Raw genomic sequence first — 56,623 nt, forward strand, 5'->3', positions numbered from 1 at the left:
CGCTCGGGCCCGCCACTCGCTGCGCTCGTGACGTCCCAGCCGAGCGGTGCTCGGCTGGTCGAACCCGGCGGTTCGTCCACACACCCATCTGCCAGAATCAAAATAGCCCCACTGCGGGGGCTATTTTGATTCTGGCGGAGAGGGCGGGATTCGAACCCGCGGTACGGCTTTTGACCGTACACACGATTTCCAGTCGTGCACCTTCGACCGCTCGGTCACCTCTCCGTGCCGTGGCTGGCCCTGGAGGCGGGCCAAGGCCGCAAACATAAGGGAGAACGGGCTGCCTGTCAAAGGCCCAACAAGGCCCGACCCTACTGCCCGGAGCCCTGGAGCCGCTCCTCGTACTTCTGCACCATGGCCGTGCAAGCCGGATGGCCGGCGTACTCGGTTAGGCACAGCTTGAGCTTCTGTTGCCCGGCCCAGAACCAGATGAGGAAGACGAGAAAAAAGGCGATGAAGCCCACGTGCTGGTCCAGGATGAAGCGGGGGGTGATGAACCGCACCGCCCGGGTGACCGGAGAGGTGACGGTGCGCAGGATGAGATAAGGAAAGTTCTTCTCCCGGTTGGCCCCCGCCAGCACGTAAAGGATTCCCTGGCCGATCAGGGACAGGCCGACGATTTCGCACAGCAGCTTGAGGATGGAGAAAAACTGGAGCATGGAGGTCTCGTCAGCGGGAAAAGGATAGCACAACGGCCCGCGGCGCTGGAGCCGCACCGCGCCATGGGCGGCGTGGGAGGTTTTCGCTTGCGGGAGCGGGTTCCAGTGGAGAAAATGTAATGGACTTTTGAGAGGGGCCCGCCCAGGACCATGGACTTCGACACCCTGCGCTATTACTTGCGGGCGCGCATGTTCGAGCGGTTGCGCCGCTACGACCAGGCGGAGCGGGAATACCGCACCGCCCTGCGCTACGATCCCCGTTCCCCCAAGGTGGTGAGCGCCCTGGGCTATCTGCTCGCCCGGCGGGAGCGCTACGAGGAGGCCCTGGGGTATTTCGAGGAGGCGGTGCGGCTCAACCCGAAAAACGCCCATCTGCTCTTCGACCTGGGGTTCGTGCGGGAGAAACTGCGCCGCATCCGGCCGGCCATCGAGGCTTTCCAAGCGGCGGTCAGGCTGGATCCCAAGCTGGATCGGGCGTGGTACGGCATGGGCATGTGCTACGCCATGCTGGGCCGGCACGAGGAAGCGGTGGGGGCGTTCCAGCAGGCGGCCGAGCTGCAGCCCATGAACCCCCATGCCTGGTATGCCCTGGGGATGGCCTACCATCATACCCACAAGCCGGACAAGGTCAAAGAAGTGGTGCATCACCTGTTCCGCTTCGATCCCCTGATGACCCGCCAGCTCATCCGGGACGCGGAGCGGGCCGACCTGGCGCACCTGGTGAGGGATTTGAAGGTGTAGGGGAGCCCGTTGCGCAATAGAAAAGGCCCGCGCAAGCGGGCCTTTTCTCGGTGGGGCTGGCCGCCTAGGTCAAGTCGCCCGGGTATCGATGTCCCCCGCCAGGCTCGGATAGCGCACGTGGTCCACCAACTCGATCACCTCCTTATTGGTGTTGGGAGCGATCAGGCTGCCGATGATGGCGGCGATGAAGCCCGCTGGGATGCCGAAGACCCCGGCCGAAATGGGCTGGATGCCGAACCACATGTAGTCCGAGATCGGGCCGGTGACCCCGAACAGGCCCCGCATCCACGGCTGGGTGGTGGCCATGTAGTAGAAGCACACCCCCAGGCCGATCACCATCCCCAGGATGGCCCCCAGCTTGCTCGCCTTCTTCCAGAACACCCCCAGGACCAGGGCCGGGAAGAAGGCGGAGGCGGCGAAGGAGAAGGCCGCCGACACCAGGAACAGGATGTCGGCCGGCTTCTGGGCGGCCACGTAGGCGGCGAGCAGGGCCACGATCAGGAGCAGGGTCTTGGCCACCGCCAGGCGCCGGGAGGTGGGCGCGTTGGGGTCGATCATCTTGTAGTAGACGTCGTGGGAGAGGGCGTTGGCGATGGTGAGCAGCAGCCCGTCCGCGGTGGAGAGGGCCGCCGCGAGTCCCCCCGCCGCCACCAGGCCGGAGATCACGTAGGGCAGCCCGGCGATCTCGGGGGTTGCCAACACCACGATGTCGCCGTGGATGGCGATCTCGGCCCGCTGGATGATGCCGTCGCCATTTACATCCGAGAGGAAGAGCAAGGTCGGGTCCACCGCCTGCCATAGGGACACCCACCGGGGCAACTCGGCGAAGGCCGAGCCCACCAGGTTGGCGTAGATCTCGTATTTCACCAGCACGGCCAGGGCCGGCGCGGTGAGATAGAGCAGGCAGATGAAGAACAGGGACCAGAAGACCGATTGCCTTGCCTCCCTGACGCTCGGCGTCGTGTAATAGCGCATCAGGATGTGGGGCAGGGCCGCGGTGCCCACCATAAGGCAGAAAATGAGGGCCAGGAAATTGCGCCGTTTGACGGCGACGTCCTGTTCGTCCTTGCCGGCGAAGATCTCGGCGTGGCGCTTGAGCGGCGCCGCCCGGGCAGCCAACTTCTCATCCTTTTTCCACTGCTCGACGGCGGCCTCCAGGGTGGCCGGGTACTTCTTGAGCGCTTCCTCGGCCTTGACGATCTCCTCCGCCGGAGCGTTGGCCGCCTTCAAGTCGGCGAGCCGCTTCTCCAGCGCGGCTTTGCCGTCCGCATAGGCCTTAGCGGGGTCCTTTAGCGCCGCCTTGGCCGCCTCGGACTTCTGCTTGAAGATATCCCGGACTTCGTTTTCCTTGGGATCGGCGAGGATCTTGTCTTCGAGCTGGGTCACTTTCTGGAGCTGGTAGCCGTAGACCACCCACGGGGCCGGCACGCCGGTCTGCTTGGCCGCCAACCAGATGGGGGGAATCAGGTAGGCGATGATCAGGATGATGTACTGGGCCACCTGGGTCCAGGTCACCGCCCGCATGCCGCCGAGGAAGGAGCACACCAGGATGCCGGCCAGGCCGACGAACACCCCGATGCCGAACTCCAGGCCCGTGAACCGGCTGGTGATGATGCCCACGCCCATCACCTGGGCCACCACGTAGGTGAAGGAGCAAAGAATGGCGGCGAAGACCCCGATCAGGCGTGGGACGTGACCGCCGTAACGGGCCCCCAGGAAGTCGGGGATGGTGAACTGGCCGAACTTGCGCAGGTAGGGCGCGATGAACAGGGCTACCAGCACGTAGCCGCCGGTCCATCCCATGATGAAAGCCAGTCCATCGTAGCCCAACAGGTAAAGGCTACCGGCCATGCCGATGAAGGAAGCCGCCGACATCCAGTCTGCGCCGGTGGCCATGCCGTTGAAAAAGGCCGGCACCCGCCGCCCGGCCACGTAGTACTCGGCCACGTCCGCCGTGCGGCTCATGATGCCGATGCCGGCGTAGAGGGCGACGGTGGCGAACAGGAAGATGTAGCCGATCACCCGGTTCGGAATGCCCAGGGCTTCCAGAATGGCCAAGACGATCACGAAGGCGATGAAACCGCCGGTGTAGAAGCTGTAGTACTTCTTCAGCGCCTGGTTAAATTGAGCCTGACTCGAGACGGCCATCGGTCATTCCTCCCCTTCCGCGACCCCATACTCCTGGTCGAGCTTGTTCATGTAGCGGGCATAAAACCAGATGATGATCACGTAGATGATCAGGGCTCCTTGGGCGCCCACCCAGAACGGGAACGGGAAACCCAGGATCGTGATGGAACTCAGGCCCTTGGCGAAGAAGCCGATCACGTAGGTGACGAAGAACCAGATGAACAACAGAATTCCTGTAAGCCTCAGGTTCTTGCGCCAGTACTCCCGGTGTCGCTCGGTGAGCTGCATGGGCGTCCTCCTCTTGCGGTCAGTTGAATGAGGCGAAGTAGCTTGATGTTTTTATTGAATCCTAAGCTAGAATAGCTTACAGAATCCTTACGCCCGCCGGACCTTTTCTAGGGCGCCTTAACTTAGCTCTTTCAATGTAGCAACGGCCCGGGGCAAAGGCAAACGGTGGAGCGGGGAGCGCTGGGGGCCTAGGACCGCTGGAGGAGCCGTGAGAATCCTGGTGGTGGAGGACGACCCCGTGCTGGGGGAGGCGATCGAATTCGCCTTGAAAATCTCCAATTACGCGGTGGACCGGGTGGGCACCGGGGAGACCGCCGACCAGGTGCTCAAGCGCCATCCCTTCGACCTGGTGATCTTGGACCTGGGGCTGCCCACCGTGGACGGGTTCGAGGTGCTGCGGCGGCTTAGGGCCCGCTTGAGCGCCACCCCCGTGCTGGTCCTTTCGGCCCGGGACGCGCCGGACGACAAGGCCCGGGTCCTGGACCTGGGCGCCGACGACTACATGGCCAAGCCCTTCAGCGTGAACGAGTTCCTGGCCCGGGTACGGGCGCTGCTGCGCCGCAGCCGGTACAGCCTCCCGTCCCAGATGCTGGGGGAGGGGGTGAGCTACGACGCGGTCACCCGGACCCTGCAGGTGAAGGGCAAGACGCTGCCCCTATCGCCCCGGGAAGTGAGTGTGTTCGAGGTGCTGCTCCAGCACTTCGGCCGGGTGGTGAGCAAGGAGCAGCTTCTGGAGCGGCTCTGCGGTTTCGACGACGGGGTCACGTTCAACGCCATCGAGGTCTACGTGCACCGCCTGCGGAAGAAGCTGGAGAATAGCGGCGTCACGGTGCGCACCTTCCACGGGCGGGGCTACCAGCTCGACCACGGCGACGCCTCTTGAGCGCTCGGGCCTCAGCCGGTCAATCCCGAGACCTGATACTCCAGGGCCAGGCGCGCCTGCAGGGCTTTCGCCTGCCGCAGCGCCTCCTTGAGGATGCGACGCTCGAACCGGTTGAGCGCATAAGGGTTCAAGCGGTTGTTCGGCGGCAGGCCCTCGAGGATTCTCTGGTACTGGTGCTGGAGCCGCAACCGCTGGATGTGGTAGAACGCCTCGACCCAGGCTTCCACTTCGTCCCGGGGGAGGTGCAACTTTTCCGCCGAGCGCCGCAGCCGTTCCGCCGTGTTAGTGGCGGGCACCTGGGTGTGCAGGCTCAAGATGCGAGCGGCGTCCACGAACAGGGTGGCTCCGTTCAGCTTCAGATCGATGGTGTTGCGGTGCTCGCCGCTAGCGTCCACGGCGAAGTCCCGGAAAAAGCCCAGGGGCGGCCGGTTGCGCAGGGCGTTTTCCGCCATCTGGTGCAGGAAACGGCGGTTCGCGCTGGCATGGGGGAGCAGCCACTGCCGCAACTCCAGGGCGAGGCGGGCTTCCCCGTGCAGGGGACGGAAGTCGAAGAAGATGGAGCCGTGCAGCAGGGCTTCCGGGCTGCCGCTGTCGATCCAGGCGGCGAATTTCCCCCGCCACTCCTCCGCGCTCAGGCACCAGTGGGGGTTGCCCGCCATGATGTCGCCGCGGCACAAGGGGAAGCCGCAACGATCCAGGGTCAGGTTGATCCGCTGGGCGATCGGCAGCAGCCGCTCGCGCACCTCCCCTGCGGTCGTACCCCGGGGCACCTCGAAGAGGATCCCGTTGTCCTGATCGGTGCTTAGGGTCTGCTCCAGGCGCCCCTCGCTGCCCAGGGCGAGCCAGCACCAGCGGATCGGCTCCAGGTCCGCGCCGCGGAACTCCAGGTCGATCGCCCGCTGGGTGAGCAGATCGTTCAGCGAGGCGATGAACTGGGTGAGCTGCTCCGCCGCCACGCCCTGGACGAGCATGCTCTGGGCCAGCTTGCGCACCTCGGCGCTGAACTGCTGCAGGCTCTCCAGGCTGTCGGCGTTGCGGATGTCCTGGGAGAGCTGGCGCATGCTCACCCGCTGCAGGCTGAACAGGTCTTTTTCCGAAACGACCCCCACCAGCCGCCCGGCATCCACCACCAGAAGATGGCGGATCCCGTGGCGCACCATGGCCAGGGCCGCCTCGTAGGCGGTGGCGTGGGAAGGCAGGGTGGTGAGGCTGCGGGTCATCACCTGCTCGATGGGGTCGGCGAGGCTCCGTTGGGGCAGGGCGACCCGGCTCAGCAGGTCATGCAAGGTGAATATACCAAGGGGCCCGCCGGCCTGGTCCACCACGATCATGGAGCCGATGCCGTGCCTTTGCATGGTTTCCAGCACCGATCCGATGGAAGCGTGGGGCGGGCAGGTGACGGGCTTGTGGGCGAGGGTGGAGAGCAGGCGGTCCATGGGCGGCAGTTCCGCCGCGCCGGTGCGCCCGCCGGGCGGCGCCGTTTCCTGCCGCGTCTTTTCAGTACCGGACGCGCGCATAGTAGGTCCGCTGGGACGCCTCTCGGGCCTGCCGCAGGGTGTGGATACCCCGCTCGGCGAGGAGCGGAATCATCTTGAGGAACACTTCCGCGGTCACGATGGCGTCCCCGAGGGCCGTGTGCCGGCCCACCACGGGGACTCCCAGCCGTGCGGCGATCGCCTCCAGCTTGTGGTCTTCCTGATTGGGCTGGATCGCGGCGGAGAGGAGCAAAGTGTCCAGCACCGGTTGGTCGAACTTCACCCCCGCCTGGGCTTCCTTCATCTGCAGGAAGCGCAGGTCGAAAGCCGCGTTGTGGGCGACCAGCACCGAGTCCTCGCAGAAGCGATGGAACGCCGGGAGGACCGCCTCGATGGGGGGCTGGCCCCGGAGCATGGACGGGTCGATGCCGGTCACCTTGATGGATTCGGGCGACATGGGCCGGCGCGGGTCCACCAACTGGTCGAATACCTCGTGCAGGAGCAGCCGGCCGTTGACGATGCGCACCGCGCCGATGGAGATGATCTCGTCGCCCGCCGAAGGCTCCAGCCCCGTGGTCTCGGTGTCGAACACGGTGTACTTGAGCTCCGTGAGCCTGCGCTCGTCCAGCGCCGGGCTGGAGGGCTGCTGGCGGAAGAGGTCGAAGTCGTAGTATTCGGGCCGGCTCCCGGCCGGGGCGGGCAGGGCGAAGCCCACGGTTTCCGGGGCGCTGGCCGGGATCAGCAGGCGGAAATACGACTCCTGGGCGGGGCGGTCCCGCTGGTACCAAATCTCCCCGTCGTGGCGTTCGATCACGTCTTTCACCGTAAGGGGCAGGTCCTCGCCTCCCGCGGTGAGGGGCTCGCTCTCCCAGGCGAACACGGTTTCCGCCGAAAGGGGCGCGCCGCGCCACACCAGGTCCAGATGGGCGAGCCGTCCCTCGCCCGCGAGCCGCAGGCGCAGCTCCCACACGCCGAACTCCTCCTTGAGCCGGGCGGCCAGGTAGGCCAGGACCTGGACCAGGGCGAAGCTGTCCACCCGCATCCACAGGTCGGGGGCCAGGATTTCCGCCTTGGCGGCGAGGCCGAGCCGCGTCTCGATACGCCGGCAGGCGGCGGCCACCAGGTCCTCGCCCAGCATGTCCTCCATGACCCATTGCGCCTTCATGGCGTCGGAGAATTCCCGGATGGCGCCCTCGATGCGTTCGGAGAGACGGCTGGCTTCCTGGCTAATGACGGCGATAAAGCGCCCCTGCTGCTCGGCCGGCATGTCGGGAAAGCTCTGCAGCGTCTCCACCGCGGCGCGGATGCTGGCGAGCGCCGCCCGGCTGCCCTCCGTGACGGATTGCAGCAGGGCATCCCGACGGCTGCCCTGTTCCACGGTGCGCGTCACGTCCTCCAGGGTCATGACGAACCCGGTCAGCCCCTCGTTGCCGAGCACCGGCACCACCAGCGCCCGCACGAGTTGCCCCGAGGGAGCGGTGGTGACGAACCGGGCCACCGCATGGGGGCGCTTCTGGGAGAGCAGGCTGTGGATGGTGTCCAGGGCATGGAGGATCAGCGGCCGGTCGATCACGCCGAACACCGAGCGCCCTAGCCCCACCAGGCCGCCGGTCGCCGATCCCGCGGGATTGGCGGAAAGGAGCTGCCGGGCGCGGTTGTTGTAGAGCAGGATCTGCCCCTCAATGTTGCACACGAGCACCCCCTGGGCGAGCTCCGAGATCACCGCCGCCAGGCGGTTTTTTTCCTCCTCCACCGCCCGCTTGGCCTCTTCCACCCGGGCTTCCACCCGTTCCAGCAGGGCGTGGTAGTGCTCGGCGAAGCGGTTGACGCTTTCCACCAGGGCGCGCACGTCGGCAGCCCCTTCGGCGCTCGCGCGATGGGCGGGATTGGCCTCCAGCATGACCTGGAGGTCCTCCCGCAAGCGGCGGATCGGGGTCAGGTAGAGGTTGGAAAGGAGCTCGAGCAGGATCGCCAAGGCGAACAGGACGCCCACGGCCGTCATGGCGAACAGCACCGCCTGGTCCGCCAGCGCCTCCAGCGCCGGGCCCTGCAGCTCGGTGGGGAGCCGCCGCCAGACGAGCCAGCCCAGCAGCCCGGGCAGGCCCATCGCCGCCCCGTAGCAGAGAGCCAGGACGAGGACGAACCTCCCTCGGCTCACGCGGCCTGTTCCCCCAGAAGCTTCTTCACCTGGGCGATCAGCTCCTTGGTGGAGAAGGGCTTGGTGATGTAGGCGTCGGCCCCCAGGGCGAGCCCCTTGGCCACCTCCGTCTCCCGCCCCTTGGCGGTGAGCATCACGATTTTCACCCCCTGCCAGGCGGGGTCCTCTCGCAGCTTCTGGCAGACTTCGAACCCGCTTTTGCCCGGCAGCATCACGTCCAGCAGGATCAGATCGGGGCGGAATTCCTCGACCGCCCGCAACACCTCTTCCCCGTCGGTGGCGACCCGGATCTCGTAGCCGTGCCGCTCCATCAAGAACTCCAGCGAAACGACGATGTTGGGCTCATCGTCGGCGATCAGTATCCGCTTGCCCATGCTTGGCCTCCTCCGTTGCGGCGATTTCCCCTTGTGCGCCGGTTCTCGCGTCGGCTTGTCCAGCCCGCGCGGCCGCGGCGACCCGCTCGGGGGCGAGGGGGATGGTGAACGAGAACGTCGCCCCGCGCCCGGGCGCGCTCTCGACCCACAGCCGTCCCCCGAAATGTTCGATGATCTGGCGGCTGATGGGCAGCCCTAGCCCGGTGCCCGAGGGCCGGGCCCTCATCGTGTCCCCCACCTGCCTGAATTTTTCGAAGATCACTTTCTGGTGCTCGGGACTGATGCCGATTCCGTTGTCGCTCACGTCCACCCGCAGCGTCTTGCCCTCCCGCCTCAAGGTGACGGTCACCCGGCCCCGCTCGGGCTCGCAGAATTTCACCGCGTTGGAGAGCAGGTTTAGCATGACCTGCACCAGGCGGTCCCGGTCGGCGGTGATGCGCGGCACGTTCGCCTCCAGGCGGGTCTCCAGCTTGACCCGCTTCTCCTTAAAGAGCTGGGCCGTGGAGGCGACCGCCTCCTCGATCACCTCCCGCAGGTCCAGCTCCGTGTTGTGCCAGTCAGCGTTGCCGGATTCCAGCTTGGCCAGGTCCAGCACCTGGTTGATGAGCCGGGTCAGCCGCTCGCTCTCCTTGATGATGATGCCGAGGAAGCGGGTGCGCTCGGCCGCGTCCAGGTCGGGGTTGTCATGCAGGATCTCGGTGAGGGCGCGGATCGAGGTGAGGGGGGTGCGCAGCTCGTGGGTGACGGTGGAGATGAAGTCGTCCTTCAGCCGGTCCACCTCCTGCAGGCGCTCGTTGGCCGCCTTGAGCTCGGCGGTCGCCCTTTCCAGCGCCCGGGACTTGCTCTCCAATTGGCGGCTATAGGCGATGATCTGGGAGGTCTCGTCCAGGATGTTCAGGACCTCGTCCATGGTCAGGGGTTCCTCCTTTACCGTGGAGGCCACCATGACCCGGGCCGAGGCCGCGCCGATGGCGCCGGCGAGCAGGGTCTCGGCGTAGTGGACCAGGTCCGCGTCGGCCTGCAGGTCGCTTACGTCCTCCAGCCCGCGCCGGAGGGCGTACTCGCGCAGCGCCTCCTCGGCCCGTCCGGCCCCGAGGAAGCGGCTGAGCACGGGCCGCAGGTCGTCCACGGTGGCCGACCCCCGCCAGAAGCGCGATCCGGTGGACTCCGGGGATTTCTTGAAGGCGTCGACGAACAGGGTCGCCTGGCTGTGCTCCGCCACGCTCGGACGGGTGAGGAGGCTGCCGGCCACGTAGGCGCCGATGTTGGCCAGCATGCTCCAGAAGAGGGAGTGGGTGTTCTGGTCGAGACCCCGCAGGCCGAAAAGCTCCAGGGGTTTCAACAGCTCGATGCCTAAGGGGCCCGCTTCGAGGAAGGAGATGGGTAGCCAGCCGGAACGGGCGAAGGAGGGCAGGAGCAGGGTGTAGGCCCACACCAGGAAGCCCGCCGTGAGGCCGGCGATGGCGCCGGTGCGGGTTCCGCCCTTCCAGTACATGCCGCCGAAGAACGCCGGGGCGAACTGAGCCACGCCGGCGAAGGAGATGAGGCCGATGGACACCAGGGCGTACGCTTCCCCGGCGAGGCGGAAGTAGAGGTAGCCGAGCAGCAGCACGGCGACGATGGCGCCGCGCCGGATGCCGAGCAACAGCCCGGTCAGGTCCGGGCGTTCGGTCAGCCGCAACCAGCGCAGCCGCAGCAGCACCGGCATGACGAGATCATTGCACACCATGGTGGACAGGGCGATGGTCTCCACGATCACCATGCCGGTGGCGGCGGACAGCCCGCCGATGAAGGCGAACAGCGCGAGCGCTTCCTGCTGCTCGGCCATAGGGATGGTGAGCACGAAGGTGTCGGCGTCCACACCCCCGTCGGGAAAGCGCATGAGCCCGCCGAAGGCGATGGGCAGGACGAAGATGTTGATGGCGAAAAGGTAGAGGGGAAAGAGCCAGATCGCCTTCAGCACGTGCTTTTCGTTCACGTTCTCCACCACCGAGATCTGGAATTGCCGCGGCAGGAGCATGATGGAGAGCATGGACAGCACGGTGAGGGAGGCCCAGGTGTCGTAGGTGCCCGCGGCGCCGCCCACCGTGAGCAGGGCGTTCAGCTTGGGCAGCTCCGCTGCCCGGTCGAAGATGTCGGCGAAGCCGTTGTACAGGCCGAAGGTGACGAACAGCCCCACGGCGACGAAGGCGAGCAGCTTCACCAGGGACTCGAAGGCGATGGCCGCCACCATGCCCTCGTGGCGCTCGGAGGCGTCCAGGTGCCGGGTGCCGAAGACGATGGTGAAAGCCGCCAGCAGTAGAGCGATGTAGAAGGCGCTGTCGCTCACCACCGGCTGGGCCGCGCGCGCCGCCGGGGCGGAGACTTCCGGGTAGTGCAGCAGCAGGCTGAAGGTGTTGGACACCGCCTTCAACTGCAGGGAGATGTAGGGGATGATGACGATTACCGCGGTCACGGTCACCAGACCCCCCAGGAGCTGGCTCTTGCCGTAGCGGGAGGAGATGAAGTCGGCGATGGAGGTGATGCGGTTGGCCTTGCTGATGCGGATGATCTTGAGCATCACGAACCACCACAGGGCCGCCATCAAGGTCGGGCCCAGGTAGATGGGCAGGAACCCGATGCCGGTGGAGGCGGCGCGCCCCACGCTCCCGTAGAAGGTCCAGGAAGTGGCGTAGACCGCCAGGGACAGGGCGTAGATGTAGGGGTTGGCGATGACCGAGCGCCCGGCGTCCGCCCGCTTGTCGGCGTAATAGGCGATGGCGAACAGGATGCCCAGGTAGGCGAATGAGGCGATGACGATGACCGAGCCTTGCAGCATCGGCGGAGCTTAGTGCTCCCGCCGGCCCGGACGCGCCTCCACGATCCAGGCCATCAGCCCGATCAGCAGCATCCAGGCGGCGAAGATGTAGGCGAAGAGCAGCGGTATGCCGAAGACCTCGGCGTCGCTGTTGAAGAGGTCGAGGAGGGGGTAGTTGAACAACAGGCAGCCGACGAGGAACACGGCGATCAGCCGCTCCCCGGTCACGTTCTCCCTCATGGCGGCAACCCTTTCGGCGGTGGAGCTTTTTCCAATATTAGCACCTGGTATCCACCCCGCCCCGGCGGGCGGCTTCCGTTCAGGCCTTGGCCTTAGCGTCCATCCAGACTTCGATTCCTTGGGCGTTGAGCTCGATGTCCATGGCGAGGAGCTGCGCCGCGGTCTCCTCCGGCAGAGGACTGCCGCTGGCCTGGGCCTCCTCGAGCAGCAGCTCCCGCAGGCCCTCGGTGAGCACCCGGTGGCGCGCCGGCCCCGCGGAGCGGGCCTGCTCGGCCAGCCGCCGGTACTCCTCCAGCAGCCGGTGCAGGGTGGCCGCGTGCCGCGCCACGTGGGACACCCGGCTGTAGTGGGTGAGAAAAGCATGCCTGGGCTCGAGGCTCGCCAGGCGGTCGATGGAGACATGGGCCGCGTCGGGGTCGAACTGGGCCGGGGTCGAGGTGGGGAAGATGAACTCCGTCCCCTCCCCGTCGAACTCCCGGTAGGAGATGCCGAAGGTGTCGCCGGTGAAGACCGAGCGGGAGCGCGCGTCGTAGATGCAGTAATGGTGCCGGGCGTGGCCGGGGGTGTCGAGAAGAACGAGCTCCCGCCCGGCCAGGGAAAGGCGGAAGCCGTCGGGGGCTTCGATCAGCCGCTCGGCCGGCACCGGCAGCACCTCGCCGTAGAGCCGGCGGAATTCCTCTTCGCCGTAGACTGCCTGGGTGCTGGCCACCAGCTTCCCCGGATCTACCAGGTGGCGCGCTCCCCGGGGATGGACCACGATGGGGGTCCGGGGCAGGGCCAGGGCGAGCTGCCCGGCGCCGCCCGCGTGGTCCAGGTGGATGTGGGTGACCAGGATGTAGTCCACCGCGTGCCGATCCACCCCCAGCGCCTCCAGGGCGGCCAGGAGCCCGGGGACCGAGCGGCTGGTGCCCGTGTCCACGATAGCCGCTCGGCCCCGCTCCACGATGACGTGGATCGCATCCAGGTTGGGCCGGTAATAGCCCGAGTCCACCGCGGCGATGCCATGGTCGTACTGAATCAAGGCGGGCAGCGTCACCGGACAGTGTTTGGAAAAGGAGAAAACCGGCGGGGCGCCCTCGAATGGTACCCCGCCGGAGCAGGGGTCCGCCGGCTCAGCGCGTCGGACGCTCCCGCCGTCCAGGGCCGACCGCGGACGAGACCCGCCGGCTCACTGGGTCACCTTGAGCTGCTCCAGGATCGCCGGATTCTCCAGCGTGGAGACGTCCTGGGTGATCTCCTCGCCCTTGGCGATGGAGCGCAACAGCCGGCGCATGATCTTGCCCGAGCGGGTCTTGGGCAGGTTGTCGCCGAAGCGAATCTCGTCGGGCTTGGCGATGGGGCCGATCTGCTCGCCCACCCAGTTCCTGAGCTGGGCGGCGATCTTCTGCGCCTCCTCGCCCACCGGCCGTGGGCCTTTCAGGACCACGAAGGCGACCACCGCCTCCCCCTTCACCTCGTGGGGCTTGCCCACCACCGCCGCCTCGGCCACCTGGGGGTTCGCCACCAGGGCGGACTCGATCTCCATGGTGCCCAGCCGGTGGCCGGAGACGTTGAGCACGTCGTCGATGCGCCCGATGATCCAGTAATAGCCGTCCATGTCCCGGTTGGCGCCGTCCCCCGCCACATAGAGTTTGCCGCCGAAGTCGCTGGGGAAGTAGCTCTTGACGTAGCGCTCGGGATCGCCCCAGATGGTGCGGATCATGGCCGGCCAGGGACGCCGGATGACCAGGAAGCCGCCCTTGCCTTTTTCCACCGACTGGCCGGTCTCGTCCACGATGTCGGCCATGATGCCGGGCAGGGGCAGGGTGCAGGAGCCGGGCTTGAGGGGCGTCACCCCCGGCAGCGGGGTGATCATGTGGCCCCCGGTCTCGGTCTGCCACCAGGTGTCCACGATGGGGCAGCGCTTGTTGCCCACCGTCTCGTAGTACCACATCCAGGCCTCGGGGTTGATGGGCTCTCCCACGGTGCCCAGGATGCGCAGGCTCGAGAGGTCGTACTTCTTGGGCTGCTCCGCCCCGGCCTTGATGAGGGAGCGGATGGCGGTGGGAGCGGTGTAGAACACCGTCACCTTGTGGTCCTGGATCATCTTCCAGAAGCGCCCCGCGTCGGGGTAGGTGGGCACGCCCTCGAACATCACCTGGGTGGCGCCCACGGCCAGGGGCCCGTAGGTGATGTAGGTGTGCCCGGTCACCCAGCCCACGTCGGCGGTGCACCAGAAGATGTCGCTCGGCTTGTAGTCGAAGGTCCAGCGCATGGTGAGGGCGGCGTGCACCAAGTAGCCGCCGGTGGAGTGCTGCACGCCTTTGGGCTTGCCGGTGGAGCCGGAGGTGTAGAGCAGGAACAGGGGGTGCTCGGCCTCCACCCACTCGGGCTCGCAAGTGTCCCCCTGGCCGTTCACCAGGTCGTGCCACCACAGGTCCCGGGAAGCGTTCCAGGCGATGTTGGCGCCGGTGCGCTTGTAGACGATGACGCTTTTGACCGATTCGCAGCCGCCCATCCCTAGGGCCTCGTCCACCGCGGGCTTCAAGGGGATCGCCCGCCCGCCCCGCATCTGCTCGTCCGCCGTGATCACCGCCACCGCCCTGGCGTCGACGATGCGCTCGTGGAGCGCCTTGGCCGAGAAGCCGCCGAAGACCACCGAATGAATGGCGCCGATGCGGTTGCACGCCTGCATGGCCACCACCGCCTCGATGCTCATGGGCAGGTAGATGACCACCCGGTCCCCCTTCTTGATCTTGAGGGACTTGAGACCGTTGGCGAACTGGCACACGCGCCGGTACAGCTCCTTGTAGGTGACCTTGGTGACCTTGCCGTCGTCGGCCTCGAAGATGATGGCGGTCTTGTCCGGCTGGGTGGAGAGATGCCGGTCCAGGCAGTTGTAGGAGGCGTTGAGCATCCCGTCGCTGAACCAGCGGTAGAAGGGCGCCTTGCTCTCGTCCAGCACCTGGGTGAACGGTTTATGCCACGCGATCTGTTCGCGGGCGATTCGGGCCCAGAATCCCTCGTAGTCTTGTTCGGCCTCCTTGCACAGCGCCCGGTAGGCGTCCATGCCCTTGACGTTGGCCTGCTTCACGAACTCTTCGCTGGGGGGAAAGACCCGCGTTTCCTGGAGCACTGATTCGATTGCAGCCATGGCTTCCTCCTTCAAGGTCATGGAATGATGAAAAATCCTGCCGCCGCTTCTTTCGTTTTAGAGCATTTTAGTGCGGCGCGGTAAGCGCGCGCCACGATCGTCTCCGGCCGGGCGCGGCCTTTTGGCCTATAACCTTAACCCTAATCTTATATAAGACACAAGACTTATCGACTTTTTGTAGCTCCGGTCCGCCAGCGCCATCGTCCCACCATTGGGAAACAGGGACAGGTCATGCGGCGGGGGCGGCGCGCATGTGGTACCCTACGGGGCGTTTTGGGACGGACGCCCGGAGGATTCCGGGTTTCCCACCCGGCCCGGGGAGCGGGGGTCCGCGACGGGCTACGGCTCCCGGGCGGGGGCATGATCAACGGCGGGCCTCCCCGCATTGCACGATAGTGAACCTGGTCAGGTCCGGAAGGAAGCAGCCACAGCTATTCTCTGCAAGTGCCGGGGGTCAGGCTCGCCACCCTTTCATCGCGCCGGTCAAGGGTTGCCGACCGTTGACCGCCTTCCTTCCTCTGCCCCGGGGGCGGAGAGGAAGGGAGCGTTAGGAGAACCAACAAGTGAAAAGAATCCTTGCGTTTCTGGGCGCGGTGCTGGCCGCCCCGGTCTGGGCGGTGGACGGGATCGCCCTCGAAGGGGGGGTGTCGGACTCTTCCAACGCGGACGTGAGCCTCGTGCGGGTGGCGGCCCAATGGGATTGGAAGGTGCACTGGCTAGAGCGGGCGGGCTGGTCCCTGGGAGGCTATTGGGACTTGCAGATCGGCCGCTGGATGAACGATAGCTTGAACAGGACCAACTCGGGGCTGTGGGATATAGGCTTGACCCCCGTACTGCGGCTGCAGTGGGCGGGCGCCGGCGGCTTCATCCCGTACTTGGAGGGCGGCATCGGGGCCCACTTCCTGTCGGAGACTTCGGTGAGCCGGCAGCGGCGCTTCGGGTCCAGCTTCCAGTTCGGCGATCACTTGGGGCTGGGGCTACGCTTCGGGCCGCGCCAGGCCTTCGACCTGAGCTATCGCTTCCAGCACCTGTCCAACGCCGGGATCAAGTCCCCCAACAACGGCATCAATTTCCATCAGGTTCGCTTCGGTTACTGGTTTTAGGGTTTGATCGGTGACGCAAGTCCTGGCCCGCAAATGGCGCCCCCGCCGCTTCGAGGAGCTGGTGGGGCAGGAGCACGTGGTGCGGGCGCTGGCGAACGCCCTGGAGCAGGGCAGGCTCCATCACGCCTATCTTCTGACCGGAACCCGGGGAGTGGGCAAGACCACCCTGGCCCGGGTGCTGGCCAAGGCGCTCAACTGCGAGGGCGGGGTGAGCGCCACCCCCTGCGGGGCGTGCAGCGCTTGCCGGGAGATCGACGCCGGCCGCTTCGTGGATCTGATCGAGCTGGACGCCGCCTCCAACACCCAGGTGGACCACATGCGGGAGCTGCTAGAGAACGCCCTCTACGCCCCGGTGAGCGGCCGCTACAAGATCTATATCATCGACGAGGCGCACATGCTCTCCCGCAGTGCCTTCAACGCCATGCTCAAGACCCTGGAGGAGCCGCCGGAGCACGTCAAGTTCGTGCTGGCCACCACCGACCCCCAGAAGATCCCGGTCACGGTGCTGTCCCGCTGCCTCCAGTTCAACCTGAAGCGCATCCCGGCTCCCCAGGTGGCCGGGCGGCTGCGCCAGGTGCTGGAGGCGGAGGGAATCCCCTTTGAGCCCGCCGCGGTGCAGCTCCTGGCACGGGCGGCCCAGGGGAGCCTGAGGGACGGCTTGAGCCTCCTCGACCAGGCGATCGCCCATGGGGGCGGCCGGGTGCAGGAGGCCTCGGTGCGAGCTATGCTGGGCACGGTGGCGGGGGGCGGCCTCGGCGCCATCCTGGCGGCGGTGAAGGCGGGCGACGGCGCCCGGCTGAAGGCCATCGCCGACGAAATGGAGGCCGCCGGCGCTTCCTTCGAAGGAGCGCTCCAAGACCTGGCCGCCCTGCTGACCCAGGTGGCCCTGGCCCAGGCCGCCCCGGGGGCCTTGGGCGAGGAGGTTCCGGACCGGGAGCAGGTGCTGACCCTGGCGCGCCTCCTCGACCCGGAGGAGGTGCAGCTCTACTACCAGATCGCCATCCACGGCCGCAGCGAGCTCGATCTCGCCCCGGACGAGTACGCCGGGTTCACCATGACGCTGCTGCGCATGCTGGCCTTCGCGCCCCAGGGGGAGGAGACTCCTCCGGCCCGTTCCCTCCCGCCGGCCGCCGGGGAGGCTCCCGCCCCGGCGGCCGCGTCCAGCCGGGCGGCGTACCGGACGGAGGTGGACTGGCCGGCCCTCGTGGCGAGCCTCGGGCTTTCGGGCATGGCGAAGCAGCTCGCCGAGCATTGCGAGCTGGCGGGTCTGAACGACCAGGAGCTCTCCCTTCGCCTGCCGGAGGCCCACCGCTACCTCCTGGACAAGCGCTACGAGGAGCGGGTGGCGGAGGCCGTGCGCCGGCACTTCGGGCGGCCGCTCAAGGTAAAATTCACTTGCGGCGCCGGTGCCGGCCTCTCCCCGGCCGAAATGGCCAACCGGGAGCGGCGCGAGCGCCAGCGGAAGGCCATCGAGGCGATCGAAAAGGACCCCTTCGTGCGCGAGCTGATCGAGAACTTCGACGCGCGACTGGTCGATTCCTCCATCAAGCCGCTCAACTGAAGCCACACGCGGGAGCATACCGATGAAAGGCGGAATCGCCGGGCTCATGAAACAGGCCCAGCAGATGCAGGAAAACCTGAAGCGCGTCCAGGAAGAGCTGGCGAGCCTGGAGGTGGAAGGCCAGGCCGGCGCCGGGATGGTGAAGGTGGTGATGACCTGCCGCCACGACGTCAAGCGGGTCGTCATCGATCCCAGCCTGCTGGGCGGCGAGGACAAGGACATGCTGGAGGACCTGGTGGCGGCGGCGGTCAACGATGCGGTGCGGCGGGTGGAGGCCACAATCCAGGAGCGCATGAGCGCCGTGACCGCCGGCATGGCCCTACCCCCCGGGCTCAAGCTGTTCTGAATCCCCGCCGCCCGCGGCGAAAGGCCTGCCTTTCGCTGGGCGGGGCGCTTTCCGTCCGCCGCGCGCCTCCAGTTTCCGCTTGTTTCCATGAAACCCGTCTCCAGCCTGGAAGACCTGGTGCAAGCCCTGCGCTGCTTGCCCGGGGTCGGACCCAAGTCGGCCCAGCGCATGGCCTATCACCTGCTGCAGAGGGACCGGGAGGGGGCGGCCCGGCTCGCTAAGGCGCTGGAACAGGCCCTCGCCCGCATCCGCCACTGCGAACGTTGCAACAACTTCTCCGAAGAGCCCGTGTGCGAGCTGTGCCGCTCCCGCCGCCGGGACCCCGCTTTGCTGGCCGTGGTGGAGACCCCGGGGGATCTCCTCATGATGGAGCAGGCCCAGTGCTACCAGGGTCTCTACTTCGTGCTGATGGGACGTCTTTCCCCCCTGGACGGGATCGGCCCGCGGGAGATCGGTCTGGATCGGCTGCTCAGGCGGGCCCAGGACGGGGTGGTGCGGGAAGTGATCCTCGCCACCAACTTCACCGTGGAAGGGGAGGCCACGGCCCACTATATCGGCGAGCTGCTGCGCGGCCACGGGCTCAAGATCACCCGCATCGCCCGAGGACTGCCCGTGGGCGGGGAGCTGGAGCACGTGGACGCGGGGACGCTCGCCCAGGCGGTGCGGGAGCGGCGGGGCCTCTGATGGCGGGCGCGGCCCAGGGGGAACGGCTGCAGAAGGTCCTGGCCCGGGCGGGCTTCGGTTCCCGCCGGGAGATCGAGGAATGGATCCGCCAGGGACGGGTGAGCGTCAACAGCCGGCCGGCGGTGCTGGGCGCCCGGGTCAAGCCGGGAGACACGGTGCGCCTCGACGGGCGTACCCTTCGGGTGTCCCCGGCCCAGGAAGTTCGGGTGCTCCTCTACCACAAGCCGGCGGGGCAGATCGTGAGCCGCCGGGATCCGGAGGGCCGCCCGAGCGTGTTCGAGCACCTGCCACCGGCCCGGGGCGGCCGCTGGGTGCCCGTGGGACGGCTCGATTACAACACGGAGGGGCTGCTCATCCTCACCACCTCGGGGGAACTGGCCCACCGCCTCATGCACCCCCGCTACGCGATGGCGCGGGAGTACGCGGTGCGGGTGCGAGGGGCGCTCACCGAGGAGGAAAAGCAGCGGCTCCTCTCCGGCGTGCGGCTCGAAGACGGCATGGCCCGGATCGAGGTCCTGGAAGACGCCGGCGGTTCGGGGAGCAACGTGTGGTACCGGATGACCCTGCGGGAGGGGCGCAACCGGGAGGTGCGGCGGCTCGTCGCCGCGGTGGGCCACGAGGTGAGCCGGCTCATCCGCATCCGCTTCGGCCCTGTCGCCTTGCCTTCCGACTTGAAGCGGGGCCGCTGGCGGGAGCTGGCGCCGGAGGCGGTGGAAGCCCTGCTCCAGGCGGTGGGCTTGCCAGCGCCCTCGCCCCGGACCGACGCCGGCAAGAAGAAGCCCGCAAGCCGCCGGGCCTCCCAGCCCGCCGCTTCCCCGGAGCGGCGGGAACGGTTCCGCCCGGATGGCCGGCGGACTGCCGCCCGGCGGAGCAGACCCCCGCGCCTCCGGGGCTGAATTCCGAATCGGAGATCCGAGAGGGATGACCATGGAGCAAGACCCGAAACTCGCCCATTCGATTCTCGAGCAGGCGGCGGACGCCGTGATCTTCGCCGACGGCGATGGCGTGATCCGCTTCTGGAACCGGGCCGCCGTGGCGCTCTTCGGCTTTGGGGCGGAAGAGGCGCTAGGGGCGAGTCTCGACCTGATCGTGCCGGAGCATTTGAGGCGGGCCCATTGGGTGGGCTTTCGCCGCGCCATCGAATCGGGGACGACCCGGCTCGGCGGACGCGCCACCATCACCCGCGCGCTGCACAAGAGCGGCAAGCGCCTGTACGTGGACATGAGCTTCGCCGTCGTTCGCGGACCCGACGGAAGCGTCGTGGGCTCGGTCGCGATCGCGCGGGATGCGACCGCCCGCTACGAGGAAGAGAAGGCCCGCCGCCAGCCCGCCGCGGTACGATGAAGTTTTATGACGGCGCACGGTCCCCGGGCCGGTAGGGACCGGTCGGGCCACCCTTCCCGAGCCCCTGGCGGAGGTGGGCTAGGGAAGATCATCCCGATGGAGCAGGAACACATGGCCCGCTCCGCTGCTCACCTCCGGCCAGACGAAAGGCAGCTGGGGGAACGAAGCCTCCAGGACGTCCCGGTGATGCCCGATCTCCACCACGAGAACGCCGCCCGGCGCCAGAAACGAGCGGGCCTGCGCCAGAATGCGGCGCACGAAGTCGAGGCCGTCCTCTCCCCCTGCCAGGGCCTCCCGCGGCTCGTGGAGATACTCGGGCGGCAGCGCCTCCATCGACGCCTGGTCCACGTAGGGCGGGTTCGAGACGATCACGTCATAGCGGTTTCCCTCCAGGGACTCGAACAGGTCGGAGCGCAGGAGCCGCACCCGTTCCTTGAGCCCGTAATCCCGCACGTTGCGGGCCGCCACCTCCAGGGCAGCGGCGGAAGCGTCGGAGGCATCCACCCGGGCGCCAGGGAAGGCATGGGCCAGAAGGATGGCGAGGCAGCCGCTGCCGGTGCATAGGTCCAGGGCGGCGCGCACCTCATGGGGATCGGCCACCCAGGGGGCGAGCTGGTCGCGCAGGAGCTCGGCGATGAAGGAGCGGGGGACGATCACCCGCTCGTCCACGTAGAAGCGGAAGTCCCCCAGCCAGGCCTCCCCGGTGAGGTAGGCGGCCGGCCGCCGCTCCTGCACCCGCCGGGAGAGGAGCTCGAGCACCGCGCTTCGCTCCGACGAGGTGAGCCGGGCGTCCAGGAACGGCTCCAGCCGATCCAGGGGAAGATGCAGGGCGTGGAGGATCAGGTAGGCCGCCTCGTCGTAGGCGTCGCTCGTGCCGTGGCCGAAGGCGAGGCCCGCCTCGCGGAAGCGGCTCACGGCGAAGCGCAGCAGGTCACGGACCGTGGCGAGCTCCTGCCGCGCTTCGTCGAACGGAGGGCTCAGGCGAGAAGCCGGCGCAGCGCCCGGCCGTAAATGTCGGCGAGCCGCGCCAGGTCGGCGAGGGGCACGCATTCGTCGATCTTGTGGATCGTGGCGTTGAGCAGCCCCAGCTCCACCACCTGGGGACAGATCCGGGCGATGAACCGGCCGTCGGAGGTGCCACCCGTGGTGGAGAGCTCCGGCTCGATGCCCGCCACCTCCCGCACCGCGGCCTTGAGCGCTTCGGCGAGCGGCCCCGGCAGAGTGAGATAGGGCCGGTTGTAGGGCCTCTCCCACGCGAGCTCGTACTCGAGCCCGTGGGCGTCGAGCACCGCCCGCAGCCGCTCCAAGAGGGATTCCACGGTGCTGGCGGTGGAGAAGCGGAAGTTGAACTGCAGGGTGACCTCGCCCGGGATCACGTTGGTCGCCCCGGTGCCGCCGCGGATGTTGGAGATCTGCCAGGAGGTGGGGGGGAAGAATTCGTCGCCCTCGTCCCACACCGTGCGGGCGAGCTCGGCGATGGCCGGCGCCGCCAGGTGGATGGGATTCCTGGCGAGGTGGGGGTAGGCGATGTGGCCCTGGATGCCCTTCACCGTGAGCGTTCCGGAGAGGGAGCCGCGCCGGCCGTTCTTCAGCGTGTCCCCCACCACCCGGGCGCAGGTGGGCTCGCCCACGATGCAGTAGTCGATCGCCTCCCTCCGTTCCTCGAGCAATTCCACTACCCGAACGGTGCCGTCCACGGCCGGGCCTTCCTCGTCGGAGGTGAGGAGCAGGGCGAGGGAGCCCCGGTGGCGCGGGTGCTCGCTCAAGAAGGCTTCCACGGCGGTCACGAAGGCGGCGATCGCCCCCTTCATGTCCGCCGCTCCACGGCCATAAAGAACGCCGTCGCGGATCGTGGGCCGAAAGGGATCGCTCGTCCATTGCTCTAGAGGACCCGGGGGCACCACGTCGGTGTGGCCGGCGAAACAGAGCACCGGGCCCCCGGTTCCGCGCCGGGCCCAGAGGTTGTCCACGGCGCCGAAGCGCAGCCGCTCCACGCGGAAACCCGCCCTTTCCAGCCGCTCGCCCAGGAGCTGCTGACAGCCGGCGTCGTCGGGGGTTACCGAGGGACGGGCGATGAGCGCTTGGGCAAGCTCGACGGCGGGGTGCATGGGACGGTTCTGGTTTTTGAAGGACGGCCCCGCCCCGAAGCCGGAGCCGGGCCGGGGATGCAGGGGCTCACTTGTCGATCAGGTCGATCTTGATCGGCGGCTCTTCCGGGGCGGCCGCACCCGGTCCTTTGGCGCCGGTCTCGGCCAGGCGGATCTGGCCGTAGTCGATGAGGGCCGCCAGGTTGGTGGGCGAATCGGCGTGGGCCATGGCTTCGTCCCGGGTGATTCTGCCCGCCTGGTACATCTTGAACAGGGCCTGCTCGAAGGTCTGGGACCCCGGCGAGACCGTGGTCTCCATGGCCTCCTTGATGGCGTCGATTTCCCCCTTCTTGATCAGCTCCGAGATGTAGGTGGTGTTGATCAGGATCTCCACCGCCGGCAGGAGTTTCCCGTCCACGCCCCGCACCAGGCGCTGGGAGATGATGGCCTTCAGGCTGATGGCCAGGTCCGCCAGCAAGGCGGTGCGCGCGTCGTGGGGGAAGAAGTTGATGATGCGCGAGAGCGCATGGTAGCTGTTGTTGGCGTGCAGGGTGGACACGCACAGGTGGCCGGTCAGGGCGTAGATGATGCCGTGCTTGAGGGTCTCCCGGTCCCGAATCTCCCCGATCATCAGCAAATCCGGCGCCTCCCGCATGGCGTTGGTGAGGGCGTTGGCGTAGGAGATCGTGTCCATGCCGATTTCCCGCTGGTTGACGATAGACTTGCGGTGCTTGAACACGAATTCGATGGGATCTTCCACCGTGAGGATGTGGCCGGTGCGGTTGGCGCTGCGGTGCTCGATCATGGCCGCCAGGGTGGAGGACTTGCCCGCCCCGGTGGATCCCACCACTAGAATCAGCCCGCGGCGCTCCATGATCAGGTCCTTAAGGATAACGGGCAGGTTGAGTTCCTCCACTGTGGGGATGGTGCTCTTGATGTGCCGGATGACCATCGCCAGATCGCCCCGCTGGCGGAAGATGTTGACCCGGTAGTTGGCCACCTCCGGCAGGCTGAAGGAGAAGTTCATCTCCATGGTGGCCTCGAAGGTGCGGATCTGGTCCTCGGTCATCAGGCCGTAGGCCAGCTTGATCACCTGGTCCGATTCCAGCGGCTTGTCGTTGATCGGCATGCACACGCCGTTGATCTTGATCTGGATCGGCGCGCCCACGGTGAAAAACAGATCCGAGGCCTGTTTCTCGGCCATGAGCTTGAGCAGCGGTGCGATGATCATGGGATGCTCCTTGGGTCTTCAACCGCGCCGCCGCGGCGCGCGCCGCTAGATGCCCCGCAGCAGCTCGTTGATGCTGGTCTTGGCGCGGGTCTTGGCGTCCACCTGCTTGACGATCACCGCGCAGTACAGGCTGTACTTGCCGTCCGGGGAGGGAAGGCTGCCGGAGACGACCACCGAGCCCGCGGGCACCCGCCCGTAGAGAATCTCCCCCGTTTCCCGGTTGAGAATCTTGGTGCTCTGGGAGAGGAAGACGCCGGTGCCGATCACCGCCCCCTCCTCGACGATCAAGCCCTCCACGATCTCGGAGCGGGCGCCGATGAAGCAGTTGTCCTCGATGATGGTGGGGTTGGCCTGGACCGGTTCCAGCACCCCACCGATGCCCACGCCGCCCGCGAGATGGACGTTCTTGCCGATCTGGGCACAGGAACCCACGGTGGCCCAGGTGTCCACCATGGTGCCTTCGTCCACGTAGGCGCCGATGTTGACGTAGGAGGGCATCAGCACCACGTTGGCCGCGATGTAGGAGCCCCGGCGGGCGGCCGCCGGGGGGACCACGCGGAAGCCGCCTTCGCGGAAGTCGCGGGAGTTGTACTCCGCGAACTTGGACGGGATCTTGTCGAAGTAGTTGGTGAAGCCGCCCTTGATGAAGCTGTTGTCCTCGATGCGGAACAGCAGCAGCACGGCCTTCTTGATCCACTCGTGGGTCACCCAGCGGCCGTCGATCTTCTCTGCCACCCGCAGCTTTCCCTTGTCGAGGAGGTCCACCACCTCCATCACCGCTTCGTGAACCTTGGTGGGCACGTTGCGCGGCGTGATCTCGCCGCGGCGCTCGAACGCTTCCTCGATGATGCTCTGGAGTTGTTTCATCGGCAGTGGGTCCTCGGTCGATGACGTTATCATCCCGCGGCGGCGGCCCCGCCGCGGCCCTCGGCGGCGAAGCGGCGGATGCGCTCGGCCGCCTCCACGCAGGCGTCCAGCGGAGCCACTAGGGCCACGCGCACGAAGTTGCGCCCGGGATTGAGGCCGTGGGCCTCCCGCGCCAAGTAGGAGCCCGGAAGAACGGTCACATTATAGTCGCGGTACAGCAGGCGGGCGAAAGCGGTGTCGTCGAAGGGCGTGGGCAGCCACAGGTAAAACCCGGCGTCGGGCCTCCTTGCCCCTAGGGGCTCGAGCCGGGGCAGCACGGCGTCGAACTTGGCCCGATAGAGCCGGCGGTTCTCCTCCACGTGGGTTTCATCCCGCCAGGCCGCGATGCTCGCCGCCTGCACCGCGGGGCTCATGGCGCAGCCGTGGTAGGTGCGATAGCGCAGGTAACGCTCCAGGATCTGCGCGTCGCCGGCGACGAAGCCCGAGCGCAGCCCCGGCGCGTTGGAACGCTTGGACAGGCTGGAGAAGACCACGAGCCCGCGGAAATCCCGGCGCCCCAGCCGGTGGGCCGCCTCCAGGGCGCCCAGGGGCCGGGAGGCGTCGTCGAAGTAGATCTCGGAATAGCACTCGTCGGAGGCGACGACGAAGCCGTGGCGGTCGGAGAGTTCGAACAGGCGGCGCCACTCGTCCAGGCCCATCACGCTGCCGGTGGGGTTGCCCGGCGAGCAGGCGTACACGAGCTGGGTGCGGCGCCACACCGCTTCGGGGAGCTGGGCGAAGTCCAGGGCGAAGCCGTTTTCGGGCAGCAGGTTGAGGAACTGGGGCGTTGCGCCGGCGAGGAGCGTCGCTCCCTCGTAGATCTGGTAGAAGGGGTTGGGGCACACCACGGTGGCGCCGGGGCGCGCGGAATCCACCACCGCCTGGGCGAAGGAGAACAAGGCTTCCCGGCTCCCGTTCACCGGCAGGACCTGGGTCTCCGGGTCGATCTCCGGCAGGGCGTAGCGCCGGGCGATCCAGTCGGCCAGGGCCAGGCGCAAGGCGGGCTGGCCGGCGGTGGTGGGATAGCGGGCGAGGGAGGAAAGGGCTTGCGCCAGCGCTTCCAAAATGAAGGGCGGCGTCGCATGCTTCGGCTCGCCGATGGACAGATCGATGGCCCTGAAGGCGGGGTTGGGGCTCGCCCCCTGGAGCAGAAGCTGGAGTTTCTGGAACGGATAGGGCTGCAGGCGCTCGAGGTGGGGGTTCATCGAGGATCGGGCGTGGGGCGCCGTCGTTGTCGTTAAACCGGCGAATTATATCGGCCGGGTGGCATCGGCGCCAACGCGCGGACCCGCGATCCGGGCGGGCGTTCGGTCAGCCGCGTGTGCTTGCCTCCCGAGGAAACTCCGGCAGCAGGACCGGCGCGGCGGGCTCCCATCCCGCCTTCCGGTGCTCCGCCTCCACTGTGGTGAAGATGCCGCCGCGCACGTAGAAGCGGGCCCGCAGCCGCATGTATCGGGGTTCCGTGGCGGCCACCAGGTCGTCCAGGATACGGTTGGTGACCGCCTCGTGGAAGGCACCCTCATCCCGGTAGGACCAGATGTAGAGCTTCAGGCTCTTCAGCTCGACGCACCGCCGGTCGGGGATGTAATCCAGGATCAGGGTGGCGAAGTCGGGCTGGCCGGTCTTCGGGCACAGGCAGGTGAACTCCGGAATCTCCATGTGGATCAGGTAGTCCCGATCCGGGGCCGGGTTGGGGAAGGTCTCGAGCTGCTTGGAGGGACGTGTGGCCATTCTCGCCTGCTCGTCAATTCAGTTAAAATGCCGGCCATTCTCCAAGCGGGAGTCGCCGCCCGATGGGCCGCCGTCCCGGCGGGTGCAGGCCGCGCTCCCGGGGGGGCGGGCGGCGCCGGCGCGGCGAATGCCCGTTGATTCTCGAACATTATAACGACTGGTCGGCACCCCGTTGCGCCTCGCCCACATCAAGCTCGCCGGGTTCAAGTCCTTCGTCGATCCCACCCATATTCCGCTCCCGGGCCAGTTGGTCGGCATCGTCGGTCCCAACGGCTGCGGCAAATCCAACATCATCGACGCCGTGCGCTGGGTGCTGGGGGAATCCCGGGCCTCCGCCTTGCGCGGCGAGTCCATGCAGGACGTGATCTTCAACGGCTCCCTGGAGCGCAAGCCGGTGAGCCGGGCGGTCGTGGAGCTGGTGTTCGACAACAGCCTGGGCAAGGCCGGCGGGCAGTGGTCCCAATACGCCGAGATCGCGGTCAAGCGGGTGATCGAGCGCAACGGCGAGTCCTCCTACTACATCAACAACCTCCACGTGCGCCGGCGGGACGTGCAGGACATCTTCCTCGGCACGGGCCTGGGCGGGCGTCCCTACGCCATTATCGAACAGGGGATGATCTCCCGCATCATCGAGGCCAGGCCCGAGGAGCTACGGGTGTTCCTGGAGGAGGCGGCGGGCGTGTCTAAGTACCGGGAACGGCGGCGGGAGACCGAGCTGCGGCTAGAAGACGCCCGGGAGAACCTCGCCCGGGTGGACGACATCCGCCAGGAGCTGGAGAAGCAGCTCGAGCGGCTACAGGCCCAGGCCCAGGTGGCGGCTCGCTATCACGAGCTCCAGGCGCGGCTGCGCACCGTCCAGGCCCTGCTTGCCCTCACCCGCAGGCAGGAAGCCGCGGCGGCCCGGGAGCGGCTCGCGCGGGAGATGGAACGCCTGGAGACGGCGCTGCAAGGGGAGATCGCCCGGCTGCGGGAAGCCGAGCGCCACCTGGAGGAAGCCCGGGAGCGCCACTACGGCTTGAGCGATGCGCTCCACGGCGCCCAGGGGGCGTTGTACCAGGCGAACGCGGAAGTGGCCCGGCTGGAGCAGCAGCTCCAGCACCTGCGGGCGAGCCGCAGCCGCATCGAGCAGCAACTGGGCACCACGAGGAATCTTTTGGCCCAGCACGAAGAGCGCCGGGCCAACGCCCAGGCGGGGCTCGCCCATTGGCGGGCGAAGCGGGAGCGGGCCACCGAGGAGGCGCGCCTGCGCCAGGAACGAGCCGAAGGGGAGGGCCGGGACCTGCCCCGGTTGGAAGAAGCCCACCGGGCGGCCCAAGCCCGTTACGGCGAGGCTCAGCGGGAGCGCATGCGGGCCGAGCAGGCCCGGGAAGTGGAACAAACCCATCTGAGCCACGCCGAGAGGGTGCTGGCCCAGTTGGCGGCTCGGCGCGAGCGCCTGGAGGAGGAGTGGCGGGGGCTGCCCCAAGGGAATCCGGACGAAGGCGAGCGCCTGGCGCGGGAGCTGGAGGACATCGACCGCCGGATCGCGCAGCAGGAGGCGGCCCTGGCCCAGGGCATGGAGCGGCTGCCCGCCGCCCAGGCGGCCCTTGAGGCCGCCCGCCAGGGGCTCCAGGCCCAGGAGCAGCGCTTGACCGAGGTGGAGGCCCGGCGGGCGGCGTTGGAAGAGCTCCAGCGGCGGCTCGAGAGCAACGAGAGGCTTACCGCCTGGCTTTCCGTCCAGGGGCTCCAGGGCCGTTCCCGGTTCTGGCAGGCGATCGCGGTGGGCGAGGGCTGGGAAGACGCCCTGGAGGCGGTGCTGCGGGAGCGGCTCAACGCGGTGGCGCTGGAGGCCTTGGACGAGGCCGGTCGCTGGAGCGACGGGCCGCCACCCGGAAAGCTCGCCTGCTTCGAGCCCAGGGCCGAAACGGTGCCTTCTTTGGCCCCGGACCCGGATCCGGCTCCCCGCCTCCGCGCCCAAGTGACTTGCCGGGACGAGGGGGTGGCGGCGGCCCTGGACGACTGGCTGGCGGGGGTTTTCCTGGCGCAGTCCTTGGAGGCCGCCTTGGAGCGTCGGCACCTGCTCCAGCCGGGGCAGGCCTTCGTGCTCCCCGGCGGGCACCTGGTGACTCGGGCGAGCATCACCTATTACGTTCCCGACTCCGGGCTGCACGGGGTGCTGGCCCGGGAGCGGGAGATCGAGGCCCTGGCCCGGGAGGGAATAGCCCAGCGCGCCGCCATCGAGGCGCAGGCCAGGGCCGTCGCCCAGGAGGAGGAGCAGGTGCGGGCCCTGGAGGCGGCCCTGGAGGAAGACCGCTCGGCCCTGGCCGCGGCCCGCCAGCGCCGGCACGAGGTCCAAATGGCGGCCCTCAAGGCGGCCGAGGCGGCGGAGCGGGTGAGGGCCCGCAGCCGGCAAATCGCCGCCGAGCTGGAGGAGATCGACGCCCAGGAGCGGACGGAAAAGAGCCGCCGGGAGGCGGCGATCCAGCGGCTGGAGGAAATCGCGGGAGAGATCGCCGCCGCGAAGCAGGCGGAGAGCGTCCAGGAAGAAGCATGCCGGGCGGCCGAGACCCGCCTGGGGGAACGGCGGCAGGCCCATCAGCAGGCCCTCCACGAAGCCCAGGAGGCTGTCTATCACGAGAAGCTCGCGTCAAGCAAAATCAATGAGCTTGAGGATCTTCTTAGAGTCATAGATCAAGACATGGCGTCGGCCAGGGCCTCCCTGGAAGCCCTCGAAGGAGAACTGGCCGGGTTGGATCCTGCCCCCATCGAGGCCGCTTTGCAGGCCGCCCTGGAGGAGCGCCAGTCCCGGGAGGAGGCCCTCGCCCAGGCGCGGGACGCCTTGGAAGAGGCGAGCGCCCGGTTGCGCTCCCTGGAGGAGAGCCGGCTGACCATCGAGCAGGGGCTCGAGCCCTTGCGCCAGAAGCTCGCCGAGGCCCAGCTCAAGGAACAGGAAGCGCGGCTCACGGTGGCCCAGTTCGAGGAGCAGCTCCGGGGAATGGGCGCCGACGAGGAGGCCTTGGCCGCCCAGTTGGGCGAGAAACCCCGGGCCTCGTCGCTGCAGGGGGAGATCACCCGGCTCAACAACGAGATCGCGGAGCTGGGGGCGGTCAATCTGGCGGCTCTGGAGGAACTCAAGGCCGCCGAGGAGCGCAAAGCCTTCCTGGACGCCCAGTCGGAAGATCTCCGGGCCGCGGTGGAAACCCTGGAGAACGCCATCCGGCGCATCGACCGGGAAACCCGGGAGCGCCTGATGAGCACCTTTGACCAGGTGAACAACCACCTGGCCGAGCTGTTCCCGACCCTCTTCGGCGGGGGGCAGGCCCGGCTGGTCCTCACCGGGGAGGAAATCCTGGACGCTGGGCTCCAGGTCATCGCCCAACCGCCGGGCAAGAAGAACACCTCCATCCACCTCCTCTCGGGGGGAGAGAAGGCCCTCACCGCGCTGGCCCTGGTGTTCTCCCTGTTCCAGCTTAACCCGGCGCCCTTCTGCCTGCTGGACGAGGTGGACGCGCCCCTGGACGACACCAACACCGAGCGCTTCTGCCAACTGGTGAAGCGCATGGCCCAGCAGACCCAGTTCATCTTCATCAGCCATAACAAGCTCACCATGGAGATCGCCCACCAGCTGATCGGCATCACCATGCAGGAGCAAGGGGTCTCCCGGGTGGTGGCCGTGGACGTGGAAGAGGCGATGCGCCTGCGGGACGCTGCTGCCGCCTGAGCGGGCGTGCAATCCCGGCGCCCTGGAGACCGGAGCCGCCGGGCGTTAACATGGAAACGCGATGAGCGAGCTGCAACTGGGACTGCTGGTGGTCGGCGCGCTGGTGGTGGCGGGCGTGTACGTGTTCAACCTAGTCCAGCAGCGCCGGCTGCGCCGCCAGGCCGAGCGCGCCTTCGGCAATCGCCACGAGGACGTGCTGCTCAAGGCCCAGCCGACCCGGGTGGAGCCCCGGTTAGAACCGGTGCCGGTGGCGGAAACGCGAACCGAGCCGAGCCTGGAGCCGGCGCCGGCCTCCGCCGTCCAGCCCGATACGGTCCAGCTCGACGATGACATCGACTTCGTGGCGGAGCTCGCCTTTTCCGCCCCGATCGAACCCGCCGCTCTGGCGCCCCTGGTGCAACGCAAAGCGGAATTCGGCAAGCCAGTCTCGATCGCGGTCTATGACCCCCAGGAAGACGCCTGGAAAGAAGTCCACTTGGGCATGAGAGGGCGCTACGACCGGGCGCGGGTGGCCTTGCAGCTCTGCAACCGGGACGGGGCGGTGAGCGACGTCATGCTGCGGGGCTTCCGGGACGCGGTCCAGGCCCTGGCCCAGGCTCTGGGCGCCCAGGTCGCCATGCCCAATGCCGACGAAGCGGCAGTGCGGGCGGCGCTGCTGGACCAGTTCTGCGCCGAAGTGGATGTGGTGATCGGCATCAACGTGGTGAGCCCCGGGGAGCGCCGCTTCCACGGCGCCAAGATCAAGGCCCTGGCGGAGTCCAACGGTTTGAAGCTCACGGCCGACGGTCGCTACGCCCTCGTGGACGAGCGAGGGGAGGCCCTGTTCAAAGTGGCCGACGTCCAGGCCGTTCCTTTCCGGGCGGAAACCTTGTCCCAGATGTCCACCGACGGGCTCACCCTGGAGCTGGACCTGCCCCGGGTCACGGACGGGCTGGATGCGTTCCGGCAGATGGTGCAGCTCGCCCGCACCTTCGCCACCACCCTGGGGGGCGTCATGGTGGACGACAACCGGGTGGCCTTGACCGACGCCGGCCTGGAAAAGATCCGCCTGGAAATCGCCCGCCTCCAGGCCTTGATGGAGGCGCGGCGCATTCCTGCCGGCGGCGATCTGGCCCTGCGGCTCTTTTCCTAGGCAGGAAAGACGTTTCTTTCGGGACGGGACTTCCGCCAGGAGACATCCATGAAAGCGCCGGCCGAAGCGGTGGCGGAGGCGAAACGGCTCCGGGAGGAGATCGAGCGGGCCAACTACAACTATTACGTCCTCAATCGCCCCACGATCCCCGATGCGGAATACGACCGCCTGTTCCGCCGGCTCCAGGAACTGGAAGCCCGCTATCCGGAGCTGGCTACCCCCGATTCGCCCACCCAGCGGGTGGGCGCGGCGCCCATGGAGGAATTCCCCGAGGTCCGGCACGCGGCGCCCATGCTTTCCCTCAACAACGCTTTCGACGACGAGGAGGTGAAGGCTTTCGACCGGCGGGTGCGGGAGGGGCTTGGGGTCGAGCGAGTGGAATACGAGGTGGAACCCAAGTTCGACGGCCTGGCGGTGAGCCTCACCTACCGGGAGGGCGTCTTGGTCCAGGGGGCAACCCGGGGCGACGGCTACACGGGGGAGGACGTGACCGCGAATCTGCGTACCGTGCGGGCCATCCCCCTGCGGCTTAAGGCGAAGGCGCCGCCCGTGCTCCTGGAGGTGCGAGGCGAAGTGCTCATGTTCAAGGCCGACTTCGAGAGGCTCAACGCGGAGCAGCAGGCCCGCGGGGAGCGCCCCTTCGCCAACCCCCGTAACGCCGCTGCCGGGTCCCTGCGCCAGTTGGACCCCCGCATCACCGCCAAGCGGCCCCTCACCTTTTTCGCCTATGGGATCGGCCGGGGGGAAGGGGAAGGCATTCCCCGGGACCGGCAGAGCCGGCTGCTCGACTATCTGGAAAGCCTGCGGATCCCGGTCTCCCCGATCCGGGAGGTGGTGGCCGGGGTGGAAGGACTGCTGGGTTTCTACCGCAAGCTGCTGGCGCGGCGCGACGACCTGCCCTACGAGACGGATGGAGTGGTGTACAAGGTGGACCGCCTGGACTACCAGGAGCGCTTGGGCTTCGTCTCCCGCGCACCCCGGTTCGCCGTCGCCCACAAGTTCCCCGCCCAGGAGGAGATGACCCAGCTCCTGGACATCGAGGTGCAGGTGGGGCGCACCGGCGCCCTCACCCCGGTGGCCAGGTTGAAGCCCGTGCAGGTGGGGGGTGTCACAGTGACGAGCGCCACCCTGCATAACGAGGACGAGATCCGCCGCAAGGACATCCGCATCGGAGACTGGGTGATCGTGCGCCGGGCGGGGGACGTGATCCCGGAGGTGGTGGCGGTGGTGCCGGAGAAACGGCCGGCCCATACCCGGCGCTTCGTCATGCCGTCCCGTTGTCCCGTGTGCGGCTCGGCCGTGGTGCGGCTCCCGGACGAGGCCATCGCCCGCTGCAGCGGTGGCCTAGTGTGCCCGGCCCAGCGCAAGCAGGCCCTCCTGCACTTCGCCAGCCGCCGGGCCCTGGACATCGAGGGCCTGGGCGAGAAGCTGGTGGACCAGTTGGTGGACACGGGCCTGGTCAAAACCCCTGCGGACTTGTTCCACCTGACCGAAGAGCAGCTCGCGGCGCTCCCCCGCATGGGGCGCAAGTCGGCGCAGAACCTGCTTGAGGCCCTGGAGCGCAGCCGCAGGAACGCCACCCTGGCCCGGTTCATCTATGCCCTAGGCATCCGCCACGTGGGAGAGACCACCGCCCGGGATCTGGCCCAGCACTTCGGCAGCCTGGGGGCCCTCATGAAAGCGAGCGAAGAAGAGATCATGGAGGTGCCGGACGTGGGGCCGGTGGTGGCGAAGAGCATCCACCAGTTCTTCGCCGAGCGCCACAACCGGGAGGTGATCGAGGGGCTGCGGCCTTTCTACGGTCATTGCTGGCGCATGGAGACCCGGCGAGCCGGGGCACGCGAGCTCGCTGGCAAGACCTTCGTGCTGACCGGGACCCTCTCCAGCATGACCCGGGAGGAGGCCAAGGAGCGGATCGAAGCCCTGGGGGGGAAGGTGACCGGCAGCGTCTCCCGCAACACGGATTACGTGGTGGTGGGGACCGACCCGGGATCGAAATACGATCGGGCGCGGGAACTCGGCGTTCCCATCCTGGACGAGGACGCGTTCCTGAAGCTCGTGCGCTCTTAGAGACTAAGGAGGTATTCCATGCTCCCGATCACCAAGGCGGTGTTCCCCGTGGCGGGACTGGGCACCCGCTTCCTGCCGGCCACCAAGGCGAGCCCCAAGGAAATGCTGCCCATCGTGGACAAGCCCCTCATCCAGTACGCCGTGGAGGAGGCCGCCGCCGCCGGGATCACCCAGATGATCTTCGTCACCGGCCGCAACAAGCGGGCCATCGAGGATCATTTCGACAAGAACTACGAGCTGGAGGCGGAGCTGGAAGCCCGGGGCAAGCAGCAGTTACTGGAGCAGGTGCGGCGGGCGATCCCCAGCGGCATCACCTGCATCTACATTCGGCAGGTGGATGCGCTGGGGCTGGGGCATGCCATTCTGTGCGCCCGTCCCGTAGTGGGGGAAGAACCGTTCGCGGTATTGTTGGCCGACGACCTGATCGACGCGCGCCCCCCGGTCCTGCAGCAGATGAGGGAAGTCTTCGAGGAAACCCGCTGCTCGGTGCTGGGGGTGCAGCAGGTGGCGCCGGCGGACACCGGCCAATACGGCATCGTGAAGATGGCCGCAGGCGAGGGGAAAGTCCGGCGCATCCGCGGCATCGTGGAAAAGCCGCCGCCCGGCGCGGCCCCGTCCACCCTGGGGGTGGTGGGGCGCTACATCCTGACTCCCCGGGTGTTCCACCATCTGGAGGGGCTCAAGCCCGGCGCGGGCGGAGAGATTCAGTTGACCGACGGTATCGCTGCCCTGGCCCGGGAGGAGCCCGTGATGGCTTTCGAGTTCGACGGCACCCGCTTCGATTGCGGCAGCAAGCTGGGCTATCTCCAGGCCATGGTGGCCTACGGGCTCAGGCACGGAGAAGTGGGCCAGGCGTTTGCCGGTTACCTGGCCGGGCTCGGGGGCTTTCTGGAAACGCTGGGTGCGGCGCCCGCCCGGGGACGGAAATGAGATAACAAAATCATGATAAGCTAATATAGCTATTTGGTTCCACACACCCTGTTGGAGACGCCGATGCCGAACAAGCTGATGATCGTGATGGTGAACACGGACCCGAGCGACGGCCCCGAGCTGGGGGCGCCGTTCTTCCAGGCCACCGTGGCTGCCGCCATGGACTACGAAGTGGAAGTCATCCTCACCGCCCGGGCGGGGGAGCTGGCGAAGAAGGGCGTGGCGGAAAAGCTCTACGTCAAGCCCGGCTCGCCCAAGAGCGTGTACGATTTCATCAAGGACGCCCACGAGGCCGGGGTGCATTTCAAGGTGTGCACGCCTACCCTGGAGCTGTGGGGGGACGACCTGATTCCCGAGATTGAGGAAACCGTGGGCGGGGCCTACGTGATCGAGCAGGCCATGGACGAGAACGTGGTCACTTTCACCTATTGAGGGCTTAAGCTGGATCCGCAACGCGCCCGCCAGATTCTGAACCAGGCCGAGCTGGTGTGGTCCGCCGAGCAGGTGGGAGCGGCGGTGCGGCGGCTCGCCCGGGAAATCACCGGCGCGCTGGGCGAGCGCTATCCCCTTGTGCTTCCCGTGATGGGCGGGGCGGTGGTGTTCACCGGTCAGCTCCTACCCCTGCTCGATTTCCCCCTGGATTTCGACACCCTCTACGTCTCCCGCTACCGGGGCAGGACCTCGGGGGCTGACGTGCAGTGGCGCATCGAGCCGCCGGAGCGCACCCGGGGGCGCGTGGTGCTGGTGCTGGACGACATCCTGGACGAGGGCGAGACCCTGGCGGCCATCCGGGCCCGGATTCTGGAGGCGGGCGCCCAGGACTTCTACAGCGCCGTGCTGGCGGACAAGGATATCGGCCGGGAGAAACCCGTCCGGGCCGACTTCGTGGGACTGCGGGTGCCCAATCGATACGTTTTCGGTTTCGGCATGGACGTCTACGGCGCCTGGCGCAACCTGCCCGCCATCTACGCCCTGGCGGAAAACTGAGGCAAACTCCCTTTACCGGCGCCGGCCGGCCCGATACCATGCGGCTCCTTGGCCAAATTGTTCGCATCTTCCCGCGAGCCTGAAAGTTTCGTTCACCCATGTTGGCGATCATCGGCGGATCGGGGCTGACCACCCTGCCCAATCTGCAGATCACCGGCCGCAAGGTGGTGCGTACCCCCTACGGGGAGCCTTCCTGCCCCCTCACCTTCGGCACCATCCGGGACCGCCCGGTGGTGTTTCTCGCGCGCCACGGCTACGGCCATACCATCCCGCCCCACGCGGTGAACTACCGGGCCAACCTGTGGGCCCTGCAGGCGGAAAAGGTCCGGGCGGTGGTGTCGGTGGCGTCGGTGGGGGGCATCCGCCGGGATCTCACTCCCGGCGTGATCGCCATTCCCGACCAGATCATCGACTACACCCACGGGCGGGCCTTTACCTTTTACGAGTCCGACGCGACCCCGGTCACCCATATCGACTTCACCCACCCCTATTGCGAGCGGACCCGGGCCTTGTGCATCGAGGCGGCGCGGCGGGCGGGGGAGCCGGTCGTGGTGGGGGGCGTGTACGCCGCCACCCAGGGCCCGCGGCTGGAGACCGCCGCGGAGATCGACCGGCTGGAACGGGACGGGGCCGATATGGTCGGAATGACCGGGATGCCCGAGGCAGCCCTGGCCCGGGAGCTCAGCTTGAGCTACGCGGCCCTCGCGGTGGTGGCCAACTATGCCGCCGGCCGAGCGGACAGCGCCGAGGGCATCCGGATGGAGGACGTGGCCAAGGTGCTCAAAGGGGCCATGGCCCGGGTGCGCAACATCCTGGAGCACGTGGTGGAAGCGTATGGCGATTAGGGAAGTCTTGCGCATGGGCGATCCCCGGCTGCTCGCCCCGGCGCGTCCGGTGGGACGGTTCAATACCCCCGAGCTCCACGCCCTGGTGCAGGATCTCGTCGACACCATGCGGGCGTTGAACGGGGCGGGCATCGCCGCGCCCCAGATCGGCGTGGGGCTCCAGGTGGTGATCTTCGAAGTGACCAGGAACCCCCGCTACCCCGGCGTGGAGGAGGTGCCCTTCACGGTGCTGGTGAATCCCGAGATCACGCCGGTGGACGAAACCCTAGAGGAGGGCTGGGAAGGTTGCCTCTCAGTGCCGGGGATGCGGGGCCTCGTGCCCCGCTACCGCAGCGTCCGCTACCGGGGCCACGACGCCCGGGGCAACCCCATCGACCGGACGGTGAGCGGCTTCCACGCCCGGGTGGTGCAGCACGAGTGCGACCACCTGCAGGGCATTCTCTATCCCATGCGCATCCGCGACTTAACCCAGTTCGGCTTCACCGACGTGCTGTTCCCGGACCTGGCCGGCATTGAAGCGTAGGTCAGGTCTTCAACGCTTCCAGCAGGTCGGTCTCCAGGCGCACCACCGCCTTGTCGTCGCCGAGCTGGCCTCCCGAAATCAGGAAGGTGTCCTCCGCCCGCTCCCCTAGGGTGGCGATGCGGGCGCTCTCCACGTTGACGCCGTGGTCGTGCAGTACCCGGGCTACGCGGGAAAGCAGCCCCGTGCGGTCCCCCGCCACGATGGACAGGATGCGGTGGCGCCCGTAGTCGTCGGGCCGAATGTGCACCTGGGGGACGATGGGGAAGTGCTTCATCTGCCGGCTGACGCGCCCGAGGGGCGGGGGAGGGGCGGCGGGTCCTTCCAGGGCCCGGCTCACCTCGTATTCCAGGTAGCTGGTGAGATCCCGGTAGGACAGGGACTTGTTCTCTGGGTCCAGCACCAGGAAGCTGTCCAGGGCGTAGCCGTGGCGGGTGGTATAGATCTTCGCCTCGGCGATGGAAAAGTTGATCCGGGCGAAACAGTCGCAGAGACGGGCGAAGAGGCGGGGCTGGTCCGGGCAATAGACGAGCACCTGGATACCTTCGGCCCCGGGGGCGAGCCGGGCCTTGACCACCGGGGTCGGCGTGTCCACCCGGTAGTTGAGGACCCGGGTGTGCCAGGCGATCTCCTCCGGGGCGTGGCGTAGGAAGTAGGCCACGTCCAGCTTGGACCATAGGCGCTCATGGGCCCCGTCGGGCACCGCCGCCAGGCGCAGCAGGCGCAGCGCTTCGCCCTGCCGCGCTTCCAGCAGGCTGGCGGGGGGCGGCGCCTGCCCGGAGAGGTGTCGCCGGGTCAGGTGGAAGAGATCCTCCAGCAGCTTCGCTTTCCACGCGTTCCACACCTTGGGACTGGTACCGCGGATGTCGGCCACGGTGAGCAGGTAAAGGGCCGTGAGCCGCCGGTCGGTGCCGACCAGCCGGGCGAAGCGGGCGATGACTTCCGGGTCCGAGAGATCCTGCTTCTGGGCGGTGTGGGACATTACCAGGTGGTGGCGCACCAGCCATTCCACCAGCTCCGCGTCTTCCGGGGGGAGAGGATGGCGGCGGCAGAAACGCCGCGCCTCGAGGGCGCCCAGGCTGGAGTGGTCGCCGCCGAGCCCCTTGGCGATGTCGTGGAACAAGGCGGCCAGGTACAGCACCTCGGGCCCCTCGAACTCGGCCATGAGGCGGCTGCAGAGGGGGTATTCGTGGGCAAATTCGGTGACCGCGAAGCGCCGCAGGTTGCGCACCACCATGAGGATGTGCTCGTCCACGGTGTAGACGTGGTAGAGATCGTGCTGCATTTGGCCCACGATGCGGCCGAAAGCCGGGATGTAGAGCCCGAGCACCCCGTAGCGATTCATGCGGCGCAGCTCCCGGGTGACGCCGGCCGGCTGGCGCAGGATCTCCATGAAGAGCCCCGGGCTGTCCGGGTCCCGGCGCAGCCGCGCCCCCACCTGTCCCACCGCACGCCACAAGGCCCGCAGCGTCTGGGCGTCCCGGCCCTGGATTTCCCGATGCTGCTGCAAGAGGAGGAAGCTCTCCAGGATGGCGCTGGGATGCCTGAGGAAGACATCCGGGTCCCGCGCCTGGAGCAGCCCGTTCACCACCTGGAAGCGCTCGTTGAGCACTTGGGGCTCTCCGGGCGGCGGCGGGTCGACCCGGGCCTCCAGGTCGAGGAGCAGGATCACGTTGAGCTGGGCCACCACCCGGGCGGCCCGGTAGTAGCGTTGCATCAAGAGCTCTCCCGCCCGCCGCACTCCCCGATCGGTGAGCCCCAGCTCCCGGGCCAGGGCCGTCTGGAAGTCGAAGAGCAGCCGATCCTCCCGGCGCCCGGCCAGGTAATGGAGCCGGATGCGCAGGTCCTTGAGCTTCGCTTCCTGGCGCCGCAACTGCCGCGCCTCTTCCCCGGAGAGGAGGCCCTTCTGCGCCAGGTCCCGCCAGCCCTTGCCCAGGGCGCAGACTTGGGCGATCCACAGGATCGTCTGCAGGTCCCGCAGCCCTCCCGGGCTCTCCTTCAGGTTGGGTTCCAGGTTGGTGGAGGCGTCGTGGTAGCGCTGGTGGCGCTGCTCCTGCTCCAAGCGCTTGCCCCGCAGGAACGCCGCCGGGTCCAGGGTGGCCGCGAGGGCCGATTTCAGCCGGCGGAACAGGGCCCGGTTGCCCGCCAGCAGGCGCGCCTCCAGGAGGGTGGTTTCGATGGTGATGTCCCGACGCGCCTCCTCCAGGCACTCGTCCACGGTGCGCACGCTGTGGGCCGTGTCCAGGCCCACGTCCCACAGGGCGCCCACCAGCCGCTCCAGGGCCGGGGCGAGGGCCGCGTCCGCCGGCGCGGGCAGCAGCACCAGCACGTCCACGTCGGAATAAGGGAACAGCTCTCCTCTACCGTAGCCGCCCACCGCCGCGAGGGCCAGGGTGGGAGGCATGGCGAGCCGCCGCCACAGCTCCCGCAATACCCGGTCCACCAGCCGGGCGTGCCGGCGCAAGGCCCGATCGGGGTGGGGGCGCTGCCGGTAGGCTTCCCGCAACCGCTCCCGCTCCGCCGCCAGCTCCCGTTTCAGGTCGGCGAGGAGCGCCGCCGGGGCCGTGGCATCGGCGCGGGCGGCCATGGGCTCAGTCGAGGGGGGGCTCAGGCGGGGCGCCAGGGGAGAGGGTCAGGACTTCGTAGCCCCGCTCGGTCACCAGCACCGTGTGCTCCCACTGGGCGGAAAGGCTGTGGTCCTTGGTGACCACGGTCCAGCCGTCCGCGAGCTGGCGCACCCCGGGCTTGCCGGCGTTGATCATGGGCTCGATGGTGAAGATCATCCCGGGCACGAGCTTCATCCCGGTGCCCGGGCGCCCGTAGTGCAGCACCTGGGGTTCCTCGTGGAACTTGCGCCCGATGCCGTGGCCGCAGAACTCCCGCACAACGCTGAAGCCGTGGCTTTCGGCGTGGGCCTGGATCGCGTGCCCGATGTCCCCCAGGTGGCGCCCCGGGGCCACCGCCCGGATGCCGCGCCACATGCACTCGTAGGTGACCTGGCACAGCCGCCGGGCCAGGATCGAGGGCTCCCCCACGAAGAACATGCGGCTGGTGTCGCCGTGGAACCCGTCCCTGATCACCGTGACGTCGATGTTGACGATATCGCCGGCTTTCAGCTTGCGGTCTCCGGGAACCCCGTGGCACACCTGGTGATTGACGGAGGTGCAGATGGACTTGGGGAAGGGGGGATAGCCCGGCGGGGCGTAATTGAGGGGTGCGGGGACGGTCTTCTGCACCTTGACCATGTACTCGTGGCACAGAGTGTCCAGCTCGCCAGTGGACACGCCCGGTTTCACGTAAGGGGTGATGAAATCCAGCACCTCAGCCGCGAGGCGCCCGGCGAGGCGCATAGCCTCGATTTCCTCCGGGGTCTTGATCACGACCCCGCTGCGCGCCGGCATGTCCATAAAGCGAAATCCTCGGCCCTTCGAACGAGGGCCCATTCATCCGTTGGCAAGCGAGTAGGATAGAAGATCGACTCGGCGGTGACAATGAAAAGCGTTTTTGCCTTGAGGCGTGCGGATTTTTGATGTTAAAATTCAAAATTCGTTCAATATCTTGTTTATGGAACGAAATTCCCACACCCGCCCCGCGAGGGTGCTCGGCGCGGCCGAGTCGACCGGGCGGGTGGAGGCTCAACCCTTGCCTACGGAGCGCAAATGTCGATCACCATGCGTCAAATGCTGGAGGCGGGCGTCCATTTCGGGCACCAGACCCGCTTCTGGAACCCGAAGATGGCACCCTATATCTTCGGCCACCGCAACCGCATCCACATCATCAACCTGGAAAAAACCCTGCCCCTCTACCTGGAGGCTACCGCCTACGTGCGACGGCTTGCCGCCAACAAGGGCACCATCCTCTTCGTGGGGACCAAGCGCCAGGCCCGGGAAATCGTCCGCGAAGAGGCGATCCGCTGCGGCAGCCCCTACGTGGACTACCGCTGGCTGGGCGGGATGCTCACCAACTTCAAGACGGTGAAGCAGTCGGTGAAGCGGCTGCGGGAGCTGGAGGCCATGGTGGAGGACGGCTCCATGGAGCGGCTGCCGAAGAAGGAGGCGCTGCGGCTCAAGCGGGAGCTGGACAAGCTGGAGCGCAGCCTCGGCGGCATCAAGGACATGAATGCGCTTCCGGACGCCCTCTTCGTGGTGGACGTGGGATTCCACAAGATCGCGGTGTCGGAAGCCAACAAGCTGGGCATCCCGGTGGTGGCGGTGGTGGATACCAACCATTCGCCGGAGGGCATCACCTACGTGATCCCGGGTAACGACGACTCGGCCCGGGCGATCCGGCTCTATGCCCGGGGCATTGCCGACGCCGTCTTGGAAGGGCGCAGTCAAATCATCAAGGAGCTGGTCGAGGACGAGTTCGTCGAAGTCGACAATCCCGAGGCGACGCCGCAGGAAGAATGACAAAGGACGAGACGGAGAGGGGGCGGAAAGCCCCCTTTTTTTGAGATCTGCAGCCGCGGGCGGCCTGGGGCCGCCCGCGATCCAGGAAGGTCAGGAGCGAAACATGGCGGAAATCACCGCAAGCATGGTCAAGGAACTGCGCGACAAGACCGACGCGCCCATGATGGAGTGCAAGAAAGCCCTCGCCGAGGCGGGCGGGGACATGGCCAAAGCGGAAGAGATCCTGCGCATCAAGCTGGGCAACAAGGCCACCAAGGCCGCCGGCCGCCTCGCCGCCGAAGGCATCGTCGCCGTGCATTTGAATCCCGACGCCCGGCTCGGGGCCATCGTCGAAGTCAATTGCGAGACAGATTTCGTGGCCAAGAACCAGGACTTCCAGTCTTTCGCCAATCAGCTTGCGACCCTGGTGGCACAGAGCAATCCTGCCGACGTGGAGGCGCTCTTGCGCCTGCCCATGAACGGGGCCACGGTGGAGGAGGCGCGCAAGGCGCTGGTGGGGCGCATCGGGGAGAACATTTCCGTGCGCCGCTTCGCCCGGCTCGTGGCGAAAGGCCGGCTCGCCTCCTACGTCCACGCCGGGGCCAAGATCGGCGTGCTGGTGGACGTCGCGGGCGGCGACGAGGCTCTGGCCAAGGATCTGGCGATGCACATCGCTGCGTCCAAGCCCATCGCCGTCTCCCGCGAGCAGGTTCCGGCGGAGCTGATCCAGAAGGAGCGGGACATCGCCGCCGCCAAGGCGGCCGAATCGGGCAAGCCCGCCCCCATCGTGGAGAAGATGGTGGAGGGCGCGGTGCAGAAGTTCCTCCGGGAAGTGACGCTCCTCGGACAGCCGTTCGTGAAGGATGACAAGCGCACGGTGGAAGCCCTGCTCAAGGAGAAGGGCGCCTCGGTGGCGGGGTACGTCCTCTTCGTCGTGGGGGAGGGCATCGAAAAAAAGCAGTCTGACTTCGCCGCTGAGGTGATGGCCCAGGCCGCTCAAGCCCGCTGAGCCCCGCCGATGGACGCCCCCGCGTCGCGCCCGGTCTACAAGCGCATCCTGCTCAAGCTGAGCGGGGAAGCGCTCATGGGGGAAGACAGCTACGGCATCAACCGCGCCACCATCGAGCGCATCGTCTCCGAGATCAAGGAGGTGGCGGTGCTGGGGGTGCAGATCGCGGTGGTGATCGGCGGCGGCAACATCTTCCGCGGGGTGGCCCCGGCCGCGGCCGGCATGGATCGGGCCACCGCCGACTACATCGGCATGCTCGCCACGGTGATGAACGCCTTGGCGCTGCAAGACGCCATGCGCCGGGTGGGTCTGCCGAGCCGGGTGCAGTCGGCCCTCAATATCGAGCAGGTGGCGGAGCCCTACATCCGCGGCAAGGCCATGCGCTACCTGGAGGAGGGCAAGGTGGTGATTTTCGCCGCGGGCACGGGCAACCCGTTCTTCACTACCGACACGGCGGCGGCGCTGCGGGGCATGGAAATGAACGTGGACGTGGTGCTGAAGGCGACTAAGGTGGACGGGGTCTACACCGAGGACCCGATGATCCACCCCGACGCCATGCGCTACCAGCGCCTGACCTTCGACGAGGCCATCATCCGCAACCTCAAGGTGATGGACGCCACCGCCCTCACCCTGTGCCGCGACCAGAAGCTGCCGGTCAAGGTGTTCAGCATTTTCAAGCCGGGGGCGCTGAAGCGCGTGGTGATGGGCGAGGACGAAGGAACCCTGGTCGAGTGCTGATGCCCGCCTCGTCCGCAAGCCAGAAGGAACGAGCCATGATCGCCGACGTGAAAAAGACCGCAGATCACAAGATGCACAGGAGCGTGGAGGCCTTGAAGGCCGAGTTCTCCAAGGTGCGCACGGGGCGCGCCCACACGGGCCTGCTGGAGCACATCACGGTGGATTACTACGGCGCCCCCACGCCCCTCAACCAGGTGGCCAACCTGACCCTGCTGGACGCCCGCACCATAGGCGTCACCCCCTGGGAAAAGAACATGCTGCCCAAGATCGAGAAAGCCATCCGGGACTCGGATCTGGGGCTCAATCCGGCCACGGTGGGAGACACGGTGCGGGTGCCCATGCCGCCCCTCACCGAAGAGCGCCGCCGGGAGCTGATCAAACTGGTGCGGCACGAGGCGGAGAGCGCCCGGGTGGCGATCCGCAACGTACGCCGCGACGCCATCGCCCAGCTCAAGGAGCTGCTCAAGGAGAAGAAGATCTCCGAGGACGAAGAGCGGCGCGCCCAGGACGAGATCCAGAAGCTCACCGACCGCTATATCGCCGAGGTGGACAAGGTCCTGCAAGGGAAGGAAGCTGACCTGATGGCGGTCTAGGCCGGGGCCGTTTCCCCGCGACCCATGAAAGGAGCCCGATGAGCGAGCACCAGAGCAGCACGCTGAGCATCCCGCCGGTGGGCGCCATCCCCCGGCACATCGCCGTGATTATGGACGGCAACGGCCGCTGGGCGCGCCGGCGCTTCCTGCCCAGGGTGGCCGGCCACCGCAAGGGAATGGAGGCGGTGCGCGCGACGGTGCGCGCCTGCGGCGAGCTGGGGGTCGAGTACCTCACCCTGTTCGCCTTCAGCAGCGAGAACTGGCGGCGGCCGAAGGAGGAGGTCAACTTCCTCATGCAGCTTTTCGTCAGCATGCTGGAGCAGGAGGTGGTGAAACTGCACGAGAACGGCATCCGGCTGAAGGTCGTGGGCAGCCGGGAGGGGCTGGAGGAGCGGCTGGTGCGGCTGATCGAGCAGGCGGAGGCCCTCACCCGGAGCAACCGGCGGCTCACCCTCACCGTGGCGGTCAACTACGGCGGGCGCTGGGACATCATGCAAGCGGTCCAGCGCATGCTGCAAGCGCGGCCGGAGCTGGCGACCCGGTTCGCGGAAACCGACCTCACGCCCTATCTGGCCATGAGCTACGCGCCGGAGCCGGATCTGTTCATCCGCACCGGGGGGGAGCAGCGGGTGAGCAACTTCCTGCTGTGGCAGCTCGCCTACACCGAGCTGTACTTCACCGACATCCTGTGGCCCGACTTCGACGCTCGGGCGCTGCACGAAGCGATCCTCTGGTATCAGCAGCGGGAGCGGCGCTTCGGCCGCACCAGCGAGCAATTGGCCGAAACCCTGGAGCGGCGCAAACCGGCTTAGGAGGCTTCCCGGCGTGGGACGCCGACCCGCCCCATCCGGCGCTTTGACCCCGACCCTTGCGTCTCGAGTCCTCACGGCAGCCGGGCTGCTCGGCCTGTTCCTGGCCGCTCTGTTTTTCTTCCCGTACCCCGCCTGGACCGCCCTGATCGCCAGCGCCGTCGCCCTGGCCGCATGGGAATGGGGCGCCCTCGCGGGGGCGGCGGCGGTCTCCAGGCTCGTCTATGCCCTCGGCATCGGTGCCCTGGTGGCCCTGTTGGGCTGGACGGGGGCAGGCCCAGGGTCACCGATCCCCTGGGCGGTGTTCACCGCCGCAACCCTGTTCTGGCTGGTGGCGGTGCCCGCCTGGTTCGCCCGGGGCTGGCCGCGGCTTCCTCTCCCCGTGCTGCTCGGTGCCGGCGCCCTGGTGCTGGTGCCGGCGGGCGTGGCCGCAGTGGTCCTGAGGGGGGGGAGCCCAGCCGAGCTGCTGCTGGTGCTGGCCGCGGTCTGGGTAGCCGATAGCGCCGCTTACCTGGTGGGGCGGCGTTGGGGACGGCGCAAGCTCGCCCCCGTCATCAGCCCCGGCAAGACCTGGGAGGGATTGATGGGGGCCCTGGTCGCGGTGGCCCTGGGCGCCATCCTGGTCCAGACGGCGGGGGCGGTGCGCGTGTTCTGGGCTGAAGGCCTTTGGATTACACTGCTACTGGTGGCCCTGGCGGCGGTGAGCGTGCTGGGCGATCTGTTCGAGTCCGCCGTCAAACGGCACGCGGGCGTGAAGGACAGCGGCACCCTTCTTCCCGGCCACGGCGGCGTATTGGACCGGGTCGACAGCCTGACAGCGGCGTTGCCGGTGGCGGGCCTGCTCGCGGGGCTGGCCCGCCCTATCGGCGGCCCTTGAGGACCATGGAACCGATCGGCGAACCCCTGCAGCCGACTCCTCTCCCTTCCTTTCCGGGTGAACGACTCGACCGGACGCCCCGGAGCGTGGTGGTGCTCGGCTCCACCGGCAGCATCGGGCTCAATACCCTGGACGTGGTGGCCCGTAACCCCGAGCGGTTCCGGGTGCTGGCGCTGGCGGCGAAGCAACGGGTGGATCGGCTGTTCGATCAGTGTCGGGCCTTCCGCCCTGCCTACGCGGTGCTGCGCGAGCCGGGCGACGCCCAACGCCTGGCGGGGTTGTTGCGGGACGAGGGCCTCGCCACGGAAGTGCTCTGGGGAGAAGAGGCGTTCGCCCAGGTGGCCGGGGCGCCGGAGGCGGACGTGGTGGTGGCGGGGATTGTGGGGGCGGCCGGGCTCAAGTCCGCCATGGCGGCCGCTTGCGCCGGGAAAACGGTGCTGCTCGCCAACAAGGAGGCCCTGGTCATGGCGGGCGGCGTCTTCATGGAGGCGGTGCGCCTCCACGGCGCCACGCTCCTTCCGGTGGACAGCGAGCACAACGCCATTCTCCAGGCGCTGCCGGGCGCCCGCAGGACTAATCTCGACGCCGCCGGCGTGCGCCGGCTCTGGCTCACCGCTTCCGGCGGGCCGTTGCGCACCCTGCCGGCCCAGGCGTTCTCCTCGGTCACGCCGGAGCAGGCGTGTGCCCATCCCAACTGGGCCATGGGGAAGAAAATCTCGGTGGACTCCGCTACCTTGATGAACAAGGGCCTGGAAGTGATCGAGGCGTGCTGGCTGTTCGACGTGGCGGTGGACCGGGTGCAGGTGGTGGTCCATCCCCAGAGCATCATCCATTCCATGGTGGAGTACCGGGACGGCTCGGTGATCGCCCAACTGGGCTACCCGGATATGCGCACCCCCATCGCCTATGCCCTGGGCTATCCGGAACGCATCGACGCGGGCGTGCCCCTGGTGGACGTGGTGGGTTTCGGCCGGCTCGAGTTCGAGGCGCCGGACCTGGAACGCTTCCCCTGTCTTGCCCTCGCCTACCGCGCCATCGAAGCCGGGGGCAACGCGCCGGCCGTGCTGAACGCCGCCAACGAAGTGGCGGTCGAAGCGTTTTTGGAGCGGCGGATTCCCTTTACCGCGATCCCGGACCTGATCAACTATGCGCTGGATCGGGTGCCGCCGGCGGCGATTCGCTGCCTCGAAGACGTGCTGGGCGCCGACCGCGCGGGGCGGGAGGCCGCCCGGGATCGTCTGGTTTCTCTTGTATAATCGATTTTTTTGATCCAGGGGCGCACGCGCGGCCTCGTTGCGGTATGCCAGACTTTCTGCTCACCCTCGTCGCCTTTCTCCTCGCCCTGGGCGTCCTGATCGTATTCCACGAGTTGGGGCACTACGCTGTCGCGCGCTGGTGCGGCGTGAAGGTGCTCCGGTTCTCGGTGGGCTTCGGAAAGCCGCTCCTCGTCTGGCGCGCCGGGCGCGACCGGACCGAATGGGTGATCTCGGCCTTTCCCCTGGGCGGCTACGTCAAGATGCTGGACGAGCGGGAAGGCCAGGTGCGGCCCGAAGAGCGCCACCGGGCGTTCAATCGCCAGTCGGTGTACCGCCGTTTCGCCATCGTGCTGGCGGGGCCGCTCGCCAATTTCCTGCTGGCCGTCGCCCTCTACTGGCTGCTGTTCCTCACCGGGGTGCCGGGGGTGAAGCCCGTGTTGGGGCCGGTGGAGCCGGGTACGGCCGCAGCCGTGGCGGGGCTCGCCGAAGGGGACACGCTGGTCGCCATCGACGGCAAGCCGGTCGCCACTTGGCAGGACGTGCGGCTGCGGCTCCTCGACCGGGCCCTGGGACGGGACAAGCTGGCGCTGGAGGTGGAAACCGCCGAAGGCCAGCGGGTGGCGCGCTCCCTGGATCTTTCCGCCCTCGGCGCCGAAGATCTGGACGCGGAGCTGCTCGCCCGGCTGGGGCTTGTGCCTTACCGCGCGAGCGGCGTCGTGAGCGTGGGGCGGGTCTTGAGCGGCGGGGCCGGGGCACGGGCGGGGCTTCGGGAGGGCGACGTGATCGAGGCCATCGATGGGGAGCCGGTCCGCCGGGCCGACCAGGTGGTGAAGAAGGCCCAGGACAACCCCGGCCGCGCCCTGGAATTCGAGCTGCTGCGCGGCGACGCCCGGGTGCGGGTCACGGTGGTTCCCGAGCCGGTGGGGAAGGGCGGCGAAACGACCGGCCGCATCGGCATCGAGGTCCGCACCCAGTCCGAGTCCGCCCGTTCCCTAGTGGTGATCCAGCGCTATGGGCCGCTGGAGGCGATGGGCCGGGCGGCGGCCAAGACCTGGGACACGACGGCCCTCACGCTGCGCATGCTCTGGCGCATGCTCCTTGGCGAGGTTTCGTGGCGCAACGTGAGCGGCCCCATCACCATCGCCGATTACGCGGGCCAGTCCGCCCAGCTCGGCTGGATACCCTACGTGAGCTTCATCGCGCTGGTGAGCGTGAGCCTGGGCGTGCTCAACCTGCTGCCGATTCCCGTGCTCGATGGCGGGCACTTAATGTATTATATCGTCGAGATTTTCAAGGGCCGTCCCGTTTCTGAAAAGGCCATGGAGCTCGGGCAGCAGGTCGGCGTGGCGCTGCTGTTCGTCCTCATGGCTTTTGCTTTATACAATGACCTCAATCGACTCTTGTCGGGCTGAGAACGGATGAAGCGCAGGCTCCTCGGCCTCATGGCCGCAGCCCTGATCTCCTTCTCGGCCCACGCCTTCGAACCGTTCGTGGTGCGCGACATCCGCGTGGAAGGAATCCAGCGGATCGAGGCCGGCACCGTCTTCAGCTACCTGCCCCTCAAAGTGGGCGACACGGTCACCCAGGAAAGAGCCTCTGCGGCCATTAAGGCCCTGTACGGCACCGGTTTCTTCAAAGACGTGCGGCTGGAGCGCGACGGGGACGTGCTGGTGGTCTTCGTGGAAGAGCGCCCCGCGATCTCCCAGATCGATTTCATCGGGGTGAGGGAATTCGATCTGGAGCAGTTGCGCGCGGCGCTGAAGCAGGTGGGGCTGGCGGAGGCGCGCATCTTCGACCGGGCGCTGCTGGAACGTGCCGAGCAGGAGCTCAAGCGCCAGTACCTGAGCCGGGGCAAATACGGCGTGCAAGTGAGCACCACCGTCACTCCCCTCGACCGTAACCGGGTGGCCATCACCTTCACCGTGGACGAGGGGGAGGTGGCCAAGATCCGCCAGATCAACATCGTGGGCAATCGGGCGTTCTCCGAGTCCCAGTTGCTCGGCCTGTTCCAGCTCACCACTCCCGGCTGGATCACTTGGTACACCAAGAACGACCAGTACTCCCGGCAGAAGTTGTCGGCGGACCTGGAGACCCTGCGCTCGTTTTATCTGGACCAGGGCTACCTGGAGTTCGGCATCGACTCCACCCAGGTCTCCATCACGCCGGACAAGCGGGACATTTACATCACCATCGCCATCACGGAAGGCTCCCGCTACACCGTCTCGGACGTGAAGCTGGAGGGCGACCTGCGCATCCCGGAAGAGGAGCTGCGCAAGCTCGTGAAGATCAAGCCCGGGGAAGTGTTCTCCCGGGCCAAGGTGACCGAATCGAGCAAGCTCATCACCGATCGCCTGGGCGACGAAGGCTACGCCTTCGCCAACGTGAACGCGGTGCCCCAGATGGACAAGGACAAGAAGGAGGTGGCCTTCACTTTCTTCGTCGACCCTGGGCGCAGGGTCTACGTGCGGCGGATCAGCATCCAGGGCAACACGCGCACCCGGGACGAGGTGATTCGCCGGGAGCTGCGCCAGCTGGAAGGGGCGTGGTATTCGGCGCGCAGAATCGAGGAGTCGAAGAAGCGCCTCGATCGCCTGGGGTATTTCAAGCAGGTGAACGTGGAGACGCCGGCGGTTCCGGGCACCACCGACCAGGTGGACGTGGTCTTCACGGTGGAGGAGCAGCCAACCGGGGCGCTGCTCCTGGGGGCCGGGTTTTCCAGCTCGGAGGGCCTGGTGCTGAGCGGGTCCATCTCCCAGAACAATTTCCTGGGCACCGGCAACGCCCTGTCGTTGCAGGTGAACTCAGGCAAGGTCAACACCGTGTACGCGCTCTCGTTCACCCAGCCCTACTGGACCGTGGACGGCGTGAGCCGCGGCTTCGACATCTTCAAGCGGGACGTGGATTCCACCTCCCTGGACGTGGGTAGCTACAAGACCTCCACCCTGGGTCTCAACTTCCGGCTGGGGGTTCCAGTCACGGCCGACGACACCATCCTCTTTGGGCTAGGGGCGGAGAATACCGAGGTGAGCGTTTTCGCCGACAGCCCCCAGCGTTTCGTCGACTTCGTCAACACCTTCGGCGAGAGCAACACCAACTTCCCGTTCACCGTAGCCTGGCAGCGGGACACCCGGGACAGCGCCTTCTTCCCCCGCTCGGGGCGCTTCCAGCGGGCGGGCGCGGAGGTTTCCCTCCCCGTGGGCGACCTGCAATACTACAAGCTTTCCTATCAGCAGCAGTGGTTCATGCCCCTGGGGCGCACCTGGAGCCTGCTGCTGCGCGGGGAGGTGGGCTACGGCGACGGGTACAACGACAAGCCGCTGCCCTTCTACAAGAATTTCTTCGCTGGCGGCATCAACACGGTGCGCGGTTTCGAGACTGGGTCGCTGGGCCCGCGGGACGTGAACGACGAGGCCCTGGGGGGCAACAGGATGGTGGTGGGGAGCGCGGAAGTTTTCTTCCCCTTTCCCGGCTTCCGCGACGACAAGACCGCGCGCATGAGCGTCTTTCTCGACGCCGGCGCGGTGTACGGCGACGAGGCCAAGGCGGGAAGCGAGGGCGTCAGATTTTCCACCGGCGTGAGCGTGAGCTGGCTCTCGCCCGTGGGGCCGCTGCGCCTCTCCCTGGGCTTCCCGCTCAACGCGAAGGACACGGACAAGAAGGAACCGTTCCAGTTCCAGTTGGGACGCACTTTCTGAGAAGGACCAGCTATGAGGATGAAAGCAAGGACGGCCCTGGCCGCGCTGGCCCTGGTGCTGGGCGCCGGCCCGGCCTGGGCCGCGGAGTTGAAGATCGGCACCGTCCACGTGGAGCGGATCTTGCGGGAATCGACGCCTGCGGTGCGCGCCCAGAAAAAGATCGAGCGGGAGTTCAGCGCCCGCGACCAGGAGATCCAGAAGATGGTCAAGCAGGCGCGGGACCTACAGGCCTCCCTGGAAAAGGACGGGGTCACCCTGCCCGAGTCCGAGCGGACCAAGAAGGAGCGGGACCTGGCCAACCTCAACCGGGACTTGCAGCGGGCCCAGCGGGAGTTCCGGGAAGACTTGAACTTGCGGCGCAACGAAGAAACGGCGCAGATCCTGCAGAAGGCGGACCGGGTGATCAAGCAGATCGCCGAGCAGGAAAAATACGACCTGATCCTGCAGCAGGAGGCGGTGGTCTACCGCAGCCCGCGCATCGACATTACCGACAGGGTCATCAAGGCCCTGGACGCGGAGAAATAGGTTCGGCCCGGGCCTTTCACGAAGGCGCCCTCCGACCGATAAGAAGGCGAGAGCCCATGGCGGCAGAAACTTCCGGCGTATCCGGTGCCCCCCTGTCCGAGCTGGTGGCGCGCTTCGGCGGCGAGCTGATCGGCGACGGGCAAGCGCGCGTGCGCCAGGTGGGCACCCTGGAGGGGGCCGGCCCCGACCAGATCGCCTTCTTCAGCAACCCCCGCTACCGTTCCAGCCTGCGCTCGACCCGGGCGGGCGCGGTGATCCTCTCGCGGCCCTTCGCCGGAGAGACCTCCCGCCCCCGGATCGTGGCCGACAACCCCTACGCCTATTACGCCAAGGTGGCCGCCTACCTCAACCCGCCCCCCAAGGCCGTTCCGGGCGTGCACCCGTCCGCGGTGGTGGACCCCACTGCCCGAGTGCCGGCTTCGGCCACGGTGGGCGCCTGCGCCCGGATCGGGGCCGGCGCCGCCCTCGGGGAGGGGGCCCGGGTGCTGGACGGCTGTTCCGTCGGGGAGCGGGTGAGCATCGGGGAAGAGACCCTGTTGTACCCGGGCGTGGTGGTCTACCACGATTGCGTGATCGGCCGGCGCTGCATCCTGCACGCGGGCGCGGTGATCGGGGCGGACGGCTTCGGCATGGCGCTGGAAAACGGGCGCTGGCTCAAGATCCCCCAGCTCGGGCGCGTGGTGATCGGCGACGACGTGGAGATCGGCGCCAACACCACCATCGACCGGGGCGCGATCGAGGACACGGTGATCGAAGACGGGGTAAAGATCGACAACCAGGTGCAGATCGGCCACAACTGCCGCATTGGCGCCCACAGCGCCATCGCCGGATGCGCCGGCATCGCCGGGAGCACCCGGGTGGGCCGCCATTGCCGCATCGGCGGCGCAGCCATGATCCAGGGCCACATCGAGATCGCGGATCACACCGATGTCTCCGGCGGCACCACCATCCTCAAGTCCATCGACACGCCGGGCGTCTACACCTCCATCTTTCCCTTTCTTCCCCACCGGGAATGGCTCAAGAACGCCCCTCACCTGCGCCGCCTAGAGGAGATGGCGCGGGAGCTCAAGGAGCTGAAGGCGCGGCTTGCTCGGCTCGAAAGGAACGCACCTTGATTTCTCTCGACATTCACGAGGTCATGAAGTACCTGCCCCACCGCTATCCTTTTCTGCTGGTGGATCGGGTGCTGGAGCTGGAGCCGGGCAAGCGCATCCGGGCACTCAAGAACGTTACCATCAACGAGCCTTTCTTCCAGGGGCATTTCCCCCACCATCCCATCATGCCGGGGGTGCTGATCATCGAGGCCTTGGCCCAGGCGGCGGCGACCCTGACCCTGCACTCCATGGGGCACGAGCGCAGCGACAGCTCGGTGTACTACTTCGTGGGCATCGACGCCGCCCGCTTCAAGAAGCCGGTCACCGCCGGGGATCAGCTCGTCCTGGAGGTGGAGATCCTGCGCCAGGTGAAAGGGGTCTGGAAGTACGCGGCGCGGGCCAGCGTGGACGGCCAGGTGGCCACCGAAGCGGAGCTCATGTGCACCGTGCGCTCCCTGTAACGGCACGGGAGTTGCGGAGGCGAGGGGCGAGACCGTGAAGGAATCATCCACCGGCCGGGCGGCCATCCATCCCACCGCCCTCGTGGACCCGGGCGCCCGGCTGGCGCCGGACGTGACCGTGGGGGCGTACAGCGTGATCGGTCCCGGCGTGGAGGTGGGCGCCGGGACCTGGATCGGGCACCACGTGGTCATCACCGGCAAGACCCGCATCGGCGAGCGCAATCGCATCTTCCACTTCTGCTCCCTGGGGGAGATCCCCCAGGACAAGAAGTACGGGGGCGAAGAGACCCGGCTGGAAATCGGCGACGACAACACGATCCGCGAGTTCTGCACCTTCAACGTGGGCACCGCCCAGGACGCGGGCGTCACCCGGCTGGGCCACCACAACTGGATCATGGCCTACGTGCATCTCGCCCACGATTGCCAAGTGGGCGATCACACGGTGTTCGCCAACAATGCCCAGGTGGCGGGACACGTGCACGTGGGGGACTACGCCATCCTGGGGGGCTTCACCGTGGTGCACCAGTTCGTGCACATCGGCGCCCATTCCCTCACGGGAATGGGAACGGTGCTGCTCCAGGACCTGCCCCCTTACGTGACCGCCTCGGGCAACCCGGCCAAGCCCCATGGGATCAACGCGGAGGGGCTGCGCCGGCGGGGTTTCTCTGGCGACTCCATCTTGGCCGTCAAGCGGGCGTACAAGACCCTGTACAAGGCGGGCCGCACCCTGGAGGAGGCGCGGGCCGAGCTGGTGCAGCAGGCCGCTTCCCATTCGGAGCTGGCCGTCCTGGTGGATTTCCTCGGGCGCGCCTCCCGCGGCATCATTCGCTAGCCTCCATGAGGGCGTCAGAGTCCCGGCTGCGCATCGCGATCACGGCGGGCGAGCCCTCCGGGGACGCCCTGGCGGCCCCCTTCGTCCAAGCCCTCCGGCGCCTTCACCCGGACGCGCATTTCTATGGCATCGCCGGCCCGCGCATGATGGAGGCCGGGGTGGAGGCCCTCTTCCCCATGGAGAAGCTCTCGGTCATGGGCTACGCGGAGGTGCTGCGCCACTATTTCGAAATCGTGGGCATCCGGCGCAAGCTGCGGGACCGGCTACTCGCGGATCCCCCCGACCTCTTCGTCGGCGTGGACGCGCCCGACTTCAATCTGGACCTGGAGATCGCCCTGAGGGCGCGGGGAATCCGCACCGTGCAGTACGTGGGCCCCACCGTGTGGGCGTGGCGGGCAAAGCGGATCCACAAGGTGGCCCGGGCCGCCGATCGCGTGCTCGCCCTGTTTCCCTTCGAGGAGCCTCTTTACCGCGACCACGGCATTCCAGTGACCTACGTGGGCCACCCCCTGGCGGACGCGATTTCCGAGACGCCGGACCGGGCGGCCGCCCGCGCCCGACTGGGCCTGCCCCAGGATCGGCTGGTGGTGGCGCTGCTTCCGGGCAGCCGGGTCTCGGAGCTCGACTACATGGCGGATCTCTTCGTCGACGCGGCGGTGTGGCTGCGACGAGCGCGTCCCGGGGTCCAGTTCGTCGTGCCCCTGGTCAACCGGCAAACCGCCGAGCGCTTCGAACGGGCGGCGGCCCGCGCCGGGGACGTGGATGCCCTGGGCATGCGGCTGCTTCCGGGGCAGGCCCACGCCGCCATGGCGGCCGCGGACGGGGTGATCGCCGCCTCCGGCACCGCCACCCTGGAGACCGCCCTGCACAAGCGTCCCATGGTGATCACCTACAAGATCTCGCCCCTCACCTGGCGGCTGGTGAAGAACCGGGGCTACCTGCCCTACGTGGGGCTGCCCAACATCCTAGCGGGCAAGTTCGTCGTGCCGGAGCTCATCCAGGACGCCGCCACGCCCGAAGCCCTGGGCCAGGCGCTGCTCGACCAGCTCGACGATCCGGCGCGGCTCGAAAGCATCCGCCGGGAATTCACCGCCCTGCACCGGATCCTCAAACGGGACAACGCCAACGCGGCGGCCCGGGCGGTGCTCGACCTCCTGGACAGGCCATGAAGCGAATTCTGCCGGTGATCGCGGGCGTGGACGAAGCGGGCCGGGGTCCCCTGGCGGGACCCGTCTATGCCGCCTGCGTGGTGCTCGACCCGCACCGCCCCATCGCCGGCCTGCGGGACTCGAAAAAGCTCGCCCCCGGGCGGCGGGCGGCGCTGGCCGAGGCCATCCGCCGCTCGGCCGCGGCCTGGGCCCTCGGACGCGCCGAGGTGGAGGAAATCGATCGGCTTAACATCCTCCAGGCGAGCCTGCTGGCCATGGCGCGGGCGGTCGCGGCCTTGGGCGTGCGCCCCGACCGGGTGCTGGTGGACGGCTGCCACTGCCCCCCCGTCGAGCTGGCGGTGGAGGCGATCATCGGAGGCGACGATCGCGTTCCCGAGATCGCCGCCGCCTCGATCCTGGCCAAGACGGCCCGGGATGCGGAAATGGTGCGGCTCGACGCCCTTTATCCCCTCTACGGCTTCGACCGGCACAAGGGCTATCCGACGCAAGAGCACTTGGCGGCCCTCGGCCGCCACGGGGTGAGCCCGGTGCACCGGAGAAGCTTCGCGCCCGTGCGGGCCCTGCTGGAGGCGGCGCCGGCCGGGGAGCCCGCGGATTGCGATTGAATCCAACCAACAACGAGGAGTCGATCCCATGCGAGTCGCCATCTTCCTGCACATCCTGTCGGCAGTGGTATGGATCGGGGGCATGTTTTTCGCCTACATGGCGCTGCGCCCGGCGGCTGTGGAGACCCTGGAGCCGCCGGCCCGGCTCAAGCTCTGGGCGGCGGTGTTCCGCCGCTTCTTCCTCTGGGTGTGGGCGGCGGTGATTCTGATCCTCCTCTCCGGCTTCCACATGGTGGGAGAGATCGGGGCGCTGCCGGGTTATATCCTCGCCATGATGGTGATCGGCATCGTGATGGCGGTCATTTTCTTCTACGTCTATTTTCTCCCCTTCACCGCCCTCAAACGGGGCTGCGCCGCCGGAGACTGGCAGGCGGCCGGGGCGGCCCTGTCCCAGATCCGCGTCCTGGTGGGGATCAACCTGGCCCTGGGGTTGATCAACGTGGCCGTGGCGACCCTGGGCCCCCTGGCCTATGACATGGGTTGAAGGCCGCCTCAAGACGGGTCTTTCCGCCGGCCCCCTCAACTCCTAAGCTCGTCCAGGGCGGCGAGAAGGGCTTCTTTCTCCCGTTGCGGGTGGAACAGAGGCCGGCGTGCCGCGCAGGCGGCGCGCAGGGCCTCGTAGTAGCCGGGATCCCGGTCGGCGCGCAGGAGCGCTTGAGCGAGGGCCCGCTCGTCGCCCACCGGAAAATAGCCGGGGTAATCCTCCCCCAGCATGCCCACGTTGCCGGGAATGCGAGAGGCGATGACCGGCACCCCCGACATCACGGCTTCGGCGATCACGTTGGCGCCTCCTTCCATGAAGGAGCTCACCACCATGAGCCAGGAGGCGGCCAGCGTTCGCCGCGCCTGCCCGTGGGGCAGCTCCCCGAGCCAGCGGTAGCGGGGTTCCCGGGCCATGAGGGCCTGGGCCTCCCGGGCGAATTGGGGCGCTAGGGCGGCGCCTAGTTGCATCACGTGGATCGGCACGGCGGAGGGGATATGGGCCAGGGCCTGGGCAGCGCGGAAGGGATCCTTTTCCTCCCGCAGGTGCCCGACGACGCATACCGCCCGGCCGGGCAGACGCCAGCGCACCGCGAGGGGCGAGGCCGATTGATAGACCACCCGCACTTTGGGCCGGAGGACCGGCTCCAGCTCGTCGGCCCCCCGCTCCTGTAGCACTACCAAGCGGGTGGCGAGATGGAGGGATTCCTGGGCCTCGGAATCGGTGCGGATGTCCCGATAGAGGTCGGTGCCGGTCAAGGCCAGCACCAGGGGGCGGCGGGGAAAGGCCTCGCGGAAGGCGCGGATCGCGGGATGGCTTTTCCGTGCGTGCAAGGCCAGCATGAGCTCCGCGGGTTCGCCCGTCCAGCGGCCGTAAACCCGGACGTCATGGCCCGCTTCCCCCAGGAAGCGGCGCCAGCGCGCCGCCGTCCGGCGGTTGCCGGTGCGGCGGGTAGCCGCCGAGGGAGTGACGATGGCGATTCTCAAGGGCAACAGGGGCGGATTAAACTTGGACCCATGAATCTCCCGCAGCCCATGACTATAGCAGAGGAAGCAGGCGCTCTCAGTGCCGCGCTTCAGGACGCCCGGGCCCGGACCCTGGCGCTCACCGCCGACCTGGAGGGCCCACGGGAGCTGGGGCCCCAGCTTCCCATCGTGAACCCTCCCCGCTGGGAGCTGGGGCACGTGGCCTGGTTCCAGGAGCGCTGGTGCCTGCGGCGGCGGGGCGAGGGGCTGGCGCCCTCCATCCTGCCCCAGGCGGACGCCCTGTACGATTCCATGGCCGTCGCTCATGACCGGCGCTGGGGCTTGCCCCTCCTCACCTGGCGGAAAACCCTGGAGTACCTGGAGCGGGTGCTGGAGGCAGTGCTGGAACGCCTCGCCCGCGGTCAGGCGGACCCCTATTTCGTGCGCCTCGCCCTCTACCACGAGGACATGCACGGGGAGGCTTTTTTCTACACGCGCCAGACCCTGGGCTACGAGGCGCCCCCGGTGGGGGCGCCGCCCCCGCCGGTGCAAACCGCTCCCGTCCAGGGCGACGTGGAAGTTCCCGGCGGCGTGTTCCACCTTGGTGCCTTTCCACAGCAGCCCTTCGCCTTCGACAACGAAAAGTGGGCCCATGCCGTGCGGTTGCGGCCTTTTCGCATCAGCCGCACGGCAGTGACCAGCGGGGAGTTCCTCGCCTTCGTCGAGGAGGGGGGCTACCGGCGCCGGGAATTGTGGTCCGAGGCGGGCTGGCGCTGGCGCGAGTCGGTCCGGGCGGAACATCCGGTGTACTGGGAGAAACGGGATGGCCAGTGGCTCGAGCGGCGCTTTGCCCGCTGGCGGCCCCTGCGCCCGGAGGTGGCGATGCTGCACGTGAACTGGTACGAAGCGGAGGCCTATTGCCGCTGGGCCAGGCGGCGGCTGCCCACCGAAGCGGAGTGGGAAATGGCAGCGGCGTGGAGCAAGGGAGCGAGGTTTCCCCACGAAAAGCGCCGATATCCATGGGGCGGCGAGCCTCCCGATGCGGGCCGCGCTTGTCTGGACGGGTGGTACCGG

At 67.9% G+C, this 56,623-nt stretch carries 52 protein-coding genes, 1 tRNA gene and 1 other RNA gene (1 of these 54 only partly in view); 34 read left to right on the forward strand and 20 right to left on the reverse strand.

Annotated features, from left to right (window positions below):
* Positions 1 to 132 precede the first annotated feature (132 nt).
* A tRNA-Ser gene (locus ACTFO6_RS06440) sits at positions 133 to 225 on the reverse strand.
* 86 nt (positions 226 to 311) lie between these two features.
* Positions 312 to 659, reverse strand: coding sequence for a hypothetical protein (locus ACTFO6_RS06445; protein WP_439933636.1), 348 nt, complete (start codon positions 657 to 659; stop codon positions 312 to 314).
* A 150-nt stretch (positions 660 to 809) separates the two neighbouring features.
* Between ACTFO6_RS06445 and ACTFO6_RS06450 the strand changes: the two genes are divergently transcribed.
* Complete coding sequence (locus ACTFO6_RS06450) at positions 810 to 1,400, forward strand: tetratricopeptide repeat protein (RefSeq protein ID WP_439933637.1); 591 nt, start codon at positions 810 to 812, stop codon at positions 1,398 to 1,400.
* 69 nt (positions 1,401 to 1,469) lie between these two features.
* On the opposite strand, the gene ACTFO6_RS06455 is transcribed toward ACTFO6_RS06450, so the two are convergent.
* Entirely contained in the window at positions 1,470 to 3,548 is a 2,079-nt protein-coding gene (locus ACTFO6_RS06455; protein ID WP_439933638.1) for a VC_2705 family sodium/solute symporter, read from the reverse strand.
* Between the two features lie 3 nt (positions 3,549 to 3,551).
* On the reverse strand, positions 3,552 to 3,815 hold the full coding sequence (locus ACTFO6_RS06460; protein ID WP_439933639.1) for a DUF4212 domain-containing protein: 264 nt from the start codon (positions 3,813 to 3,815) through the stop codon (positions 3,552 to 3,554).
* A gap of 208 nt (positions 3,816 to 4,023) precedes the next feature.
* Between ACTFO6_RS06460 and ACTFO6_RS06465 the strand changes: the two genes are divergently transcribed.
* Positions 4,024 to 4,698 (forward strand): response regulator transcription factor, encoded by a 675-nt coding sequence (locus ACTFO6_RS06465; RefSeq protein ID WP_439933640.1) that lies wholly within the window; start codon positions 4,024 to 4,026, stop codon positions 4,696 to 4,698.
* Between the two features lie 11 nt (positions 4,699 to 4,709).
* On the opposite strand, the gene ACTFO6_RS06470 is transcribed toward ACTFO6_RS06465, so the two are convergent.
* From ACTFO6_RS06470 to acs, 7 genes are all read right to left on the reverse strand, one after another.
* A complete protein-coding gene (locus ACTFO6_RS06470) occupies positions 4,710 to 6,134 on the reverse strand; it encodes a putative nucleotidyltransferase substrate binding domain-containing protein (protein WP_439933641.1) in 1,425 nt (474 codons plus the stop codon).
* A 61-nt stretch (positions 6,135 to 6,195) separates the two neighbouring features.
* Complete coding sequence (locus tag ACTFO6_RS06475) at positions 6,196 to 8,331, reverse strand: exonuclease domain-containing protein (protein ID WP_439933642.1); 2,136 nt, start codon at positions 8,329 to 8,331, stop codon at positions 6,196 to 6,198.
* On the reverse strand, positions 8,328 to 8,705 hold the full coding sequence (locus ACTFO6_RS06480; RefSeq protein ID WP_439933643.1) for a response regulator transcription factor: 378 nt from the start codon (positions 8,703 to 8,705) through the stop codon (positions 8,328 to 8,330). The genes ACTFO6_RS06475 and ACTFO6_RS06480 overlap by 4 nt, the downstream gene beginning before the upstream one ends.
* Complete coding sequence (locus tag ACTFO6_RS06485) at positions 8,674 to 11,523, reverse strand: ATP-binding protein (protein ID WP_439933644.1); 2,850 nt, start codon at positions 11,521 to 11,523, stop codon at positions 8,674 to 8,676. Before ACTFO6_RS06485 ends, ACTFO6_RS06480 begins: the two co-directional genes overlap by 32 nt.
* Positions 11,524 to 11,532: 9 nt before the next feature.
* The gene (locus ACTFO6_RS06490) at positions 11,533 to 11,742 is read right to left on the reverse strand and encodes a hypothetical protein (RefSeq protein WP_439933645.1); all 210 of its coding nucleotides are present in this window, start codon (positions 11,740 to 11,742) and stop codon (positions 11,533 to 11,535) included.
* A 79-nt stretch (positions 11,743 to 11,821) separates the two neighbouring features.
* Complete coding sequence (locus tag ACTFO6_RS06495; protein ID WP_439933646.1) at positions 11,822 to 12,763, reverse strand: MBL fold metallo-hydrolase; 942 nt, start codon at positions 12,761 to 12,763, stop codon at positions 11,822 to 11,824.
* A gap of 147 nt (positions 12,764 to 12,910) precedes the next feature.
* Positions 12,911 to 14,875 (reverse strand): acetate--CoA ligase, encoded by a 1,965-nt coding sequence (gene acs / locus ACTFO6_RS06500; RefSeq protein ID WP_439933647.1) that lies wholly within the window; start codon positions 14,873 to 14,875, stop codon positions 12,911 to 12,913.
* Positions 14,876 to 15,244: 369 nt separating this feature from the next.
* Here acs and ffs point away from each other — a divergent pair.
* From ffs to ACTFO6_RS06535, 7 genes are all read left to right on the forward strand, one after another.
* Positions 15,245 to 15,343, forward strand: an RNA gene (ffs, locus tag ACTFO6_RS06505) — signal recognition particle sRNA small type.
* Between the two features lie 95 nt (positions 15,344 to 15,438).
* The gene (locus tag ACTFO6_RS06510) at positions 15,439 to 15,978 is read left to right on the forward strand and encodes an acyloxyacyl hydrolase (RefSeq protein WP_439933648.1); all 540 of its coding nucleotides are present in this window, start codon (positions 15,439 to 15,441) and stop codon (positions 15,976 to 15,978) included.
* A 10-nt stretch (positions 15,979 to 15,988) separates the two neighbouring features.
* Positions 15,989 to 17,539 (forward strand): DNA polymerase III subunit gamma/tau, encoded by a 1,551-nt coding sequence (dnaX, locus tag ACTFO6_RS06515; RefSeq protein WP_439933649.1) that lies wholly within the window; start codon positions 15,989 to 15,991, stop codon positions 17,537 to 17,539.
* A 22-nt stretch (positions 17,540 to 17,561) separates the two neighbouring features.
* Positions 17,562 to 17,885, forward strand: coding sequence for a YbaB/EbfC family nucleoid-associated protein (locus tag ACTFO6_RS06520; RefSeq protein ID WP_439933650.1), 324 nt, complete (start codon positions 17,562 to 17,564; stop codon positions 17,883 to 17,885).
* A gap of 87 nt (positions 17,886 to 17,972) precedes the next feature.
* Positions 17,973 to 18,569: a recombination mediator RecR gene (gene recR / locus ACTFO6_RS06525; RefSeq protein ID WP_439933651.1), complete on the forward strand. Its 597-nt coding sequence runs from the start codon at positions 17,973 to 17,975 to the stop codon at positions 18,567 to 18,569.
* On the forward strand, positions 18,569 to 19,465 hold the full coding sequence (locus tag ACTFO6_RS06530; RefSeq protein ID WP_439933652.1) for a pseudouridine synthase: 897 nt from the start codon (positions 18,569 to 18,571) through the stop codon (positions 19,463 to 19,465). Before recR ends, ACTFO6_RS06530 begins: the two co-directional genes overlap by 1 nt.
* A 31-nt stretch (positions 19,466 to 19,496) precedes the next feature.
* The gene (locus ACTFO6_RS06535; RefSeq protein ID WP_439933785.1) at positions 19,497 to 19,913 is read left to right on the forward strand and encodes a PAS domain S-box protein; all 417 of its coding nucleotides are present in this window, start codon (positions 19,497 to 19,499) and stop codon (positions 19,911 to 19,913) included.
* Positions 19,914 to 19,991: 78 nt separating this feature from the next.
* Here the strand turns inward: ACTFO6_RS06535 and prmB are convergent, their stop codons facing one another.
* The 6 genes from prmB to queF form a co-directional block, all read right to left on the reverse strand.
* Positions 19,992 to 20,894: a 50S ribosomal protein L3 N(5)-glutamine methyltransferase gene (gene prmB / locus ACTFO6_RS06540; RefSeq protein ID WP_439933786.1), complete on the reverse strand. Its 903-nt coding sequence runs from the start codon at positions 20,892 to 20,894 to the stop codon at positions 19,992 to 19,994.
* Positions 20,891 to 22,021 carry a succinyl-diaminopimelate desuccinylase gene (dapE, locus tag ACTFO6_RS06545; RefSeq protein WP_439933653.1) on the reverse strand — a complete coding sequence of 377 codons (1,131 nt, stop codon included), beginning with the start codon at positions 22,019 to 22,021 and terminating at the stop codon, positions 20,891 to 20,893. Before dapE ends, prmB begins: the two co-directional genes overlap by 4 nt.
* Before the next feature lie 67 nt (positions 22,022 to 22,088).
* Complete coding sequence (locus ACTFO6_RS06550) at positions 22,089 to 23,231, reverse strand: PilT/PilU family type 4a pilus ATPase (RefSeq protein ID WP_439933654.1); 1,143 nt, start codon at positions 23,229 to 23,231, stop codon at positions 22,089 to 22,091.
* Positions 23,232 to 23,276: 45 nt separating this feature from the next.
* Entirely contained in the window at positions 23,277 to 24,098 is an 822-nt protein-coding gene (gene dapD, locus ACTFO6_RS06555; RefSeq protein ID WP_439933655.1) for a 2,3,4,5-tetrahydropyridine-2,6-dicarboxylate N-succinyltransferase, read from the reverse strand.
* A gap of 29 nt (positions 24,099 to 24,127) precedes the next feature.
* Positions 24,128 to 25,342 (reverse strand): succinyldiaminopimelate transaminase, encoded by a 1,215-nt coding sequence (dapC, locus tag ACTFO6_RS06560; protein ID WP_439933656.1) that lies wholly within the window; start codon positions 25,340 to 25,342, stop codon positions 24,128 to 24,130.
* A 106-nt stretch (positions 25,343 to 25,448) separates the two neighbouring features.
* A complete protein-coding gene (gene queF / locus ACTFO6_RS06565; protein ID WP_439933657.1) occupies positions 25,449 to 25,868 on the reverse strand; it encodes a preQ(1) synthase in 420 nt (139 codons plus the stop codon).
* Between the two features lie 172 nt (positions 25,869 to 26,040).
* Here queF and smc point away from each other — a divergent pair, with 172 nt between their 5' ends.
* From smc to def, 8 genes are all read left to right on the forward strand, one after another.
* Entirely contained in the window at positions 26,041 to 29,568 is a 3,528-nt protein-coding gene (smc, locus tag ACTFO6_RS06570; protein ID WP_439933658.1) for a chromosome segregation protein SMC, read from the forward strand.
* 61 nt (positions 29,569 to 29,629) lie between these two features.
* Complete coding sequence (locus ACTFO6_RS06575) at positions 29,630 to 30,700, forward strand: cell division protein ZipA C-terminal FtsZ-binding domain-containing protein (RefSeq protein WP_439933659.1); 1,071 nt, start codon at positions 29,630 to 29,632, stop codon at positions 30,698 to 30,700.
* A gap of 48 nt (positions 30,701 to 30,748) precedes the next feature.
* Positions 30,749 to 32,770 carry an NAD-dependent DNA ligase LigA gene (gene ligA / locus ACTFO6_RS06580; RefSeq protein WP_439933660.1) on the forward strand — a complete coding sequence of 674 codons (2,022 nt, stop codon included), beginning with the start codon at positions 30,749 to 30,751 and terminating at the stop codon, positions 32,768 to 32,770.
* Between the two features lie 18 nt (positions 32,771 to 32,788).
* Positions 32,789 to 33,700: a UTP--glucose-1-phosphate uridylyltransferase GalU gene (gene galU, locus ACTFO6_RS06585; RefSeq protein ID WP_439933661.1), complete on the forward strand. Its 912-nt coding sequence runs from the start codon at positions 32,789 to 32,791 to the stop codon at positions 33,698 to 33,700.
* A 63-nt stretch (positions 33,701 to 33,763) separates the two neighbouring features.
* The gene (locus ACTFO6_RS06590) at positions 33,764 to 34,132 is read left to right on the forward strand and encodes a DsrE/DsrF/DrsH-like family protein (RefSeq protein WP_147798263.1); all 369 of its coding nucleotides are present in this window, start codon (positions 33,764 to 33,766) and stop codon (positions 34,130 to 34,132) included.
* A 9-nt stretch (positions 34,133 to 34,141) separates the two neighbouring features.
* Positions 34,142 to 34,687 carry a hypoxanthine-guanine phosphoribosyltransferase gene (locus tag ACTFO6_RS06595; protein ID WP_439933787.1) on the forward strand — a complete coding sequence of 182 codons (546 nt, stop codon included), beginning with the start codon at positions 34,142 to 34,144 and terminating at the stop codon, positions 34,685 to 34,687.
* Between the two features lie 98 nt (positions 34,688 to 34,785).
* On the forward strand, positions 34,786 to 35,532 hold the full coding sequence (locus ACTFO6_RS06600) for an S-methyl-5'-thioinosine phosphorylase (RefSeq protein ID WP_439933662.1): 747 nt from the start codon (positions 34,786 to 34,788) through the stop codon (positions 35,530 to 35,532).
* Positions 35,522 to 36,055: a peptide deformylase gene (gene def / locus ACTFO6_RS06605; RefSeq protein WP_439933663.1), complete on the forward strand. Its 534-nt coding sequence runs from the start codon at positions 35,522 to 35,524 to the stop codon at positions 36,053 to 36,055. Before ACTFO6_RS06600 ends, def begins: the two co-directional genes overlap by 11 nt.
* A gap of 1 nt (position 36,056) precedes the next feature.
* On the opposite strand, the gene ACTFO6_RS06610 is transcribed toward def, so the two are convergent.
* Both ACTFO6_RS06610 and map read right to left on the reverse strand, forming a co-directional pair.
* Entirely contained in the window at positions 36,057 to 38,639 is a 2,583-nt protein-coding gene (locus tag ACTFO6_RS06610) for a [protein-PII] uridylyltransferase (protein ID WP_439933664.1), read from the reverse strand.
* A 4-nt stretch (positions 38,640 to 38,643) separates the two neighbouring features.
* The gene (map, locus tag ACTFO6_RS06615; RefSeq protein ID WP_439933788.1) at positions 38,644 to 39,453 is read right to left on the reverse strand and encodes a type I methionyl aminopeptidase; all 810 of its coding nucleotides are present in this window, start codon (positions 39,451 to 39,453) and stop codon (positions 38,644 to 38,646) included.
* Positions 39,454 to 39,711: 258 nt separating this feature from the next.
* Here map and rpsB point away from each other — a divergent pair, with 258 nt between their 5' ends.
* The 16 genes from rpsB (at position 39,712) to ACTFO6_RS06695 (ending at position 54,587) form a co-directional block, all read left to right on the forward strand.
* Positions 39,712 to 40,461, forward strand: coding sequence for a 30S ribosomal protein S2 (rpsB, locus tag ACTFO6_RS06620; RefSeq protein ID WP_439933665.1), 750 nt, complete (start codon positions 39,712 to 39,714; stop codon positions 40,459 to 40,461).
* 103 nt (positions 40,462 to 40,564) lie between these two features.
* A complete protein-coding gene (tsf, locus tag ACTFO6_RS06625) occupies positions 40,565 to 41,449 on the forward strand; it encodes a translation elongation factor Ts (protein ID WP_439933666.1) in 885 nt (294 codons plus the stop codon).
* A 9-nt stretch (positions 41,450 to 41,458) separates the two neighbouring features.
* Positions 41,459 to 42,187, forward strand: coding sequence for a UMP kinase (pyrH, locus tag ACTFO6_RS06630; protein WP_439933667.1), 729 nt, complete (start codon positions 41,459 to 41,461; stop codon positions 42,185 to 42,187).
* Positions 42,188 to 42,222: 35 nt separating this feature from the next.
* Complete coding sequence (frr, locus tag ACTFO6_RS06635) at positions 42,223 to 42,780, forward strand: ribosome recycling factor (protein ID WP_439933668.1); 558 nt, start codon at positions 42,223 to 42,225, stop codon at positions 42,778 to 42,780.
* A 38-nt stretch (positions 42,781 to 42,818) separates the two neighbouring features.
* Entirely contained in the window at positions 42,819 to 43,592 is a 774-nt protein-coding gene (locus ACTFO6_RS06640) for an isoprenyl transferase (RefSeq protein ID WP_439933669.1), read from the forward strand.
* Positions 43,593 to 43,605: 13 nt separating this feature from the next.
* The gene (locus ACTFO6_RS06645; protein ID WP_439933670.1) at positions 43,606 to 44,466 is read left to right on the forward strand and encodes a phosphatidate cytidylyltransferase; all 861 of its coding nucleotides are present in this window, start codon (positions 43,606 to 43,608) and stop codon (positions 44,464 to 44,466) included.
* 5 nt (positions 44,467 to 44,471) lie between these two features.
* Positions 44,472 to 45,722: a 1-deoxy-D-xylulose-5-phosphate reductoisomerase gene (gene ispC / locus ACTFO6_RS06650; protein ID WP_439933671.1), complete on the forward strand. Its 1,251-nt coding sequence runs from the start codon at positions 44,472 to 44,474 to the stop codon at positions 45,720 to 45,722.
* 44 nt (positions 45,723 to 45,766) lie between these two features.
* A complete protein-coding gene (gene rseP, locus ACTFO6_RS06655; RefSeq protein WP_439933672.1) occupies positions 45,767 to 47,134 on the forward strand; it encodes an RIP metalloprotease RseP in 1,368 nt (455 codons plus the stop codon).
* Positions 47,135 to 47,140: 6 nt separating this feature from the next.
* Positions 47,141 to 49,417, forward strand: a complete 2,277-nt coding sequence (gene bamA / locus ACTFO6_RS06660; protein ID WP_439933673.1) for an outer membrane protein assembly factor BamA — start codon at positions 47,141 to 47,143, stop codon at positions 49,415 to 49,417.
* An 18-nt stretch (positions 49,418 to 49,435) separates the two neighbouring features.
* Entirely contained in the window at positions 49,436 to 49,942 is a 507-nt protein-coding gene (locus tag ACTFO6_RS06665) for an OmpH family outer membrane protein (RefSeq protein ID WP_439933674.1), read from the forward strand.
* A 56-nt stretch (positions 49,943 to 49,998) separates the two neighbouring features.
* Entirely contained in the window at positions 49,999 to 51,057 is a 1,059-nt protein-coding gene (gene lpxD, locus ACTFO6_RS06670; protein WP_439933675.1) for a UDP-3-O-(3-hydroxymyristoyl)glucosamine N-acyltransferase, read from the forward strand.
* On the forward strand, positions 51,054 to 51,497 hold the full coding sequence (gene fabZ / locus ACTFO6_RS06675; RefSeq protein WP_333840122.1) for a 3-hydroxyacyl-ACP dehydratase FabZ: 444 nt from the start codon (positions 51,054 to 51,056) through the stop codon (positions 51,495 to 51,497). The genes lpxD and fabZ overlap by 4 nt, the downstream gene beginning before the upstream one ends.
* Positions 51,498 to 51,531: 34 nt before the next feature.
* Entirely contained in the window at positions 51,532 to 52,329 is a 798-nt protein-coding gene (gene lpxA / locus ACTFO6_RS06680) for an acyl-ACP--UDP-N-acetylglucosamine O-acyltransferase (RefSeq protein ID WP_439933676.1), read from the forward strand.
* 5 nt (positions 52,330 to 52,334) lie between these two features.
* A complete protein-coding gene (gene lpxB / locus ACTFO6_RS06685) occupies positions 52,335 to 53,498 on the forward strand; it encodes a lipid-A-disaccharide synthase (protein ID WP_439933677.1) in 1,164 nt (387 codons plus the stop codon).
* On the forward strand, positions 53,495 to 54,103 hold the full coding sequence (gene rnhB, locus ACTFO6_RS06690) for a ribonuclease HII (protein ID WP_439933678.1): 609 nt from the start codon (positions 53,495 to 53,497) through the stop codon (positions 54,101 to 54,103). Before lpxB ends, rnhB begins: the two co-directional genes overlap by 4 nt.
* A gap of 28 nt (positions 54,104 to 54,131) precedes the next feature.
* A complete protein-coding gene (locus ACTFO6_RS06695) occupies positions 54,132 to 54,587 on the forward strand; it encodes a CopD family protein (RefSeq protein WP_439933679.1) in 456 nt (151 codons plus the stop codon).
* Between the two features lie 35 nt (positions 54,588 to 54,622).
* Here ACTFO6_RS06695 and senB read toward each other — a convergent pair whose 3' ends face one another.
* Positions 54,623 to 55,576, reverse strand: a complete 954-nt coding sequence (gene senB, locus ACTFO6_RS06700; RefSeq protein ID WP_439933680.1) for a selenoneine biosynthesis selenosugar synthase SenB — start codon at positions 55,574 to 55,576, stop codon at positions 54,623 to 54,625.
* A 42-nt stretch (positions 55,577 to 55,618) separates the two neighbouring features.
* Between senB and senA the strand changes: the two genes are divergently transcribed.
* On the forward strand, positions 55,619 to 56,623 hold the 5' portion of the coding sequence (gene senA / locus ACTFO6_RS06705) for a selenoneine synthase SenA (RefSeq protein WP_439933681.1). Its footprint extends 285 nt past the window's final position; only the first 1,005 of its 1,290 coding nucleotides appear in the window; the start codon lies at positions 55,619 to 55,621; the stop codon falls past the right edge of the window.

The organism is Pelomicrobium sp. G1 (assembly GCF_051905455.1).
Taxonomy (GTDB): Bacteria; Pseudomonadota; Gammaproteobacteria; order Burkholderiales; family UBA6910; genus Pelomicrobium.

Coding starts and splice junctions, on each gene's coding strand:
- ACTFO6_RS06665 (WP_439933674.1), top strand. CDS start 49,436: ATGAAAGCAAGGACGGCCCTGGCCGCGCTGGCCCTGGTGCTGGGCGCC.
- def (WP_439933663.1), top strand. CDS start 35,522: ATGGCGATTAGGGAAGTCTTGCGCATGGGCGATCCCCGGCTGCTCGCC.
- tsf (WP_439933666.1), top strand. CDS start 40,565: ATGGCGGAAATCACCGCAAGCATGGTCAAGGAACTGCGCGACAAGACC.
- lpxD (WP_439933675.1), top strand. CDS start 49,999: ATGGCGGCAGAAACTTCCGGCGTATCCGGTGCCCCCCTGTCCGAGCTG.
- ACTFO6_RS06485 (WP_439933644.1), bottom strand. CDS start 11,523: ATGCTGCAAGGCTCGGTCATCGTCATCGCCTCATTCGCCTACCTGGGC.
- dapD (WP_439933655.1), bottom strand. CDS start 24,098: ATGAAACAACTCCAGAGCATCATCGAGGAAGCGTTCGAGCGCCGCGGC.
- ligA (WP_439933660.1), top strand. CDS start 30,749: ATGAAAGCGCCGGCCGAAGCGGTGGCGGAGGCGAAACGGCTCCGGGAG.
- dapE (WP_439933653.1), bottom strand. CDS start 22,021: ATGCACCCCGCCGTCGAGCTTGCCCAAGCGCTCATCGCCCGTCCCTCG.
- ispC (WP_439933671.1), top strand. CDS start 44,472: ATGGAACCGATCGGCGAACCCCTGCAGCCGACTCCTCTCCCTTCCTTT.
- dapC (WP_439933656.1), bottom strand. CDS start 25,342: ATGAACCCCCACCTCGAGCGCCTGCAGCCCTATCCGTTCCAGAAACTC.
- ACTFO6_RS06490 (WP_439933645.1), bottom strand. CDS start 11,742: ATGAGGGAGAACGTGACCGGGGAGCGGCTGATCGCCGTGTTCCTCGTC.
- ACTFO6_RS06590 (WP_147798263.1), top strand. CDS start 33,764: ATGCCGAACAAGCTGATGATCGTGATGGTGAACACGGACCCGAGCGAC.
- bamA (WP_439933673.1), top strand. CDS start 47,141: ATGAAGCGCAGGCTCCTCGGCCTCATGGCCGCAGCCCTGATCTCCTTC.
- ACTFO6_RS06535 (WP_439933785.1), top strand. CDS start 19,497: ATGGAGCAAGACCCGAAACTCGCCCATTCGATTCTCGAGCAGGCGGCG.
- ACTFO6_RS06575 (WP_439933659.1), top strand. CDS start 29,630: ATGAGCGAGCTGCAACTGGGACTGCTGGTGGTCGGCGCGCTGGTGGTG.
- pyrH (WP_439933667.1), top strand. CDS start 41,459: ATGGACGCCCCCGCGTCGCGCCCGGTCTACAAGCGCATCCTGCTCAAG.
- map (WP_439933788.1), bottom strand. CDS start 39,453: ATGCCGGCGCGCAGCGGGGTCGTGATCAAGACCCCGGAGGAAATCGAG.
- ACTFO6_RS06470 (WP_439933641.1), bottom strand. CDS start 6,134: ATGGACCGCCTGCTCTCCACCCTCGCCCACAAGCCCGTCACCTGCCCG.
- ACTFO6_RS06460 (WP_439933639.1), bottom strand. CDS start 3,815: ATGCAGCTCACCGAGCGACACCGGGAGTACTGGCGCAAGAACCTGAGG.
- acs (WP_439933647.1), bottom strand. CDS start 14,875: ATGGCTGCAATCGAATCAGTGCTCCAGGAAACGCGGGTCTTTCCCCCC.
- ACTFO6_RS06530 (WP_439933652.1), top strand. CDS start 18,569: ATGGCGGGCGCGGCCCAGGGGGAACGGCTGCAGAAGGTCCTGGCCCGG.
- queF (WP_439933657.1), bottom strand. CDS start 25,868: ATGGCCACACGTCCCTCCAAGCAGCTCGAGACCTTCCCCAACCCGGCC.
- frr (WP_439933668.1), top strand. CDS start 42,223: ATGATCGCCGACGTGAAAAAGACCGCAGATCACAAGATGCACAGGAGC.
- ACTFO6_RS06480 (WP_439933643.1), bottom strand. CDS start 8,705: ATGGGCAAGCGGATACTGATCGCCGACGATGAGCCCAACATCGTCGTT.
- ACTFO6_RS06550 (WP_439933654.1), bottom strand. CDS start 23,231: ATGATCATCGCACCGCTGCTCAAGCTCATGGCCGAGAAACAGGCCTCG.
- lpxB (WP_439933677.1), top strand. CDS start 52,335: ATGAGGGCGTCAGAGTCCCGGCTGCGCATCGCGATCACGGCGGGCGAG.
- rnhB (WP_439933678.1), top strand. CDS start 53,495: ATGAAGCGAATTCTGCCGGTGATCGCGGGCGTGGACGAAGCGGGCCGG.
- rseP (WP_439933672.1), top strand. CDS start 45,767: ATGCCAGACTTTCTGCTCACCCTCGTCGCCTTTCTCCTCGCCCTGGGC.
- ACTFO6_RS06640 (WP_439933669.1), top strand. CDS start 42,819: ATGAGCGAGCACCAGAGCAGCACGCTGAGCATCCCGCCGGTGGGCGCC.
- ACTFO6_RS06695 (WP_439933679.1), top strand. CDS start 54,132: ATGCGAGTCGCCATCTTCCTGCACATCCTGTCGGCAGTGGTATGGATC.
- ACTFO6_RS06445 (WP_439933636.1), bottom strand. CDS start 659: ATGCTCCAGTTTTTCTCCATCCTCAAGCTGCTGTGCGAAATCGTCGGC.
- ACTFO6_RS06450 (WP_439933637.1), top strand. CDS start 810: ATGGACTTCGACACCCTGCGCTATTACTTGCGGGCGCGCATGTTCGAG.
- ACTFO6_RS06520 (WP_439933650.1), top strand. CDS start 17,562: ATGAAAGGCGGAATCGCCGGGCTCATGAAACAGGCCCAGCAGATGCAG.
- ACTFO6_RS06455 (WP_439933638.1), bottom strand. CDS start 3,548: ATGGCCGTCTCGAGTCAGGCTCAATTTAACCAGGCGCTGAAGAAGTAC.
- rpsB (WP_439933665.1), top strand. CDS start 39,712: ATGTCGATCACCATGCGTCAAATGCTGGAGGCGGGCGTCCATTTCGGG.
- ACTFO6_RS06600 (WP_439933662.1), top strand. CDS start 34,786: ATGTTGGCGATCATCGGCGGATCGGGGCTGACCACCCTGCCCAATCTG.
- recR (WP_439933651.1), top strand. CDS start 17,973: ATGAAACCCGTCTCCAGCCTGGAAGACCTGGTGCAAGCCCTGCGCTGC.
- galU (WP_439933661.1), top strand. CDS start 32,789: ATGCTCCCGATCACCAAGGCGGTGTTCCCCGTGGCGGGACTGGGCACC.
- ACTFO6_RS06610 (WP_439933664.1), bottom strand. CDS start 38,639: ATGGCCGCCCGCGCCGATGCCACGGCCCCGGCGGCGCTCCTCGCCGAC.